58 protein-coding genes and 1 pseudogene (1 of these 59 running past the window's edge) are annotated in these 54,437 nt (G+C 63.4%); 28 read left to right on the top strand and 31 right to left on the bottom strand.

Annotated features, from left to right (window positions below):
• The 3 genes from yidC to yihA form a co-directional block, all read left to right on the top strand.
• On the top strand, positions 1-137 hold the 3' end of the coding sequence (gene yidC, locus NKJ20_RS12320) for a membrane protein insertase YidC (RefSeq protein WP_352744298.1). Its footprint begins 1,675 nt before the window's first position; 137 of the gene's 1,812 nt are visible here — the last part of the coding sequence; the start codon falls outside the window, past its left edge; it ends in the stop codon at positions 135-137.
• Between the two features lie 144 nt (positions 138-281).
• Positions 282-920 carry a CatB-related O-acetyltransferase gene (locus tag NKJ20_RS12315; RefSeq protein ID WP_023677492.1) on the top strand — a complete coding sequence of 213 codons (639 nt, stop codon included), beginning with the start codon at positions 282-284 and terminating at the stop codon, positions 918-920.
• Positions 917-1,576, top strand: a complete 660-nt coding sequence (yihA, locus tag NKJ20_RS12310; RefSeq protein WP_352472343.1) for a ribosome biogenesis GTP-binding protein YihA/YsxC — start codon at positions 917-919, stop codon at positions 1,574-1,576. The genes NKJ20_RS12315 and yihA overlap by 4 nt, the downstream gene beginning before the upstream one ends.
• Positions 1,577-1,597: 21 nt before the next feature.
• On the opposite strand, the gene NKJ20_RS12305 is transcribed toward yihA, so the two are convergent.
• Positions 1,598-2,347 (bottom strand): TetR/AcrR family transcriptional regulator, encoded by a 750-nt coding sequence (locus NKJ20_RS12305; protein ID WP_352539958.1) that lies wholly within the window; start codon positions 2,345-2,347, stop codon positions 1,598-1,600.
• A gap of 143 nt (positions 2,348-2,490) precedes the next feature.
• Here NKJ20_RS12305 and NKJ20_RS12300 point away from each other — a divergent pair, with 143 nt between their 5' ends.
• Positions 2,491-3,669 carry an HlyD family secretion protein gene (locus NKJ20_RS12300; RefSeq protein WP_352744296.1) on the top strand — a complete coding sequence of 393 codons (1,179 nt, stop codon included), beginning with the start codon at positions 2,491-2,493 and terminating at the stop codon, positions 3,667-3,669.
• Positions 3,670-3,736: 67 nt separating this feature from the next.
• Positions 3,737-5,290 (top strand): DHA2 family efflux MFS transporter permease subunit, encoded by a 1,554-nt coding sequence (locus tag NKJ20_RS12295; protein ID WP_352744378.1) that lies wholly within the window; start codon positions 3,737-3,739, stop codon positions 5,288-5,290.
• 126 nt (positions 5,291-5,416) lie between these two features.
• On the opposite strand, the gene msrB is transcribed toward NKJ20_RS12295, so the two are convergent.
• The 4 genes from msrB to NKJ20_RS12275 form a co-directional block, all read right to left on the bottom strand.
• Entirely contained in the window at positions 5,417-5,917 is a 501-nt protein-coding gene (gene msrB, locus NKJ20_RS12290) for a peptide-methionine (R)-S-oxide reductase MsrB (RefSeq protein WP_023677487.1), read from the bottom strand.
• A 174-nt stretch (positions 5,918-6,091) separates the two neighbouring features.
• Positions 6,092-6,649 (bottom strand): fasciclin domain-containing protein, encoded by a 558-nt coding sequence (locus NKJ20_RS12285; protein WP_023677486.1) that lies wholly within the window; start codon positions 6,647-6,649, stop codon positions 6,092-6,094.
• Positions 6,650-6,854: 205 nt separating this feature from the next.
• Complete coding sequence (locus NKJ20_RS12280; RefSeq protein WP_352472348.1) at positions 6,855-7,559, bottom strand: anti-sigma factor; 705 nt, start codon at positions 7,557-7,559, stop codon at positions 6,855-6,857.
• Positions 7,556-8,095, bottom strand: coding sequence for a sigma-70 family RNA polymerase sigma factor (locus NKJ20_RS12275; RefSeq protein WP_023677484.1), 540 nt, complete (start codon positions 8,093-8,095; stop codon positions 7,556-7,558). The genes NKJ20_RS12280 and NKJ20_RS12275 overlap by 4 nt, the downstream gene beginning before the upstream one ends.
• Before the next feature lie 126 nt (positions 8,096-8,221).
• Between NKJ20_RS12275 and NKJ20_RS12270 the strand changes: the two genes are divergently transcribed.
• Positions 8,222-9,718: an amidase gene (locus NKJ20_RS12270; protein WP_352744293.1), complete on the top strand. Its 1,497-nt coding sequence runs from the start codon at positions 8,222-8,224 to the stop codon at positions 9,716-9,718.
• Positions 9,719-9,814: 96 nt separating this feature from the next.
• Positions 9,815-10,708 (top strand): acetylglutamate kinase, encoded by an 894-nt coding sequence (argB, locus tag NKJ20_RS12265; RefSeq protein WP_023677482.1) that lies wholly within the window; start codon positions 9,815-9,817, stop codon positions 10,706-10,708.
• Positions 10,709-10,727: 19 nt separating this feature from the next.
• Here the strand turns inward: argB and bchE are convergent, their stop codons facing one another.
• Both bchE and NKJ20_RS12255 read right to left on the bottom strand, forming a co-directional pair.
• A complete protein-coding gene (bchE, locus tag NKJ20_RS12260; protein WP_352744291.1) occupies positions 10,728-12,266 on the bottom strand; it encodes a magnesium-protoporphyrin IX monomethyl ester anaerobic oxidative cyclase in 1,539 nt (512 codons plus the stop codon).
• A 102-nt stretch (positions 12,267-12,368) separates the two neighbouring features.
• The gene (locus NKJ20_RS12255; RefSeq protein ID WP_023677481.1) at positions 12,369-12,845 is read right to left on the bottom strand and encodes an Lrp/AsnC family transcriptional regulator; all 477 of its coding nucleotides are present in this window, start codon (positions 12,843-12,845) and stop codon (positions 12,369-12,371) included.
• A gap of 140 nt (positions 12,846-12,985) precedes the next feature.
• Here NKJ20_RS12255 and phhA point away from each other — a divergent pair, with 140 nt between their 5' ends.
• Entirely contained in the window at positions 12,986-13,819 is an 834-nt protein-coding gene (gene phhA / locus NKJ20_RS12250) for a phenylalanine 4-monooxygenase (protein WP_352744289.1), read from the top strand.
• Here phhA and NKJ20_RS12245 read toward each other — a convergent pair.
• Positions 13,814-14,314 carry a MarR family winged helix-turn-helix transcriptional regulator gene (locus NKJ20_RS12245; RefSeq protein ID WP_352744287.1) on the bottom strand — a complete coding sequence of 167 codons (501 nt, stop codon included), beginning with the start codon at positions 14,312-14,314 and terminating at the stop codon, positions 13,814-13,816. The genes phhA and NKJ20_RS12245 overlap by 6 nt on opposite strands.
• Positions 14,315-14,407: 93 nt before the next feature.
• On the opposite strand from NKJ20_RS12245, the gene NKJ20_RS12240 reads away from it, so the two are divergent.
• On the top strand, positions 14,408-14,575 hold the full coding sequence (locus tag NKJ20_RS12240) for a hypothetical protein (protein WP_352744285.1): 168 nt from the start codon (positions 14,408-14,410) through the stop codon (positions 14,573-14,575).
• Between the two features lie 49 nt (positions 14,576-14,624).
• Here NKJ20_RS12240 and NKJ20_RS12235 read toward each other — a convergent pair whose 3' ends face one another.
• Entirely contained in the window at positions 14,625-15,386 is a 762-nt protein-coding gene (locus NKJ20_RS12235) for a GGDEF domain-containing protein (protein WP_352744284.1), read from the bottom strand.
• A gap of 161 nt (positions 15,387-15,547) precedes the next feature.
• Here NKJ20_RS12235 and NKJ20_RS12230 point away from each other — a divergent pair, with 161 nt between their 5' ends.
• Complete coding sequence (locus NKJ20_RS12230) at positions 15,548-16,255, top strand: pyrimidine 5'-nucleotidase (RefSeq protein ID WP_023677476.1); 708 nt, start codon at positions 15,548-15,550, stop codon at positions 16,253-16,255.
• Positions 16,256-16,289: 34 nt separating this feature from the next.
• Here the strand turns inward: NKJ20_RS12230 and NKJ20_RS12225 are convergent, their stop codons facing one another.
• A complete protein-coding gene (locus NKJ20_RS12225) occupies positions 16,290-17,129 on the bottom strand; it encodes an LOG family protein (RefSeq protein WP_352744281.1) in 840 nt (279 codons plus the stop codon).
• Positions 17,130-17,274: 145 nt separating this feature from the next.
• On the opposite strand from NKJ20_RS12225, the gene dapD reads away from it, so the two are divergent.
• From dapD to NKJ20_RS12200, 5 genes are all read left to right on the top strand, one after another.
• Positions 17,275-18,129, top strand: a complete 855-nt coding sequence (gene dapD, locus NKJ20_RS12220) for a 2,3,4,5-tetrahydropyridine-2,6-dicarboxylate N-succinyltransferase (RefSeq protein WP_352455975.1) — start codon at positions 17,275-17,277, stop codon at positions 18,127-18,129.
• Between the two features lie 30 nt (positions 18,130-18,159).
• Entirely contained in the window at positions 18,160-18,537 is a 378-nt protein-coding gene (locus NKJ20_RS12215) for a DUF805 domain-containing protein (protein ID WP_023677473.1), read from the top strand.
• 21 nt (positions 18,538-18,558) lie between these two features.
• On the top strand, positions 18,559-19,347 hold the full coding sequence (locus NKJ20_RS12210) for a hypothetical protein (protein ID WP_352744278.1): 789 nt from the start codon (positions 18,559-18,561) through the stop codon (positions 19,345-19,347).
• A gap of 335 nt (positions 19,348-19,682) precedes the next feature.
• The gene (locus NKJ20_RS12205) at positions 19,683-20,462 is read left to right on the top strand and encodes a hypothetical protein (protein WP_352744275.1); all 780 of its coding nucleotides are present in this window, start codon (positions 19,683-19,685) and stop codon (positions 20,460-20,462) included.
• Positions 20,387-20,857: a GGDEF domain-containing protein gene (locus tag NKJ20_RS12200; RefSeq protein ID WP_352744272.1), complete on the top strand. Its 471-nt coding sequence runs from the start codon at positions 20,387-20,389 to the stop codon at positions 20,855-20,857. The genes NKJ20_RS12205 and NKJ20_RS12200 overlap by 76 nt, the downstream gene beginning before the upstream one ends.
• Here NKJ20_RS12200 and NKJ20_RS12195 read toward each other — a convergent pair.
• Positions 20,769-21,801, bottom strand: a pseudogene (locus NKJ20_RS12195) (2-dehydropantoate 2-reductase). The gene NKJ20_RS12200 and the pseudogene NKJ20_RS12195 overlap by 89 nt on opposite strands.
• A 129-nt stretch (positions 21,802-21,930) precedes the next feature.
• Between NKJ20_RS12195 and dapE the strand changes: the two are divergent.
• On the top strand, positions 21,931-23,130 hold the full coding sequence (gene dapE / locus NKJ20_RS12190; protein ID WP_352455971.1) for a succinyl-diaminopimelate desuccinylase: 1,200 nt from the start codon (positions 21,931-21,933) through the stop codon (positions 23,128-23,130).
• A gap of 2 nt (positions 23,131-23,132) precedes the next feature.
• Positions 23,133-23,741: a transporter gene (locus tag NKJ20_RS12185; protein ID WP_352744269.1), complete on the top strand. Its 609-nt coding sequence runs from the start codon at positions 23,133-23,135 to the stop codon at positions 23,739-23,741.
• On the opposite strand, the gene truA is transcribed toward NKJ20_RS12185, so the two are convergent.
• From truA to def, 4 genes are read right to left on the bottom strand one after another with little or no spacing between them, the layout of a single operon-like run.
• Positions 23,723-24,478 carry a tRNA pseudouridine(38-40) synthase TruA gene (gene truA, locus NKJ20_RS12180; protein WP_352744267.1) on the bottom strand — a complete coding sequence of 252 codons (756 nt, stop codon included), beginning with the start codon at positions 24,476-24,478 and terminating at the stop codon, positions 23,723-23,725. The genes NKJ20_RS12185 and truA overlap by 19 nt on opposite strands.
• Positions 24,479-24,496: 18 nt before the next feature.
• Complete coding sequence (locus tag NKJ20_RS12175) at positions 24,497-25,006, bottom strand: GNAT family N-acetyltransferase (RefSeq protein ID WP_352455966.1); 510 nt, start codon at positions 25,004-25,006, stop codon at positions 24,497-24,499.
• Positions 25,003-25,932 carry a methionyl-tRNA formyltransferase gene (gene fmt, locus NKJ20_RS12170; protein ID WP_352744374.1) on the bottom strand — a complete coding sequence of 310 codons (930 nt, stop codon included), beginning with the start codon at positions 25,930-25,932 and terminating at the stop codon, positions 25,003-25,005. The genes NKJ20_RS12175 and fmt overlap by 4 nt, the downstream gene beginning before the upstream one ends.
• A gap of 16 nt (positions 25,933-25,948) precedes the next feature.
• Entirely contained in the window at positions 25,949-26,479 is a 531-nt protein-coding gene (gene def, locus NKJ20_RS12165; protein WP_352744265.1) for a peptide deformylase, read from the bottom strand.
• Between the two features lie 103 nt (positions 26,480-26,582).
• On the opposite strand from def, the gene NKJ20_RS12160 reads away from it, so the two are divergent.
• Positions 26,583-27,845: a DNA recombination protein RmuC gene (locus NKJ20_RS12160; RefSeq protein ID WP_352455962.1), complete on the top strand. Its 1,263-nt coding sequence runs from the start codon at positions 26,583-26,585 to the stop codon at positions 27,843-27,845.
• 39 nt (positions 27,846-27,884) lie between these two features.
• Here the strand turns inward: NKJ20_RS12160 and NKJ20_RS12155 are convergent, their stop codons facing one another.
• The 3 genes from NKJ20_RS12155 to NKJ20_RS12145 form a co-directional block, all read right to left on the bottom strand.
• The gene (locus NKJ20_RS12155; protein WP_352744264.1) at positions 27,885-28,289 is read right to left on the bottom strand and encodes a GFA family protein; all 405 of its coding nucleotides are present in this window, start codon (positions 28,287-28,289) and stop codon (positions 27,885-27,887) included.
• 80 nt (positions 28,290-28,369) lie between these two features.
• Positions 28,370-29,332, bottom strand: coding sequence for a cation diffusion facilitator family transporter (locus tag NKJ20_RS12150; protein ID WP_352744262.1), 963 nt, complete (start codon positions 29,330-29,332; stop codon positions 28,370-28,372).
• A 122-nt stretch (positions 29,333-29,454) separates the two neighbouring features.
• Entirely contained in the window at positions 29,455-30,264 is an 810-nt protein-coding gene (locus NKJ20_RS12145) for a transglutaminase-like domain-containing protein (RefSeq protein WP_352449448.1), read from the bottom strand.
• A 215-nt stretch (positions 30,265-30,479) separates the two neighbouring features.
• Between NKJ20_RS12145 and NKJ20_RS12140 the strand changes: the two genes are divergently transcribed.
• Positions 30,480-30,605: a hypothetical protein gene (locus NKJ20_RS12140; RefSeq protein WP_013528464.1), complete on the top strand. Its 126-nt coding sequence runs from the start codon at positions 30,480-30,482 to the stop codon at positions 30,603-30,605.
• A 154-nt stretch (positions 30,606-30,759) separates the two neighbouring features.
• Positions 30,760-31,074, top strand: coding sequence for a quaternary ammonium compound efflux SMR transporter SugE (sugE, locus tag NKJ20_RS12135; protein WP_352744260.1), 315 nt, complete (start codon positions 30,760-30,762; stop codon positions 31,072-31,074).
• Between the two features lie 82 nt (positions 31,075-31,156).
• Here the strand turns inward: sugE and NKJ20_RS12130 are convergent, their stop codons facing one another.
• Positions 31,157-31,585, bottom strand: a complete 429-nt coding sequence (locus NKJ20_RS12130) for a DUF6481 family protein (protein ID WP_023718183.1) — start codon at positions 31,583-31,585, stop codon at positions 31,157-31,159.
• Between the two features lie 230 nt (positions 31,586-31,815).
• Between NKJ20_RS12130 and NKJ20_RS12125 the strand changes: the two genes are divergently transcribed.
• From NKJ20_RS12125 to NKJ20_RS12115, 3 genes are all read left to right on the top strand, one after another.
• Positions 31,816-32,877 (top strand): LLM class flavin-dependent oxidoreductase, encoded by a 1,062-nt coding sequence (locus NKJ20_RS12125; protein ID WP_352744258.1) that lies wholly within the window; start codon positions 31,816-31,818, stop codon positions 32,875-32,877.
• A 133-nt stretch (positions 32,878-33,010) separates the two neighbouring features.
• The gene (locus NKJ20_RS12120) at positions 33,011-34,171 is read left to right on the top strand and encodes an AI-2E family transporter (RefSeq protein ID WP_023676958.1); all 1,161 of its coding nucleotides are present in this window, start codon (positions 33,011-33,013) and stop codon (positions 34,169-34,171) included.
• Between the two features lie 151 nt (positions 34,172-34,322).
• Entirely contained in the window at positions 34,323-35,324 is a 1,002-nt protein-coding gene (locus NKJ20_RS12115; protein WP_352744255.1) for an LLM class flavin-dependent oxidoreductase, read from the top strand.
• A gap of 155 nt (positions 35,325-35,479) precedes the next feature.
• On the opposite strand, the gene NKJ20_RS12110 is transcribed toward NKJ20_RS12115, so the two are convergent.
• Both NKJ20_RS12110 and NKJ20_RS12105 read right to left on the bottom strand, forming a co-directional pair.
• Complete coding sequence (locus NKJ20_RS12110) at positions 35,480-36,103, bottom strand: L,D-transpeptidase (RefSeq protein ID WP_352744254.1); 624 nt, start codon at positions 36,101-36,103, stop codon at positions 35,480-35,482.
• Between the two features lie 254 nt (positions 36,104-36,357).
• Entirely contained in the window at positions 36,358-37,377 is a 1,020-nt protein-coding gene (locus NKJ20_RS12105) for a LacI family DNA-binding transcriptional regulator (RefSeq protein ID WP_352449454.1), read from the bottom strand.
• Between the two features lie 217 nt (positions 37,378-37,594).
• Between NKJ20_RS12105 and NKJ20_RS12100 the strand changes: the two genes are divergently transcribed.
• Genes NKJ20_RS12100 through NKJ20_RS12090 form a run of 3 tightly spaced genes read left to right on the top strand, consistent with a single transcriptional unit; the run spans position 37,595 to position 41,450 of the window.
• Positions 37,595-39,178 (top strand): sugar ABC transporter ATP-binding protein, encoded by a 1,584-nt coding sequence (locus tag NKJ20_RS12100; protein ID WP_352455948.1) that lies wholly within the window; start codon positions 37,595-37,597, stop codon positions 39,176-39,178.
• Positions 39,175-40,488 (top strand): ABC transporter permease, encoded by a 1,314-nt coding sequence (locus NKJ20_RS12095; protein WP_023676963.1) that lies wholly within the window; start codon positions 39,175-39,177, stop codon positions 40,486-40,488. Before NKJ20_RS12100 ends, NKJ20_RS12095 begins: the two co-directional genes overlap by 4 nt.
• The gene (locus tag NKJ20_RS12090; protein ID WP_254815861.1) at positions 40,485-41,450 is read left to right on the top strand and encodes a substrate-binding domain-containing protein; all 966 of its coding nucleotides are present in this window, start codon (positions 40,485-40,487) and stop codon (positions 41,448-41,450) included. The genes NKJ20_RS12095 and NKJ20_RS12090 overlap by 4 nt, the downstream gene beginning before the upstream one ends.
• A gap of 68 nt (positions 41,451-41,518) precedes the next feature.
• On the opposite strand, the gene NKJ20_RS12085 is transcribed toward NKJ20_RS12090, so the two are convergent.
• From NKJ20_RS12085 to NKJ20_RS12060, 6 genes are read right to left on the bottom strand one after another with little or no spacing between them, the layout of a single operon-like run.
• The gene (locus NKJ20_RS12085) at positions 41,519-41,980 is read right to left on the bottom strand and encodes a MarR family winged helix-turn-helix transcriptional regulator (protein ID WP_352540033.1); all 462 of its coding nucleotides are present in this window, start codon (positions 41,978-41,980) and stop codon (positions 41,519-41,521) included.
• Entirely contained in the window at positions 41,977-42,561 is a 585-nt protein-coding gene (locus NKJ20_RS12080) for an amino acid synthesis family protein (RefSeq protein WP_352744252.1), read from the bottom strand. Before NKJ20_RS12080 ends, NKJ20_RS12085 begins: the two co-directional genes overlap by 4 nt.
• Complete coding sequence (locus NKJ20_RS12075; protein ID WP_352744250.1) at positions 42,554-43,429, bottom strand: UPF0280 family protein; 876 nt, start codon at positions 43,427-43,429, stop codon at positions 42,554-42,556. Before NKJ20_RS12075 ends, NKJ20_RS12080 begins: the two co-directional genes overlap by 8 nt.
• Entirely contained in the window at positions 43,426-44,970 is a 1,545-nt protein-coding gene (locus tag NKJ20_RS12070) for a 6-hydroxynicotinate reductase (protein WP_352744248.1), read from the bottom strand. Before NKJ20_RS12070 ends, NKJ20_RS12075 begins: the two co-directional genes overlap by 4 nt.
• Positions 44,967-47,723, bottom strand: coding sequence for a molybdopterin-dependent oxidoreductase (locus NKJ20_RS12065; RefSeq protein WP_352744245.1), 2,757 nt, complete (start codon positions 47,721-47,723; stop codon positions 44,967-44,969). The genes NKJ20_RS12070 and NKJ20_RS12065 overlap by 4 nt, the downstream gene beginning before the upstream one ends.
• Entirely contained in the window at positions 47,723-48,583 is an 861-nt protein-coding gene (locus NKJ20_RS12060) for an FAD binding domain-containing protein (RefSeq protein WP_352744243.1), read from the bottom strand. The genes NKJ20_RS12065 and NKJ20_RS12060 overlap by 1 nt, the downstream gene beginning before the upstream one ends.
• A 272-nt stretch (positions 48,584-48,855) precedes the next feature.
• Here NKJ20_RS12060 and pncA point away from each other — a divergent pair, with 272 nt between their 5' ends.
• Both pncA and NKJ20_RS12050 read left to right on the top strand, forming a co-directional pair.
• A complete protein-coding gene (gene pncA, locus NKJ20_RS12055; protein WP_023676971.1) occupies positions 48,856-49,455 on the top strand; it encodes a bifunctional nicotinamidase/pyrazinamidase in 600 nt (199 codons plus the stop codon).
• 40 nt (positions 49,456-49,495) lie between these two features.
• On the top strand, positions 49,496-50,923 hold the full coding sequence (locus tag NKJ20_RS12050; RefSeq protein WP_352744242.1) for a sodium:proton antiporter: 1,428 nt from the start codon (positions 49,496-49,498) through the stop codon (positions 50,921-50,923).
• Here NKJ20_RS12050 and NKJ20_RS12045 read toward each other — a convergent pair whose 3' ends face one another.
• From NKJ20_RS12045 to NKJ20_RS12030, 4 genes are read right to left on the bottom strand one after another with little or no spacing between them, the layout of a single operon-like run.
• Positions 50,924-51,643 carry an ABC transporter ATP-binding protein gene (locus tag NKJ20_RS12045; RefSeq protein WP_352744239.1) on the bottom strand — a complete coding sequence of 240 codons (720 nt, stop codon included), beginning with the start codon at positions 51,641-51,643 and terminating at the stop codon, positions 50,924-50,926.
• Positions 51,636-52,364, bottom strand: a complete 729-nt coding sequence (locus NKJ20_RS12040; protein ID WP_352744238.1) for an ABC transporter ATP-binding protein — start codon at positions 52,362-52,364, stop codon at positions 51,636-51,638. Before NKJ20_RS12040 ends, NKJ20_RS12045 begins: the two co-directional genes overlap by 8 nt.
• Positions 52,361-53,323 carry a branched-chain amino acid ABC transporter permease gene (locus NKJ20_RS12035; protein WP_023676975.1) on the bottom strand — a complete coding sequence of 321 codons (963 nt, stop codon included), beginning with the start codon at positions 53,321-53,323 and terminating at the stop codon, positions 52,361-52,363. The genes NKJ20_RS12040 and NKJ20_RS12035 overlap by 4 nt, the downstream gene beginning before the upstream one ends.
• Positions 53,320-54,201 (bottom strand): branched-chain amino acid ABC transporter permease, encoded by an 882-nt coding sequence (locus tag NKJ20_RS12030; protein ID WP_352455934.1) that lies wholly within the window; start codon positions 54,199-54,201, stop codon positions 53,320-53,322. The genes NKJ20_RS12035 and NKJ20_RS12030 overlap by 4 nt, the downstream gene beginning before the upstream one ends.
• Positions 54,202-54,437: the final 236 nt, after the last annotated feature.

Raw genomic sequence — 54,437 nt, 5'->3', positions numbered from 1 at the left:
TCGTCATCTACTGGGCCTGGAACAACACGCTGTCGATCCTGCAGCAGGGCGTGATCATGAAGCGGCAGGGCGCCAAGATCGAATTGTGGGACAATCTGGTCGCGCTGTTCCGCAAGAAACCGTCGCCGGCGGAATAGCCGGCACTCCGACGATGCGAGACCAAAAAGCCCTGGTTCGTCCGGGGCTTTTTGCACAGGCTGCCGGTCTGGATTAAGCGATTGGTACTGCCGGACGGATCGCGCTATTTTGACCTGCCTGGCAGTTGCTCGACGGAGCTCGATATGACCGGACCCAATCCATCGATCAAGCATCCGATCCCGTTGCACACGCGCGTCGGCTTTCTGAAGCCGCTGGTGACGGCGCCGAATATCGAGATCGGCGACTTCACCTATTATGACGACCCTGACGGACCCGACAAATTCGCCGAAAAATGCGTGCTGCATCATTATCCGTTCATCGGCGACAGGCTGATCATCGGCAAGTTCTGCGCCATTGCCGAAGGCGCGCGCTTCATCATGAACGGCGCCAATCACGCCATGTCCGGCTTTTCGACCTATCCGTTCAACATCTTTGGTCACGGCTGGGAGGAAGGTTTCGACCCGGCGACATGGTCGAAGGAGGTGCGTGGCGACACAATCGTCGGCAACGACGTCTGGATCGGCATGGAAGCGGTGATGCTGCCGGGCGTGAAGATCGGCGACGGCGCCATCGTCGCGGCAAAGTCGGTGGTGACGCACGATGTGCCGGCCTATGCGATCGTCGCCGGCAATCCGGCCAAAGTGGTGAAGATGCGCTTCGATGACAGGACCATTCGGCGGCTGCTGGCGCTGGCGTGGTGGCACTGGCCGGTGGAAAAGATCAGCCGCAATCTCGATGCTATTCGTGGCAGCAACATTTTTCTTCTGGAGGCGGCGGTTTGAACGCGTTGAACAAGACCACGATCGGCATCGAATTGTTCACGCGAGCCTGGATATTCATCCGCGGCGTGCCGGCGATGAAATTCCTGCCGCCGGAGGGACCGCCCGAGATCGCCTTTGCCGGCCGCTCCAATGTCGGCAAATCGTCACTGATCAACGCGCTGGTCAACCAGAAGGGGCTGGCGCGCACCTCCAACACGCCGGGCAGGACGCAAGAGCTCAACTATTTCGTGCCTGGCGGATTTTCGGGAGAAGGCGCCGATCTGCCGCCGATGGCGCTGGTCGACATGCCAGGCTATGGCTACGCCACGGCACCGAAGGAAAAGGTCGACGAGTGGACGAAGCTCGTGTTCGACTATCTGAAGGGCCGGGTGACGCTGAAGCGCGTCTACGTGCTGATCGATGCCCGCCATGGCATCAAGGCCAAGGACGACGAGGTGCTGTCGCTGCTCGACAAGGCGGCGGTGTCGTATCAGATCGTGCTGACCAAGACCGACAAGATCAAGGCGGCGGGGGTACCGCGACTGGTCGAGGAAACGCTCCAGAAGATCAAGAAACGACCGGCGGCCTTCCCCTTCGTGCTCGCCACGTCGTCGGAAAAGAGCGAGGGTCTCGAGGAACTGCGTGCGGCGATCGTGCTCGCCGCCAATGGCGGATAGGCCACCGACCCTGGCAGCCTGTCAGGCGGGGCTGGAGGCCCGTTCCTGCTCTGCAAGCTGTTCGGTGCCGTAGGCCTTCAGGAACACATCGACGCCCGACCTGACGATGTGTTCGATCTCGGCCACACTTGGGGCCTTGGTGCGATAGGCGAAAATGCACTGGCGGAAAAGACCGGCCAGACACAGCTCGGTGAACTGATAGGCGGCAAGCTCGACGTCGTCGATCTTCAGCAGGCCGCGTTCGATAGCCATGTTGAGGAAAACGACGACCCTGTCATGGCCACGCTTCGGGCCGCGTTCGTAGAACCGGGCACCAAGCTCCGGGATGCGTTCCGACGCGCCGATCACCGTCCGCTGCGCCAGGATGACCCTCGCGGAAGTGATCTTCATGGACAGCACGATGCCGAACTTCACCAACGTCTGGCGAAGGTCGCCGATCTGGTCGAGCACCTCATACATGTTCTTGAAAATCGTGCCGCGCTCTTCCTCGATCAGCGCTTCGAAGAGCTCTTCCTTGTTGGCGAAGTAGACATAGATGGTGCCCTTGGACACGCCGGCCTCGCGCGTAATGTCGTTCATCGACGCGGCTTCGAAGCCCTTTTCGATGAAGACACGGCGCGCACCGTCGATGATCTGGCTGCGCTTGACCGGGTCTTGACCCGCGGCCGGGCGGCCGCGCGGCAGGCTGTCCAGCAGATCGCACTGGTCCTTGCCAGCGCTGGGCAATGGGCCTGAATCAGGCAAAGGAGCGGCCTTGGGGGCTTCGGCCATAATGTCACACCTCGTAAAATAATTCGAACCATCCGGTTCGATTGCTCTTGATATGGTCCTCTTTAAGCGCTAAGTCAACGTCTAGATCGAACCGAACGGTTCAGTCTGACAAAATTCAGCGCCAGTTAATTTAGAGAGATATCATGTCCTCGAACGCGCCCACCAGTGCCGAAGTCCGCCCCTTCCCCAGTGCCAAGGTCCAGCCTGCGATCGAAGCGCCGGAAACCCCTCTCAAGCCCGCCGACGTCACCCCGCTGGCTCCCGCCAAGAAGAAGCGCTCGACGCGCTCGATGTTGTTGCCCATCATCGGCCTGGCCCTGCTGGGTGCCGGCGCCTGGTATGGCTATGATTACTGGACCGACGGGCGCTTCATGATCACGACTGACGATGCCTATGTCCAGGCCGACACCGCGTTCATCTCGCCAAAAATCTCGGGTTATGTCGATCAGGTCAAAGTGACCGAGAACCAGCAGGTGAAGGCCGGCGACCCGCTGCTGATCGTCGATGACGGTGACTACAAGATAGCCGTTGCCCAGGCCGAGGCGCAGATCGCCACGTTGAGCAAGACGCTCGACCGCATCGATGCCCAGACCGAGGCGGCGCGCGCCTCGCTCAAGCAGGCGCAGGCGCAGAAGACCGCCGACCAGGCCGCGGCCGATAATGCGAAGCGAGATCAGGTTCGTGCCGCCCAGTTGCTCAAGACCCGCGTCGGTACCCAGGCCCAGTTGGACGATGCCCAGACGGCGGTCGAGCAAGCCAATGCCGCACTAGCCGGCGCCGACGCGCAGATCGCGGCGGCTCAGGCCAATATCGGCGTGCTCCAGGCGCAGCGGGCGGAATCGGCAAGCACGCTGGCCTCGCTGCAGCTTGCCCACGACAAGGCGGTGCGGGATCTGTCCTTCACCGTGCTGCGCGCACCTTATGACGGCGTGGTCGGCAACCGCTCGGTCGAGCAGGGCGACCTGATCAGCCCCGGACAGAAGCTCGCCGTCATCGTGCCAATGGACAAGCTCTACATCGTCGCCAACTTCAAGGAGACCCAGCTTGCCCGGCTGGTGCCTGGTGAAAAGGTCAGAGTGTCGGTCGACGCGATCGACGGTCAGGACATCGAGGGTACCGTGTCGTCGCTGGCCCCGGCTTCGGGAGCAGTGTTCTCGCTGCTGCCGCCGGAAAACGCCACAGGCAATTTCACCAAGGTGGTGCAGCGCGTTCCGGTTCGCATAGACGTGCCCGCGGATGTGTTGAAGACGGGCAAGCTGCGCGCCGGCCTGAGCGTCGTCGTCGCCGTCGACAGCCGCACCGCGCCTTCGGCATCGAAGTAAAGCGGAACCGGGAGCAAGGGTCATGGCGACCGCAACCCTAACTGCAGGATCGGCGCCGGCGCCAGCCATGCCGGTGCCGGTCGACCACATCTCGACGCGCCGCGTCATCGCCTTCCTGGCAATGGTGTTCGGCATGTTCATGGCCATCCTCGACATTCAGATCGTCTCGGCCTCGCTGGCCGAGATCCAGGCGGGCCTCAGCGCCAGTTCGGACGAGATTCCGTGGGTGCAGACGGCGTATCTGATTGCCGAGGTGGTGATGATCCCGCTGTCGGGCTTCCTCAGCCGGATGCTGTCGACGCGGGTGCTGTTCACAATCTCGGCGGCAGGTTTCACCGCGGCCAGCGCGCTGGCGGCGACCGCAACCAATATCGACCAGATGATCGTCTACCGCGCCGTGCAGGGCTTCATCGGCGGCGGCATGATCCCGAGCGTCTTTGCAGCCGCCTTCACCATCTTCCCGCCGTCGCGTCGCGCCATCGTCTCGCCGATGATCGGTCTGGTGGCGACGCTGGCGCCAACCATCGGCCCGACCGTCGGCGGCTATATCAGCCATGCCATGTCCTGGCACTGGCTGTTCCTGGTCAACGTCGTGCCCGGCATTCTGGTGACGACGGCCGCCTGGTCGCTGATCGACTTCGACAAACCCAATCTCAAGCTGTTCAGCAAGTTCGACTGGTGGGGGCTTGCCGGCATGGCCGCCTTCCTGGGCTGCATGGAATATGTGCTGGAGGAAGGTCCCAACAACGACTGGCTGCAGGATCAGGCGGTGTTCATCTGCGCCGTCATCATGACCTTCGGCGCGGTGCTGTTCTTCTGGCGCGTGTTCACCGCCGAGGAGCCGATTGTCGATCTGAGGGCTTTCAGCAATATCAATTTTGCCTTCGGCTCGCTGTTCTCCTTCGTCGTCGGCATCGGCCTCTACGGTCTGACCTATCTTTATCCGGTGTTCCTGGGGCGGATCCGCGGCTACGATTCGATGATGATCGGCGAGGCGCTGTTCGTCAGCGGCCTGGCCATGTTCTTCACTGCGCCGATCTCCGGCATCCTGTCGAACAAGATGGACCCGCGCATCATGATGATGATCGGCTTCTTCGGCTTCGCCACGGGGACCTGGTGGATGACGCATCTCACCGCCGACTGGGATTTCTATGAACTGCTGATCCCGCAGATCCTGCGCGGCTGCTCGATGATGCTTTGCATGGTGCCGATCAACAACATTGCCCTCGGAACCTTGCCGCCGGAGCGGCTGAAGAATGCGTCTGGCCTGTTCAACCTGACCCGCAATCTCGGCGGCGCCGTCGGCCTGGCAGTCATCAACACCGTGCTGATCGACCGCAATGCCTTCCACTACGCCAGGCTCTCCGAGCACGTGCAATGGGGAAGTGCCGCTGCACAGCAGAAGCTGCAGAACATGACGCTCAACTTCGAGCAGACCGCCGGGCCCGACGCCTCCAAGGCGGCCATCTCCAAACTGTCAGGCATGGTCCAGCAGCAGGCGTCGCTGCTGTCGTTCATGGACGTATTCTTCATGCTGACGGTTTTGTTCGCGACGCTTGGGCTCTTCACCCTGGTGATCCGCAAGCCAGCCGCCCAGGGCGGCGGTGGCGGAGGCCATTGAGGCGCGCTGGATCCCCCGCCTGGCGCCCTCGCGCATGACCCCGAAAAGCGATTTTCGGGGTCATGCGCAAAATCAACCATTACGAAGTCCTCTCGCGCTCCGACAAAGTCAGGGTCCCAGCCGTCCTCACGCCGTCGCCGGCTTGAAGGTCAAGGCAACGCCATTGATGCAGTGTCGCAACCCGGTCGGCGGCGGACCGTCGTCGAATACGTGGCCGAGATGGCCGCCGCAGCGGCGACAATGGACCTCCGTGCGGGTCATGCCCAAAGACCTGTCCACGGTCTTGCCGACGGAATTCGGGATTTCCTGCCAGAAGCTCGGCCAGCCTGTGCCGGAATCGAACTTGGTCTCTGACGAATAGACCGGCAGGCCGCAGCCGGCGCAAGCGAAGATGCCTTTGCGGTGCTCGTTGAGCAGCGGACTGGTGCCCGGGTATTCCGTGCCCTCCTTGCGCAGCACATTGAAGGCCGCGTCGGACAGGATGGCGCGCCACTCGGCTTCGGTCTTGGTAACCTCGAAAGTCTCAGCCGCGCGTGCATCTTGGGCTCCGCCCATGCGCAGCGCGGTGGCGCCTGCGACAACGCCAATGGCTGCCGCACCACTCAAAAGAAGCTCGCGACGGTTCATGGCCATTCCTCCTGTCATTGCTTGTGCCAAATTCGACCGCCACACGGAAATCAAAAGCCGGTGACGATCGCTGTCCTCAAAGCGGGACTCCGCGCCTATCCACATCTTGCGTGAACGGCGCGGAGCGTGCGCAGGGAGGCCCTTAGCGATATCTTCGCCGGCAGCGTGCGTTTGTTACATCTTCGGCAGGAGAACCTTGTCGACGACGTGGATGACGCCGTTGGACTGCTCGACATCGGCGATCGTCACATTGGCGACGTTGCCGTTCTCGTCGGTCACGGTGACCTTGCCGCCGTCGGCCTTGAGCGACAGTTCGCAACCACCGACCGTCTTGACCTTGTGGGTGCCGCCGTCGTTCTTGACCATCTTGGCGACGTCGGCGGCCATCGCTTTGGCGCCGATGACATGGCAAGTCAGGATCTTGACGAGCTTGTCCTTGTTTTCAGGCCTGAGCAGCGTCTCCACCGTGCCGGCTGGAAGTGCCGCAAAGGCCTCGTTGGTCGGCGCGAACACAGTGAAGGGGCCAGCGCTTTGCAGCGTATCGACCAGGCCGCCTGCCTTGACGGCAGCGACCAGCGTCGTGTGGTCCTTCGAGTTGACAGCATTTTCGACGATGTTTTTCTGGGCATACATGGCGGCGCCGCCGACCATCGGATTTTGAGCATAGGCAATGGTGGCGAGCGCGGAAATGGCGACCGTGCCGGCAAGCAAAAGGGTGGCGAATTTACGCATGATTTCAATCTCCTCGGGTTAATCGTTCCCCTCATTTGGGAACGCAAGGAGATACGCGATAGAAATGCTGGAGTTTCGCCCTCTCCGCAAAAAAATATTTGTCGCTGCAATTTGCCCGGCGCGGATCGACAGCCGCCAACAAGCTTTGCAGGCGTTTAAATCGCGGGAGATAGATTTCAGGTCTGCTTCCGGAGATGAGAAGCGGTTAGATGCTCTTCAGATCGCCCGCTGCGACCACCGGTCCAGTCGGCTGGCCGGTCGGTGAGCCGCCGGCAGGCTCAACGCTGACCGCAAGCACGGCGCCTTGCGCCAATTTCTCCTGGACGGCGGGCGGGATGGCCAAATGCGCGGTCGCGCCGGCCGGGATGACGCCCATCGACACCGGCGCCTTCTTGCCTTCGATCATCCACAGCTCGAAGTCCTTGCCGGCGGCCCGCTCGCCGGAAACGTGGGAAAGACCGACCTCGTGACGGGCGGCATCGTAGACGACGAGATATTTGACGTCGCTGCCTTCGGCCGCCAGCGAGGCGACAAGCCGCGCCTGCGGCGGTTCGGTGGACGGGCGGAAGTAAGGCACGGCGATGTAGATCGCCAGCGCCGCAATGGCGGCGGCGGCAAGACCGCGCCAGAAGCCAAGGCTCGACCACAGGCCGGCGCGCGGCTCTGCAGCGAACAGCCGGCGGTCCAATGCTTCCTTGACCCTGATCGGAGGCTCTGTCTCCGGATAGGCGGCGGCCATCGGCGAAAGATGCGCCTCCCAGGCATCGACAAGGCGCGCGAAGGCGGCGTCCGCATCGATGCGGCGCGACGCGATCTCGCGTTCATCGGCGGCCAGAACGCCAAGAACGTATTCGGCGGCGAACAGGTCGTCGCCCCCACGTTCCGGTCCATTGTCGTCAGCCAGCGTCATCTTTCCAGGCATTCTCTCAGTTTCAACAGGCTGCGCCGCAGCCAGGTCCGCATCGTGTTCAGCGGTACGCCATAGCGCTCCGCCAGTTCGGCATAGCTTTTGCCATCCAGATAGGCGCCCCGGACGGCCGCCGCCCGGTCCTTCTCCAATTCCTTGAGACAATGGTAGATGCGTTCGGACTCACCGCCCGCCACGGCCATGGCCTCCGGCCCCGGCGCCGGATCGGCCACGTCGAGCGCGGCATCGATATAGGCGGCAGGCTCTCGCCGCGCCCTGATCCGATCGATCGCATGATTGCGCGCAATGGCCACCAGCCAGGAGATCGGGCTCAGATCCGAAACGGCGAAACGGTCCGCCTTCGTCCATATCTTGACGAAGACCTCTTGAAGCGCCTCTTCTGCATCTCCCCGATCCTTCAATACACGAAGGCAGACGCCGAAAAGTTTCGCGCTGGTCTGCCGGTAGAGCAGATCGAACGCAGCCCGGTCCTTCATCGAAGTCCGGACAATCAGGTTGCTGATGTCCTGCGGCGTCATCCGCCGCCAAATTAGGCGATTGCAATGTATTTGCAACGACTGAAATGGTCTTGCGCACCGGCAGCGCCAGCGTCGATTGCCAATGAAATCGCAGCCCGCTAGCTTGCAATGAGCGGGAGGGCGACCATGTCGATCGAGCGGGTTCTGTGGGAGCATGACGCAACCGGCCAGGCCGCACTCGTGCACAAGGGAGAGATCACACCGCAAGATCTCGTCGATGCGGCGATCGCCCGGGCCGAGGCCACCCTGCCGGAGATCAACGCAATCGCCGAACCGCTTTTTGAGGCGGCGCGGGCGCGAGCGAAAACCGTTGACCGCAAGCTGCCGCTTGCCGGAGTGCCCTTTGCGCTGAAGGATCTTGGCATCGCTATGAAGGGCGTGCCGACGCATGGCGGCAGCCGCATCCCGGCCTTCACCCCCGATTTCAGCTCGGTGATGACGGAACGCTATCTGGCCGCCGGCCTGATCCCGATCGCCACCAGCACCGCACCCGAACACGGGCTGAGGCTGGTGACGGAGTCGGTGGCTTACGGCGTCACCCGCAATCCATGGAATACCGCGCACACGACCGGCGGTTCCTCGGGCGGTGCGGCGGCGCTGGTCGCGGCCGGCGTCGTGCCGGTGGCACATGCCTCGGATGGCGGCGGCTCGATCAGGGTGCCTGCCGCTTGTACCGGGCTGGTCGGGCTGAAAACCTCGCGCGGCCGCGTACCCTTGACGCCGCTCGTCACCGAAAGCTGGTATGGCTTCGTCGTCGACCATGCGTTGGCCCGCTCGGTGCGCGATACGGCCCTGCTGCTCGACCTGACCCACGGGCCCGACCCGCTGTCGCCCTACGCGGCACCGTTGCCGAACGGCAGTTTCGCTGCGGCCGCCGGGCGCGATCCGGGCAAGCTCAAGCTCGCCTTCTATCGAAAATCGCCGCTCGGCTTGCCGATATCGGAAGAGACGTTGAAAGCTCTGGATGCGGCGATTGCGCTGGGGCGCGAAGGCGGACACAGCGTCGAGGAGATCGACCTGCCCTATATCGATCGCGATTTCATCGCCGATTTCGCCAGAACCGTCGCTGCGGCGGTGGCCGGCACGATGCGTGGCGAGGCCTTGCGCGTCGGCCGCTCCATCTCAGGCGACATCGAACGCGCCACGCGCGTGATGAGCCGGTTCGGTGAAATTCTCTCGGCCGGCGAAATCTATGCCGGCCTGCAGCGGCTGCACGCAACCTCGCGCCGGCTTATCACCGAAACCGCGCATTATGATGCAGTGCTGATGCCTGTCATCGCGCACCCGCCGCTCGCCTGCGGCACCATGGACCCGAAAGGCGCCGACGAATTCATCGAGAATGTCCTGGACAGACTGCGCCTCGCCGGCCTGCTGAAGTTCAAGCCGCTATTCGGCCAGCTGATGGACAAGAGCCTGTGGTTCACGCACTGGCCGGCGATCCAGAACGTCAGCGGGCAACCGTCGATCACGCTTCCGGTTTACATCACCGATGCCGGCCTGCCGCTCGGCGTCCAGGCCGCCGGCCGCCCCGGCGACGAGGAAACGCTTTTGTCGTTCGCCGCGCAGATGGAAAGGATCTCGGGCTGGCTGGGCCGACGGGCGCCGCTGCAGCGGCCGGCATAGGCGGTGATTTGATCGATCGTGACAGCAAAGCCGTTTGCCCCCTCGTCCAATTCCCGCTAAGACGCCGCCGTTCATGCCAAGCTGGGAACCACGCCGATGACGGATGTCGCCGCCACCGCCGAAATGCAGGCCGCGCTGCTTTCAAGGGCGCTGCCCTATATGCAGCGCTACGAGAACAAGACGGTCGTGGTGAAATATGGCGGCCACGCGATGGGCGACATCGCGCTCGGCAAGGCTTTCGCCCGCGACATCGCACTTTTGAAACAATCCGGCGTCAACCCGATCGTCGTGCATGGCGGCGGGCCGCAGATCGGCGCCATGCTCAGCAAGATGGGCATCGAATCCAAATTCGAGGGCGGCTTGCGCGTCACCGACCAGAAGACCGTCGAGATTGTCGAGATGGTGCTGGCCGGGTCGATCAACAAGGAGATCGTCGCGCTGATCAATGCCGAGGGCGAGTGGGCGATCGGCCTGTGCGGCAAGGACGGCAACATGGTGTTTGCCGAAAAGGCGCGCAAGACCATGATCGATCCGGATTCCAACATCGAACGGGTGCTCGACCTGGGCTTCGTTGGTGAGCCTGTCGAGGTCGACCGCACATTGCTCGACCTCCTGGCGCGGTCCGAAATGATCCCGGTGCTGGCGCCGGTGGCGCCCGGCCGCGACGGCCATACCTACAACATCAACGCCGACACTTTTGCCGGCGCCATCGCCGGCGCCTGCCAGGCGACGCGCCTGCTGTTCCTTACCGACGTGCCCGGCGTGCTCGACAAGGACAAGAAGCTGATCGACGAGCTGACCGTGGCCGAGGCCAAGGCCCTGATCAAGGACGGCACGGTCTCGGGCGGCATGATCCCCAAAGTCGAGACCTGCATCGAGGCAATCGAGCGCGGCGTCGCAGGCGTCGTCATCCTCAACGGCAAGACGCCGCATGCGGTGCTGCTCGAGCTGTTCACCGAACACGGCGCCGGCACGCTGATCGTGCCGTGAGGCCGGGTGTCTCAGGGGCTCAAGCGTTTGGCGAAATAGCGGTCACGGACTGACGCGGCAGGCGTTCGACAACCATCGATTCTTCTTCCTCGTCTTGCGGCGCGCCCCAGAATTCGGCGAGCGTCGGGCCATTTTTCAGGCGGCGGTCGCGGACCAGAAAGCCCCAGACTTCGCGGAACCAGACGCGGCGGCCCATTTTTGTGTACCAGCGCATCGAATGCCGTTGCTCCGGATCCTTGTGGAACAGGATGCGCGCCAGCGCCTTGGGCCGCGACTGCACGGCCAGTTCGATCAGCTTGACGGCGAAGAACAGCATCCACGGCTTGAGGCGGGTCATCTGCAGGACCTGATGCTTGTAGTCCCACAGGCGGGCGTCCAGCTGGATCACCTTGCGGTCCCTGGCAATCCTGAAGAACGGCGTCCAGCGGTGCGGCGTTACATAGAGCGCCTGGATCTGGTCGGGGTCATAAGCGATCAGCTGGCGGAAGCCGCGCCAGAGGTCGCGCAAACTTTCGTCCTCGAAACCGGCCACCCAGGTCGCCATCGACAAGATGCCGTTGAGGCGCAGCAGCCGTATCGCCTGGCGGTCGGATGAGGTGCTGCCGCCCTTGCGGATCAACTGGAGCGTCTGCTCGTCGGTGTTTTCCATGCCAAGCAGCCAGCGGATGACGCCGGCCTGGCGATAAAGATGCAGGCTGTCGGCGTCGCGGACGATGTCGTCGGCGCGGGTGGAGCCGACGATCAGCACCGGCACATTCTCGGCGATCATCGCATCGAGAAAGGCGCGCCAGGCTTTTTTGGACGACGTCGGGTTCTCGTCGGCAAGGTTGATCAGCTCGACGCCATGCTCGCGGTATAGCCAGGCAATCTCCCGCGCGAACTTCACGGGGTCGCGGTGCCGCCAGCGCGTCCAGAAGCCGCGCTGGCCGCAATAGTTGCACAGATGCGGACAGCCTCGCGAGAACTGCATGACCACCGCACGCTTGCCTCCCCAATAGCTGTAGCGGCTGACATCGATCAGTTCCCAGCCGACGCGGTAGTCGTCGAGGTTGGCGATCGTCCTTGCCGGCTTGGTGGCGAAGGGCCGCCGCAAATCGTCAGGAAAGGCGATGCCCGCCACGTCCGAGAGCGGCTTGCGTTTCTCCAGCGCTTCGATCAGCGCGACGATGGTCGCCTCGCCCTCGCCGCGCACGATGAAGTCGAAGGCATGCGTTTCAGCCAGTATGTCGCGCCAATGATAGGTCGGAAACACGCCGCCATAAATCAGGATTGTCGCTGGCTCGATGTCCTTGACCATGTCGGCGATCAGCAGGGCTGTCGGATGTGCAGAGGTCGAGCCGGAATGGCCGATCAGAATGCAGTCGGGATGGTCGCTCAACGCGTCCCCGACCAGCGTGGCAAGCGCCATCGGCCCGAATTCGGCATCCACAAGCCGCACTTGATGTCCCGCGTCGATCAGCGGACCGCCCAGTGCCAGCAAACCGAGCGGCGGCAGATGGTCGTCCGGCACACGGCTGCCGATGGCGGTATGCGGCGGGTTGATCAAGACGATTTTCATGGCGGGCCTTATGCAATGGCGGTCCGCATGTCGTAGTCGGCGATCTAGTTCCGGAGATTGGCTTGCTTCAGCAGTTTGTGTGCAGCTTTTCCGCAGAAATGCCTATCGTCTGAGATGTGCAAGCGGCACATGGCCAGGCCCCTTGATGTTCTGCAGCACAAGCTGCGTGTGTACGTCGCGCACGCCTTCGAGCCGCATCAGCCGGTGCATGACGAAGGCATTGAGCTCGTCGACCGACGGCACCATGACATGCAGCAGGAAATCGTAGTCTCCAGTCATCGTCCAGCACGACGACACCTCGTCCATGCGCTGCACGGCGGCGATAAAGGTTTCGGGCGAGCCGTCGCTGTGGGTTACGAGGCGCACCTGGATGAACACTTCGACCATCAGCCCGACGGCGCGGCGGCTGAGCACCGCAGCAAAGCCCTTTATGATGCCCGCCTGCTGAAGGGCCTCGAAGCGCCGCGCGCAAGGTGTCGTCGACAGCCCAATCTCCTGCGCCAATTCGGAGACCGGCTTGCGCCCGTCGCGCTGCAGGATGTCGAGCATCTTGATCTCGAATTCATCAAACTGAGGCATTTTCACTCTCCCAAAGCTCGATCGTGGAGTCTTTTACCTCCAACCCCGCATTTGAGCCACCATCAAAGCTGATTTGCCTCGCGCCATCCCGCTAGAATTTCCGGCAATCCGCTGATCATGATTTCCAGGGAGAGCAAGCCATGACAATGAACGTTGCCGACTATGCCCGCGAATGCGCTGCGCGAGGCCTTCGCGGCGATTATTCGGTCTGCCGTACCGATTTCACCGTGGCGCAGGGCTACAATTATAGCGACGAAGAACAGGCGGTGTGGCGCACGCTGTGCGACCGCCAGACGAAGCTGACCAGGAAGCTCGCCCACCATTCCTACCTCGACGGCGTCGCGGCACTCGGTCTTCTCGATAAGATCCCGGATTTCGGTGCGGTCAGCGAGAAGCTGCGCAAGTTCACCGGCTGGGAGATCGTCGCCGTGCCGGGGCTCATTCCCGCCCAACCGTTCTTCGACCACCTCGCCAACCGCCGCTTCCCGGTCACCAACTGGCTGCGAACCCAAAAGGAGCTCGACTACATCGTCGAGCCCGACATGTTCCACGATTTCTTCGGTCACGTGCCGATCCTGACGCAGCCGGTCTTTGCCGACTTCATGCAGATGTATGGCAAAAAGGCCGACAGCGTGATTGCGCTCGGCGGCGACGAGATGATCACCAGGCTTTACTGGTACACCGTCGAATACGGGCTGATACGCGAGCCGGGCCAGCCGCTGAAGGCTTTCGGTGCCGGGCTGATGTCATCCTTCACCGAGCTTCAGTTCGCGGTCGAAGGCGGCGAGGCGCACCATGTCCCCTTCGACCTGGAAACCGTAATGCGCACCGGCTACGAGATCGACAAGTTCCAGCGTGCCTATTTCGTGCTGCCGTCGTTCGACGCCCTGCGTGATGCTTTCGAGACCGCCGATCTTGCGGCGATCGTGGCGCGCCGCAAAGGCGAGCCAGCGCTCGACCCGGCGAGCCTATAGGCTGTCGGTTATTTCCAACGCCTCGGCCTTCAGCCGGGCCAGCTGGTCGCGCTGAAGGTCGAGCGACGCCGTAACGAAGCGCAGGATCGTGGCGAGTTCAGTGTCGCTGAATGTGGCGATCACCTTTTCCCCCTCCTGCGCGATCGCGCCATAATAGCGCGTCGATAGTTCTCGCGTGAGTTCCGTCGCCTCTATGACCACCTTGCGCCTGTCCTCGAGGCTGCGCGTTCGTGTCAGCAGGCCGCGTGCCTCCAGCCGGTCGATCAGCGCGGTGACCGCGGCCGGCGTCAACCCTGTTGCGGCCGCGACCTCGCCAGCCGATCGCGGGCCGCCATAGAGCAGCGCCAGGCAATGGCGTTCCGCCATACTCAGCCCAAGCCTATCGCCCACTGCCTCGTCATAAGCCTGCGTCGCGTCCTGCCAGCCCATAATGGCAAGGCTGATGGCGGTCTTCATGTCGGCCCGATTCATGCTTAACGAATTTATTTCGATCATCTAACTATCAAACTGCCTAACATTATGGCTATTATAGTAATATGCTGCATCAGGCGCAAGGCAAGGCCTGTCGCAGCCTGCAAGGAGTGAAACATGAATCAGACCCCGACGCGCGGCCCACTCACACCGGCCGAGGAGTTCAAATATGCCAAGCTGGCGATGGACTGGTATGGCTGGGGCTCTCCCATTGGCCTTGGCATCGCTCTGGTGGCGCTGGCGGCGGCCGCCCTGCTGTTCCGCATCGCCATCTTTGGATTTTGACAGTCTGGCAGCGGCGCGGTTGAATGCAGCAGAAGGCTTAGGGCCGAGCTCAGGCGGCTTCGGAAATATCGCGGTCGATGATCGACAGATTGCGGCCGCGATGCTTGGCCTCGTAGAGCCGCTGGTCGGCGGCGCGCATTAGCTCCGACACTGCGGCGTCTCTGCCGCAGGTGATGCCGCCAATGCTGACTGTCAGCGGAACCGTTCGTTCGTCGACGGGCCGGAAACGGATACGCTCGACTTCACGCCGGATGCGCTCGGCGACGCGCCTTGCCTCGTGTTCGGTGGCACCAATCAGAAGGGCGCAGAATTCCTCGCCGCCGATGCGGCCAAGCACGTCGCCGCTGCGCACGCCACGCTCTATCGCGTTTGCGATCAGGAGCAGCGCATCGTCGCCGATAAGATGGCCGTAGCTGTCGTTGATGGTCTTGAAATGGTCGGCATCGACGATCAGCAATGCCCCGCGATCGGATTTGCGCCGGGAGCCGTCGAGAGCGGCAAAGAAACTTTCGCGGTTGAGCATGCCGGTCATGTCGTCGCGGCTCGCCTTTTCCGCCAAGCGCCTGTGCGCGGCGGCGAGTTGGGCATGGGCGCGGGCGAGCCCGCGATGCGCGGTCTGCAACCTTGCGCCCTGCCAGAACGTATAGGCGCCGACGCTCCAGGCAAGCGCGAGCGGGCACACGGTGGATGTCAGCCAGATGGTGCGATTGATCGGAAACCCCATTGCCGGCACGACGATCAGCGTCAGCAAAAGCGAGACCGCGACGGAGGCGAAAGCGATGGCGGCAGACTTTAGAAATATGCGATTCATCGCTTGCTCCCACTGGTCCGTCTTGGTTCCAGCAAAGCGCTGAATGTCACCTTTCGGCGATGCTTAAGATTTTAATCATGGCGCCATTTTTACCACCCAGGGCGCGCATAGGTTGTGGATAAACCTCCTGTTAGAAAGATCGTTTCGTGCCATAAGGACGTATGACCACACTTCCCGACCCCGCCCGCTTTGCCCATGTCACCGACTGGGTGTTCGATCTCGACAACACGCTTTATCCGCATCATTCGAATCTGTTCTCGCAGATCGATGTGAAGATGACCGCCTACGTCGGAGAATTGCTGACGCTGCCGCGCGAGGAAGCACGCAAGCTGCAAAAGGAGCTCTACCGCGAATACGGCACGACACTGAACGGATTGATGACGCGCCACGGCATCGACCCCGACGATTTTCTCGAGAAAGTGCACGACATCGATTATTCCTGGCTGGTTCCAGACCCCGTCCTCGGCACCGCCATTCGCCAGCTTCCCGGCCGTAAATTCATCTTCACCAATGGCGATCGCCGGCATGCCGAACGCACCGCGCGGCAGTTGGGCATTCTCGAGCATTTCGATGATATTTTCGATATCGTCGCAGCCGGACTGAACCCCAAGCCGGCGCGGCAATCCTATGAGAAATTTGCCGAACTCCACGCCGTTACCGGGCAAAATGCGGTGATGTTCGAAGATCTTGCCCGCAACCTGTCGGTGCCGAAATCGCTGGGCATGACCACAGTGTTGGTGGTGCCGCGCAATTTCGAGCCGACCTTCTCGGAAATCTGGGAACGCGACCCGGCCAACGAGGACGATGTGGACTTCGTCACCGACGACCTCGCCGGCTTTCTCACGGCGATCGTGGAAGTCCCTGCTTGAGGCAGCCGGCGCGCTTCAAGTCCTTGCTTGCATGTCAAAGTTTATAGAAGCGGCTGACGATCCCCCAGGCCTCGTCGGCAGTGTCGACGAAATCGATGATATCCTGGTCGCCGGGCGTGATCGTGCCTTGCTCGGCGAGGAAATCGAGGTCGATCGCCCTTGCCCAGAAGGCCTTGCCGAACAGGATGACCGGCACGCGTTCCATGCGGCCGGTCTGGATCAGGGTCAGCGTTTCGAAGAACTCGTCCATCGTTCCGAAGCCGCCTGGAAACACCGCAACGGCCTTGGCACGCATGACGAAATGCATCTTGCGGACCGCGAAATAGTGGAAGTTGAAGCAGAGTTCCGGCGTCACGTAGGCGTTTGGCGCCTGCTCGTGTGGCAGCACGATGTTGAGACCGATCGACGGCGCGCCAACATCGTCGGCGCCACGATTGCCGGCCTCCATGACGCCCGGCCCGCCGCCGGTCACCACGACGAATTCGCGATAGTACGAGATGGCCGACTGCTGCGAGCAGAGGCGGGCGAATTTGCGCGCCTCCTCGTAATATTTGCTGTTTTGCTCGAGGTTCTTCTTCTGCGTCTCGTTCTTGGCCGCCCAGGCTTCGCCGCCGGGCTCGGGAATGCGGGCGCCGCCGAACAGGATGACGGTCGATTGGATGCCGCGCTCGGCCAGGATCATCTCCGGTTTCAGCAGTTCGAGCTGCAGCCTGACCGCGCGCAACTCGCGCCGCGTCATGAAATCGGGATCGTTCCAGGCCAGCCGGTATGTCTCCGCGCGCGTTTGCGGCGTGTCCGGCACGCTTTTCGACCGCTCCAGATCCTCGTCCGAATGCGGCAGCGGCGTCCATCCCGCCTTTTCCATGGGAGTCATATTTGCTTTACCCGTCCAATCATTCACTTGCGCCGTCCCGTGACGCTGCCGCGATTGACCCTCCCCAAGCCTTCACATAGGGTCCGCGCGACTTTCAAACAGGTTAAGGCGCCGGCCCTTAACAGCTTGGTAATGGAGCGAATTCATGTCGAAGCCCGATCTCGCGAGCCTCGAGGAGATTATCGAGAACGCCTTCGAGGAACGCGACACGATTTCGACCGCAACCCGCGGCGAGACGCGCGAGGCCATCCAATCGGCGCTCGACCTGCTCGACCGCGGCGTCGCCCGCGTCGCCGAGCGGCAGGCCGACGGCAAATGGCATGTCAACCAGTGGCTGAAAAAAGCGGTGCTGCTGTCGTTCCGGCTTACCCCGATGGAGATCATAGAGGGCGGTCCCGGTCAGGCGGTATGGTGGGACAAGGTGCCTTCGAAGTTCGACGGCTGGAGCGCCGTCGATTTCGAGAAGGCGGGCTTCCGCGCCGTGCCGTCGTCGATCGTGCGCCGCTCCGCCTATGTCGCGCCCGGCGCCGTGCTGATGCCGTCCTTCGTCAATGTCGGCGCCTATGTCGACAGCGGCACCATGGTCGACACCTGGGCTTCGGTCGGCTCCTGCGCCCAGATCGGCAAGAATGTGCATCTGTCGGGCGGTGTCGGCATCGGCGGCGTGCTGGAGCCGATGCAGGCCGGTCCAACCATCATCGAGGACAATTGCTTCATCGGCGCCCGTTCCGAAGTGGTCGAAGGCTGCATCGTGCGCGAAGGCTCGGTGCTCGGCATGGGCGTCTTCATCGGCCAATCGACCAAGATCGTCGACCGCGCCACCGGCGAGATATTCTACGGCGAGGTGCCGCCTAATTCCGTCGTCGTCGCCGGCTCGCTGCCGGGCAAGCCTTTTCCAAACAACGAGCCCGGCCCCAGCCTCTACTGCGCCGTCATCGTCAAGCGGGTCGACGCCAGAACCCGTTCCAAGACATCGATCAACGAATTGCTGCGCGATTGATCTTTCCCCACGAATACGGACGGAATTCGCTTGCCTGACAGATCAGACCTCATCTGGCTTTTCTTCAGAACTTCGGGCCGCGTCAGCCGCGCGGCCTATTTTCTGGGAGGACTGCTGGTGGCCATCATACAGGCCCTCCCACTCTACCGTTTCACGCTGGTTCCGGAAGGCACTACCGAGAGCAACATGTGGTCGTTCATTTTCTTCATCGCCTTCATTGCCTCGCTTTGGTCGAACGTGGTGCTGGCGGTGAAGCGGTTGCATGACCTCGACAAGCCGGGTGTTGCGGCGCTGGTGCTGTTCGTGCCGGTTGTCTCGATCATCGCTTTTCTGGTGCTTTGCCTGTTTCCAGGGCAACCCGGCCCCAACCGCTACGGCAAGCGCACCAATGCCCCGGCTGAACCCTGAGCGCCGATCGGACATTTCGTCATGCGCTACCGCTCGCTTGATCCGAAACTGATCCTCGAAACCGCCGAACGGCTGGAAGGGCGCGTCGCCGAGCGCTTTCCCGATGCAGGCTTGCGCGGCGTCGCCGCCGAGCTCGTGTCGCTGTCGCGCGATCTGGCAAAGGCAGCCAAGGCGCTGGAGGCGCCGATCTGGTGGCTGCGCGGCCTCATCATCGCCGCCTTCATCGTCGGAGCGCTGATGTTCCTGTTCGTCGGCACAATCCTGCCGCTCGGCCGCATCTCGGGAAGCCACGATGCCTTCCAGTCAGTGCAAGGCATCGAAGCCTCCCTCAACATGATCATCCTCGCGGTGCTGGGCTTCCTGGCCCTGATTCGCTCCGAGGAGCGGATCAAGCGCAAGCGGGTGTTTCGCCAGCTCCACGGGCTGCGGTCGCTGATCCACGTCATCGACATGCACCAGCTGACCAAGGATCCGGCAACGCTTTCAGCCAGTTTCAAGCCGACTGCGCATTCGCCAGCCCGCATCACCAACGCCGCCGACCTTGCCCGCTATCTCGACTACTGCTCCGAGATGCTGTCGATCACCGGCAAGATCGCCGCGCTGTTTGCGCAGTCGGTCAATGACGCCGTGGTCATCGACGGCGTCAACGACATCGAGAACCTGGCTTCGAACCTCTCGCGAAAGATCTGGCAGAAGATCACGCTGATCGAAACCCCTCATGGGCAGCCGGCACGTGCGGCGAAGACCGATCCCGAGCCGGGTCCGCCGCGTCGGCCTGCAGTCCGCAGACAACCGGGGCCGGCAAGCTAAAACCGGCCATCCGGCGGCAGATCCGCTAGAGCGGTTCATCGTTTCGCAGAAACGCCGAACCGCTCTATCTTTTTGTTTTGACGCAATTCCGGACGGAAAACCGCTTCACACTTTTCCTGGAATTGCTCCAGAGCGGCGGAACGGGGAGTTCCGAAAGCCCGGTTTTGCGCCGGATGCTCTAAGCGAATGTTAATCACCCTGGCCCAGCATGCCGGCGAAGACTGTGTCGACCGGCACGGAGCGCTCGACTGGCAAGCGACCTATCCCTGATCACCAAGGAGCCGCGCAAAACGTGGAGCGCCGCCGCTCGCCTGTTTGCCTGGTTCTCTTCGCCGATGAAATTGGAACCGGAAGCTGTCCGCGCCCGGCTTCTCGACACGACCTTCGACCGCAAATTCGCAGTCCTGTTCGGCACCATCAGCGTTCTGTTGGTTGCAGTCAGCGCCGCTCTTGCCACCGGGGATTGGTGGCCCTACGCCTGGATTGCCGCCGACCTGATGCTTTTCACCGTCCGCGTTCTGCTGATGCGGGAATGCGAGCAGGCCCGCAGGCGCGGCTCGAAAGGGCCGCTGGCGGGCCTGATGGCGGCTAGCGGCGTCTGGTCGGTCGTTTTCGGCCTCGGCTGCTATGGCTGTGTTGCCAGCGGGAATATGGCGCTTTCCGTACTTGCCGCCTTGAATGTCGCAGGCGTCGTCGGCGTGGTGTCGTCACGCAATGCGGCGACCCCGCGCTTCGCCATATTCGTCATGTTGGTCGTAAGTCTGCCTTACGTGGTCGGTGCATTGTTTTCTGCGGCGCCCGGAATGCCGATCGTCGGAATTCAAACGCCGTTCTATGTGGCCGGCGGCATCATCGTGCTGCTTCAGAACCACGCAATCAATGCCCGCATGATCCGCGCCGAACTGGACAATCGCGACCTGGCCATCAAGGACGCGCTGACCGGCCTGCCAAACCGCATCTTCCTGCAGGAGAAATTGCGCGACATGTGCCGCGACCTTGCGGCGCCGGCCGCCAATGGCGGCCGTTTGCAGTGCTCAGCATGGATCTCGACGGTTTCAAACAGGTCAACGACCGTTTTGGCCACGCCGTCGGCGACGTGCTGCTACGCAAGGTAGCCGAACGATTGAAGCGCGGCTTCCGTCCGGGGGACGTGGTCTTCCGCATTGGCGGCGATGAATTTGTCATCCTTTTGCCCGCAACCTCGGAGATCGAGGCCACCTACCTGGCAAAACGGGCCATCGAAAAGGTCTCGGTGCCTTTCGACCTCGGGGTCGGTTCCGCCATCCATGTCGGCTTGAGCGTCGGCAGCGCCTTCGCACCCGCCGACGGCGGCGATCCGGAAATCCTGCTCACCTGTTCCGACCATGCGCTCTACGAGGCCAAGCGCACCGGCAAGGGCCGTTACTGGGCGCCTGTGCGGGCTATGATCCGACGGTCGCGACAACGGCTTCCGGCGTCTGGCAGGGCGATCCGCGCCTCTTCTGCTCGGCCACGCGCACCAGTGCCGTGACATGCTTCAGCAACGGCGCCGGCGTGCCGGCCTTTTCGGCCAAATGCAGGACCGCGCCTTGCAGTTCGCCGATCCCCGTCGGCCGGCGGCGCTGAAGGTCATCCCACATCGACGAACGCGCGGCAGGGTCGATGGCAAGCATCCGCCGCGCCAAGAACTTGAACAGCCAGTCGGGCAGGCGAAGCACTTTCGGCAGCAGCGCGGGACGCAGGCCGGCGATGCGAGCGGGTTCGATGCCCGTCGCCATCATTGCCGCCAATGCTTCGTCGATCTGGCCGGCCAGGATCAGCCGCCAGCGGCGATCGGCAAGCTCTGCCGCCAGCGGCAGGCCGGAAAGCGCCACCAGCGCGTTGTTGAGGTTGAGCAGCAGCTTGCCCCATAGCACCGCTTCGATGTCACCATGCGTGGCGACGGCAAAGCCCTCAACGTCAAGCAGTTCGTCAAGGCCTGTCGGACCCTGTTCGATCATCACCTTGCCGCCGCTGGCGCGGTGCAGACGAAGCGGCAATTCGCCCTCCGCCGATTGGACCACGTTGAACGGCACCATGCCCGCGAGCACCCGCCGGGCGGCGAGATTGGGCTCGCAACTTATCGGCATTGTCGACGCCGTTCTGCAGACTGAGTACCACCGCATCCGGTCGGGCATGGGCCGCAATAAGCCCGGCCATGTCCTGCGTCGCGCCGCTCTTGACCGTTACCAGGATGACATCGGCACTGGGGAATGCCGCGGCCGGATCGGCGGTGACCGACAATGCCTCCGGCTTGACGGATCGGTCGCGGCCATCACGGTCGGTGATGCGCAATCCACCTTTTTGCAGCGCCTTCTCGATGCGAGGCCGCGCCAGCAGAACCACCTTTCGCGTGGCAAGTATCAGGCAGCCGCCGGCGTAGCATCCGATACTGCCGGCACCGGCGATTACGATTGTCTTGCCACGCGTGACCATGCGATGGCCCTGTCCTGGTCGAGAGGCCTTGCCGCAACTATACGGCATGAAAACCATAATGTCGGCGGCATGGCTGGCCCTTATGTCTGGCCGTGACAGGCCTTGCGCTTTCGACTATCGCTTTTGCCCATGACGCTGCCTACCGATCCGACCAGAAATCTGGCTGCTCTCATCCGCTGCGCTTCCGTGACGCCCGCCGAAGGCGGTGCGCTGAGCGCGCTGGAAGAAATGTTGAAGCCGCTCGGCTTTGCCGTCGAGCGCCCGGTGTTTTCCGAATCCGGCACACCTGACATAGAGAACCTTTACGCGAGGCGTTCCGGCAACGGCCCGCATCTGATGTTTGCCGGCCATACCGATGTCGTGCCGGTGGGCGATGAAACAGCCTGGACGCACCCGCCCTTTGCCGCCGACATCGCCAATGGCGAGATGTTCGGCCGCGGCGCCGTCGACATGAAGGGCGGCATTGCTTGTTTTGTCGCGGCGGTAGCGCGACACATCGCGCAGAAGGGCGGCCCGAAGGGGTCGGTCTCGCTGCTGATAACCGGCGATGAGGAAGGTCCGGCGATCAACGGCACGACGAAACTGCTCGAATGGGCGGCCGCCAAAGGCGAGAAATGGCATGCTGCGATCGTCGGCGAGCCGACCAATCCCGACGCGCTCGGCGATATGATCAAGATCGGCCGGCGCGGCTCGCTCTCCGGCACGGTCGTCGTCAACGGCCGCCAGGGCCACGCCGCCTATCCGCAGCTAGCCGACAACCCGGTGCGCGGCCTGGTGACGCTGGTCGACGCCTTGCTTCACCCCGTCTTCGACAACGGAACAAGGGATTTCCAGCCGACCAACCTTGAGGTCACCTCCATCGATGTCGGCAACCCTGCCACCAACGTCATCCCAGCGAAGGCGGCGGCTACCTTTAATATTCGCTTCAACGACACATGGACCGCCGAGACGATCCAGGCCGAGATCCACAACCGCCTCGACCGGGCGGCGAAACGCAAGAAATACCGCGCCGGCAAGAAGACGCCGGTCGACTACGAGATCGTCTGGCGCGACGGGCCGAGCCATGTTTTCCTGACACGCGACGACAGGTTGATCGAGACGCTTGGCGGCTCGATCAAGGCGGTGACCGGCAGGAAGCCGGCGCTCTCCACCTCCGGCGGCACCTCCGATGCCCGCTTCATCAAGGATTATTGTCCGGTGGTCGAATTCGGACTGGTCGGCAAGACCATGCACATGGTCGACGAACGCGTGGCGATTGCCGACCTCGAGACGCTGACGCAGATTTATCTGCGCTTCGTTGAAGACTGGTTTGCGCAGGACATATCCTAGTGATGCTTTCAGCGGATGAAACCTACGCTTCGCTTGCCGGTGCCTGGCGGCTGATGCTCGGCAAGGCCGACGGATTTCGCCTGCTCGACCTTTCGGCGGACGGTTTCTGGAACTCCTTTTTTGCCATCGTCGTCGCGGCGCCGGCACTGATCGTCGGCTGGGTCGGTATTGCCAACGAGATCGGCGATCCCAACGCATTCGTCGGCCGTTTCAGCATGTTGATCCGCCTGGCCACCGTCGATATCGGCGCCTGGGTGCTGCCGCTCATAGGCCTCGCCCTGGTGGCGCCGCAGGTCGGCGTCGGCGGCCGTTTCGTCCATTATGTCGTGGCCAGCAATTGGGCCTCGGCGATCATCGCCTGGATGATGCTGCCATCGGCGTTGATCCGGCTTTTCCTGACGTCGGCCAACGAAGTCTCCGGACTCGTGTCGCTGCTGTTGTTCGCGCTGTCGATGGTATTGACCTGGCGGATGACCAACGTTGCGATCGGCAGGGGTGCGGCCACCGGCAGCGCCGTTTTTGCCGGCATGTTCGTGGCGTCGCTGATCGTCCTGTTCGGCCTGCAGGCGCTGCTCGGGATCAGCGTTCCGGATCAGCCAGGCGTCGGATAATCGACGCCGACGAGAAACAGCCCGTCGGGCGGCGCCACCTGACCGCAGGCCGCACGGTCGCGCGCCTCAAGCGCCGCCTTGAGGTCGGCAACAGTCCAGCCGCCTTCGCCGACACGTTTGAGCGAGCCGACCATCGAGCGCACCTGGTTGTGCAGGAATGACCGCGCCGAAGCGCGGACCTCAATGAAATCGCCCGCCCGGCTGACATCCAGCCGGTCGAGCGTGCGGACGGGGCTGGTGGCTTGGCACTGGGTCGAGCGGAAGGTGGTGAAATCATGCCGGCCAAGCAGCACCTTTGCCGCCTCGTGCATGGCACCGGCATCGAGCTGCTTCGGTACCCACCAGATCTTGCCCTTGTCGAGCGCCGCCGGCGCGCGGCGATTAACGATGCGGTAGAGGTAATGGCGGCCGATCGCCGAGAAACGCGCATCGAAGCCATCCGGCACAACGGCGGCCTTCAGGATGGCGATGCGCACCTTGGCCGCTTGCAGATGCGCGTTGACGGCGTCGCGCACCTTGTCGCCGGGCCATGCCTTGATCAGATCGACATGCGCCACCTGAGCGGTCGCATGGACGCCGGCATCGGTGCGGCCGGCGGCGCGCAGCGAAACCTGCTCACCACAGAACTTCTCGATCGCCTGCTCGATCGCCTGCTGCACCGATGGCTGGTTGGCCTGGCGCTGCCAGCCGGCGAAGAGACTGCCGTCATATTCGATGTCGAGGCGAAAACGCGGCATTCCCGGATCGAGGCGAAATCAGGCGGCGAGGGCTGAGCCGAAGGCCGAGGCGTAGACCAGCCTGCCGGTCTCCGGCGCCTCGCCCCAGGCAAGCGCCTGCAGGGCTTCGCTTTGGTAGTCGCTCTCGAATTTTGCTGCACGGGCGCGGCTGTAGCCGAAACGGCCATAGTAAGCCGGATCGCCGAGCACCACGGCGAGCGTCTCGCCAGCAGCCTTCAGGCGGATATGCGCCTCGCGGACCAGCGCACCGCCGATGCCGGTGCCGTGGAACGACGGCTCGACCGCCAAAGGAGCCAAAGCCACCGCCGGGAAGCTCTTGCCGCCATTCTGCACGAAAAGCCGTGAAAACAGGATATGGCCGACCACTTGCCCGTCTTCGTCCGCCACCAGTTCGACGACGGCATCACCGCCGGTGACCAGCGCGTCGACCAGTCCGGCCTCCGTCTGCTGGCCGAATGCGTGTTCTTCGACAAGGCGGATCGCCTCGCGGTCCCGCGGCGTCGCCGCGCGTATGGACATCATGCTCATGACAATTTCATTCCTTTTTCGAGCTTGGCCCCGCGCAGAAACTCCTGCGCGGCAATGGGCCTTGCGCCCGCACGTTGAACTTCGACCAGCCTGATCGCGCCTGACCCGCAGGCGACCGTCAGCCGGTCATCGAGAATTCCTCCCGGTTCGCCGGCGCCTTGCGAGAGCGTCGAGCGAAGCAGTTTCAGCCGTTCCACGCGGCCGCCGATTTCGGCCTCGCACCATGCACCGGGAAAGGGCGACAGGCCGCGAATCTGGTTGTGCACGTCGCCGGCAGGTCGCAGCCAGTCTATGCGAGTCTCCGATTTATCGATTTTCTTGGCGTAGGTCACCCCCACCTCCGCCTGTGTGGTAAATGTCAGCGTATTCCGCTCCAGCCGTTCGAGCGCTTGCACGATCAGCGCAGCACCCAAGACCATCAGCCGATCGTGCAGATCGCCGGCCGTCATGTCGGGTCCAATGGGACATTTTTCAACCATTGCCACCGGCCCGGTGTCGAGGCCTTCCTCCATCCGCATCACCATAATGCCCGTTTCGGTATCACCGGCCATGATGGCGCGCTGGACAGGGGCAGCGCCGCGCCAGCGCGGCAATAGCGATGCGTGACCGTTGAGGCAACCGAGCCGCGGCGCCTCGAGAATGGGTTTAGGCAGAAGCAGCCCGTAGGCGACGACCACGGCGACGTCGGCACCCAAGGCGCGGAACGCCTCCTGCTCCGCCTCGCCCTTCAGCGACACCGGCGACCGCACCTCGATGCCAAGCCGCTCCGCCTCGCGCTGCACCGGCGACGGCGTCAGTTCGAGCCCGCGCCGGCCGCCGGCGCGCGGCGGCTGCGTGTAGACGGCTGCCAACTCGTGCCCGGCCCCGGCAATCGCCCGCAGCGTCGGCACGGAGAATTCGGGCGTACCCATGAAGATGACACGCAGGGGCATTCGTCGACGCCTACCCCACCATCTTGCCCGGCGCCTTGTCCCTGGCGAGCTTCTTGAATTTCTTGACCACCATGTCGCGCTTCAGCTTGGAGATGTAATCGATGAACAGCACGCCGTTGAGGTGGTCGATTTCATGCTGCAGGCAGGTCGCCATCAGCCCCTCGGCCTCGATCTCCTGCAGCTTGCCGTCGCGATCGAGATATTTCACCCGCACCGCGGCGGGGCGCTCGACTTCGGCATAGTAATCGGGGATCGACAGGCAGCCTTCCTCATAGACCGAACGCTGGTCGGAGCTTTCAAGGATTTCGGGATTGATGAAGACGTGCGGCGCCGGCGTCTCGTCCTCCTTGGCGAGGTCGATCACCAGCATGCGCAAGGGTTCGCCAACCTGGATCGCCGCGAGGCCGATACCGGGCGCGTCATACATGGTGTCCAGCATGTCGCCGGCCAGTTTGCGCAAATCCCCGTCGACACGCTCGATCGGTTTTGAAACCTGGCGCAGGACGGGATCGGGAAGGATGATAAGCGGCTTGATCGACATGGCGTCTCACCTAAGACCTCGCAGGAAAAGCGTCAACCGGGGCGCCTTCGGGTCGTTCACGTTTTGATCTGTGCCGGCAGACCGAATCATCTATGCTGTCGACATGAACGATCTGGCCACCATCCTGTCCGAACCTGTCGCCCGCCTCGGCGCCACCACGATCACGCTCGGCCAAGCCCTGGGTTTCGGCGCAATGCTGTTCCTCGGCCTGTTCGTGGCGCTCGTCGTTGCGCTCTGGCGATCGGCCAAGGCGCGTGCAGTGGCGGCCGCCGAAGCCGCCGACCACGCCCGCGACGCCGAGGTGCGGATGGCTGGTATCTTGGCAAGCCAGGCGGAAATGCAGGGCCGCATGGGCGCCATCGCCGAAGTGTTCGGGGCGCGCCAGGCCGAACTGACACAGTCGATCGGCCAGCGTCTCGATGCCATGACAGGCCGCCTGGGCCAGACCATGACCGAGCAGACGAGATCGACGCATGAGAGCCTCGCCAAGCTGCAGGAACGGCTGGCGGTCATCGATATCGCGCAAGGCAACATCCAGTCGCTGGCCGGCCAGGTCGTGCAATTGCAGGCGATCCTTTCCAACAAGCAGACGCGCGGCGCCTTCGGCCAGTCGCGTATGGAAGCCATCGTCGCCGACGGATTGCCGCACGGCGCCTATGAATTCCAGGCGACCTTGTCGAATGGCAGCCGGCCCGACTGCCTGGTGAAGATGCCGAACGGCGCACCGTCGCTTGCCGTCGATGCAAAGTTTCCGCTCGAGGCCTGGAATGCCATCCGGGCCGCCGAAGGCGCCGAACTGCAGAAGTCCGCCGCACAGGCTTTCCGCCGCGACATCGAGGTGCATGTCCGCGATATTTCCGAAAAATACCTGATCCAGGGCGAGACGCAGGACACCGCCTTCATGTTCGTGCCTTCGGAATCGGTGTTCGCCGAAATCCACGAGAATTTCGAGGCCGTTGTCCAGAAGGCGCATCGCTCGCGGATCGTCATCGTCTCGCCATCGCTTTTGATGTTGTCGATCCAGGTCATCCAGGCGATCCTCAAGGATGCCCGCATGCGCGAGCAGGCACACCTGATTCAGGGCGAGGTTATCCGGCTGATGGAAGACGTCTCCCGGCTAGACGAGCGGGTGCGCAAATTGCAGACGCATTTTGGCCAATCGGCCAAGGATATCGACGACATTCTGGTCTCGACATCGAAGGTGACCAGGCGCGGACAAAAGATCGAGGCGCTGGAGTTTGGCGTGCAGCCGGCGGAGGACACCGCTGGTTCGAATGGCAGCGGAGCAAAAGCGGAAAGCAGCCCGCGCGTCGCCGATTCGAAAACCGGGCAGTTGAGGCTAAGGGTCGTCGAAGGCGACGATTGAGAGCTGCGCCGGAACCGGAGGCTTCGTCCGGGTCTGGCGCTACTGCTCCTCGATGATGGTTGTGCCTTCGAATTCCGGCAGCCAATGCAGCGCCGAGCGGTGCCAGATCTGCTTTCTCGGCACCAGTTGCTCGCGCTGCCGTGCCGTGCCGACCCTGATACCGTAAACCTTCGGTCCCTCGCCCGCCGACGTGGCGTAGAGATGCGAGCCGCACTCACCGCAAAATGCCTGGGCGCGCTTGGCGCCGCTCGAACCGGTCTTGATATAGATCTTCGGCGTGCCCTTGGTGATCCTGTAATTGTCCTCGGACGCCGGCACGGTGACGCGAAAGGCCGTTCCGGTTAGCTTCTGACAATCGATGCAGTGACAAATGGTGGTCTTTTCCGGATCGACTTCGGCCTCGTAAGTGATAGTGCCACAATGACACGCGCCGTCGATTTTCATCTTCGTTCCTCCTGGAGCTTTTGCCTGCGATCATAGCCGGGACTGCCCGATGGCGCATCGATTTCCTCAAGCCATTTTCCTTAGGCCGGTTCCCCTCCGGACGCCGCCAAGGCCTTGCTCCGGCGTTCCCAGGTACCGGTGGTCTGAGGCTTGACGAACAGCCGCGTCACCTCCGGCATCTCCGCTTTCAGCCGCGTCTCGAGGCGTTCGACGCAGGTCTCTATCTCGGGCGCCGACAAGTGGTCCTCGAACTCGATGCTCAGAGCGGCGACGATCTCCTGCGGACCCATATGCAGCGTCAGCGCGCCATTCGCCCGCTGCACCGCCGGGTCCTGCTGGACGATGTCCAATACTTTCATTTGCACCTCGGGCGAAGCCGGCTCGCCGAGCAGCAGGCTTTTGCTTTCGCGCGCCAGGAAGATCGCGGTCCCGCCCAGGATCAGCGCGATGCCAATCGACGCGGCGCCGTCGAGCTTCGGCATGTCCAGCAGTTCCGCCGCCGATATCCCGGCGAAGGCGACAACGAGGCCGAGAAGTGCCGCGCTGTCCTCGAAGAGTACGGTGTAGACACTCGGATCCTTGCTGAGCTGCACCGCCTCAAGCCAGCCGTGGCTGCCTTTTTGGTGGCGGAATTCCTTCAGCGCCACCAGCCAAGAGGTGCCTTCGAAGAGGAAGGAAAGGCCAAGGACAGCGTAGTTCACCTTGGCGTTGGCGATCGGCTCCGGCGCCATGATGTGCATCACGCCTTCGTAGAACGATATGCCGGCGCCCAGTGCAAAGACGAGGAGCGCAACGATGAAGCTCCAGAAGTACAGCTCGCGGCCATGGCCGAGCGGATGCGTGCGGTCGGCCGGCCGGGCGGCACGGTGCATGCCGTAAAGCAGCAGGCTGCCATTGCCGGTATCGACGAGCGAGTGGACGCCTTCCGAGAGCATTGCCGAGCTGCCCGTGAACAAGGCAGCGGCAAATTTGGTCAGTGCGATCGCAAGATTTCCGGCGAGCGCCGCATAGATCACTTTTTTCGACCCGCCATGCGCCGCCATGGTGTGCTGCCTTGGTTGATGCACCGAGATTGGCGGAGCGCCCGCCCACGCTCCACAGCTCTCACAACGCCCGAAGTGCCCAGTTGTTCACAAGGTCAGTTGTTCAAAAGGGCGGCGCGGGGCTATTCGACGACCTCGTCCGTCCAGACCTTGAAGCCAGCCAGCGCGCCCGGCCCAAAAATGTGGGTCAGCGGCACATCGGCGGCATCGCGTCCGGAGGCAATCAGGATGCGGCCGATGCGCGGCGCGTTGTTGCGCGGGTCGAACGCGTGCCAGCGGCCGCCGAGATAGACCTCCATCCAAGCGGCGAAATCCATGTCCGACCACGGCTTTGGCAGGCCGATATCACTGATATAGCCGGTGCAGTAGCGGGTTGGAATGTTCAGGGCGCGGCAGAAGGCAACAGCGAGGTGAGCAAAGTCGCGGCATACACCACTCTGCTCGCGATAGGCCTCGGCGGCGGTGCGCGTCGGCCGTGCATTGAAATAGTTGAAGACGATGTGGTTATGGACGAAGTCGCAGACCGCCTGGACGCGCGGAATGCCGAGCGGGGTGCTGCCGAACAGCCGCCACGCTTCGTTCGACAGCACGTCGCTCTCGCAATAACGGCTGGGCAGCAGGAACAGCAGCGTCTCCGACGGCAGATCGCGCACCTCGTGCTGCCACGCCGTCAGCTCGCGCGTCTCGAAGGAGCCGGGGTCGCGGATCACCGCGTCCGTGCCGAACGCAAAGCGCCCGGCCGGCGCAACGAAACGGCTGCACCAATTGCCGAAACTGTCGCGGTAGCTTTCGATCGGCACCGGCGGGTTCGACGTCAGGAAGTCCGGCCGCTCAAGATCGGATGCGCGCGAATAATGGACGTTTAGCATCGCGATCAGCGGTGTTTCCTGCGGGAAGTCGAAGCTCATCTGGCAACCGATGTGGATCCGCATTGTCGTCCTGACCGGCCTGCCCGATCATCAGCCGGCGAAACGCAAGGGCTGATGCTGCAGTGCGAAGAAGACCATGGCACGGACCGCTGCGGTTTACGAGGGAATTAGAAACCGGTTGACAGCCATCGGCCAAGGCGACTGCACGGCAGCGGCCTCTTGCAGTCGAGCGTTTTCTCTTGTTTCACTTCGCCAGACATCAACTGGAGGAACGAATCATGGCTAAGGGTGCGATGAAGGCAGGCAAGGAAGCCCGCAAGCCGAAGAAGGACGCGAAGAAACCCGCTCCGGCGCCGGCCCTGAAGGCACCGCCGGTGAAGGCGATGAAGCTGAAGGACAAGTAGGGCCGCAGCTACCGTTTCGGCTTATTTCGACCGGCCGCAAACGCGGCCGGTATGATTGTTCATTAAGCTCACGCGCATCCCCTATGGATGCGCCGAAGGCAATTTTTGCGCTTTTCAAGAAATCGGCCGGATGCCATCGAAACGGAGCGTTCCGATGTCGTGGATTTTCCTGTTGTTCGCCGGACTGTTCGAGATCGGCTGGGCGATCGGCCTTAAATACACCGACGGATTCTCGAAGCCGCTGCCGACCGTCCTGACGGTAGCCTCGATGATCGTCAGCCTGATCTTGCCCGGCCTGGCGCTGAAGGCATTGCCGGTCGGCACCGCCTATGCGGTGTGGACCGGCATCGGCACCGTCGGCACGGCGCTGTTGGGGATATGGCTGCTCGGCGAGCCAGCGCCGGCGATCAGGCTGGCCTGCATCGCGCTCATCGTCTGCGGCATCATGGGACTGAAGCTCGCGGCTTAGCCGATTCTGACAGACGAACGCGTTCGGGGCCGCTGCAAGGCGGCCCTGATTCTTGAATTCGGCTGATCAGTGCCGGAAGCCGCTATCGCGCGGAGAAGCCGGGCGGCGTCCTGCCGGTGCGCTGCTTGCGCGCCGCATAGCGCGCATCACGCTTGGCCTTGCGTTCGGCCTCGTCGGCAAGAAAACGGGCGATGCGCTCGTTCTCTTCAGCTTCCCGGATCTTCGCTTCGGCCTGTGCGGCTTCTTCCGCGGCAATGCGTGCCGCTTCGGCAGCTGCCTCGCGCTCGGCCTTTTCGGCCGCTTCGCGCGCCAGCTTTTCCTGCTTCAGCCTGGCCTTTTCGGCCTCGCGTATCGCGCGGGCCTCGAGGATCGCCTTGCGCTCGGCCTGTCGTGCCAGCACCGCTGGATCATCTGCCGCCGGCTTTGCCTTGAAGCGCTCCAGAAGCGCCTTCTTTGCCTCGTTTGCGGCATTGCGCCGCTCGAAAACGTCTTTTTCCCTATAGATAGCCAAGTCCACTTCCCTGAAGTCAATTTGCGAGGCTTACATACGCGCGAAAACCGAGAGTTCAAGCGCCAAAACGGTATGCCAGCCATGAAATTCTGATCTGTTGCAGCCGGGAGACGCCATTTCGATTGAATTCGGCTGAAAGGCACCCGCACTGTTCACCATCCAGGCATCTGGCGGGGCGGCGGACTGATCGCTACGTGTAGCGCCAAGACAAAACGCTGAGATGACACACTATGGAACTCGGTCTCTACACCTTCGCCGACGTCAGCCCGGAACCAGGTCCCGGTGCGATCGGTGCGCATGAGCGGTTGCGCAACCTGATCGAGGAGATCGAGCTCGCCGACCAGGTCGGGCTGGACGTCTTTGGTCTCGGCGAGCACCACCGTCCCGACTATGCTGCCTCGGCTCCGGTGGTGGCGCTAGCGGCGGCGGCCGAACGGACCAAGCGCATAAGGCTGACCAGCGCTGTCACCGTGCTGTCCTCCGACGATCCGGTGCGCGTCTTCCAGCAGTTTGCCACCCTCGATCTTCTGTCCGGCGGCCGTGCCGAGATCATGGCCGGGCGCGGCTCGTTCATCGAGTCCTTTCCGCTGTTCGGCTACAATCTCGAAGATTATGACGAGCTCTTCGCCGAGAAGGTCGACCTGCTGCTCGCCATCCGCGATCATGTCAAGGTGACCTGGTCGGGCAGTCTGCGCGCGCCGATCCACAACCGCGGCGTCTATCCGCGGCCCTTGCAGGACAAATTGCCGATCTGGATCGCCGTCGGTGGAACACCGCAATCCGTCGCCCGCGCGGGTGTGCTCGGGTTGCCGCTGGCACTGGCGATCATCGGTGGCGAGCCGGCGCGGTTCGCACCGCTGTTCGACATCTACAGGGATGCAGCCAGGCGCGCCGGCAACGATCCGGCAAGCCTTGCCACCAGTCTCAACGTGCACGGCTTCATTGCCGACACCACGGACCAGGCAGCCGACGATTTTTACGGGCCGCAGGCCGAGGTGATGAACCGCATCGGCCGCGAGCGCGGCTGGGGGCCGACATCGCGGGCGCATTTCGACCAATCGCGCGGCCCAAACGGCGCGCTGTTCGTCGGCAATCCAGAACAGGTGGCCGAGAAGATCATTGCCCAGCACAGGATATTCGGCAACGACCGCTTCCTGCTGCAAATGGCGATCGGCACCATGCCGCACGCCAAGGTGATGAAGGCCATCGAACTCTACGGCACTAAAGTGGCGCCGATCGTGCGCCGGGAAACTGCGAAGGCCGTTCCCGCCGTGGCGGCGCCGGTTGCCTGATTCCCAGTCACCTGATTCATTGCCAAGGCCGCGAGGCGGCCTTGCCGGTGACGCCGGCTAACGGAACCTTGAAGCGACAGAGGCGTTTTCGCCAACGGTCTGCACCAATCGCGGTGTGCCGCCGAGGGTCAGAATGAAAGCCGAACCCGACGCTTCGGGCGCAAGCGCTGCCGAAAGCCCGGATCCGCGCGTCGAGGCGCGGGCGGATGCGCATCTGATGCGTTCGCTGCTCGTCGGCATCTTCATCCTCATGGCGATCTACGCGCTTTACTTCGCCCGCGCCTTCTTCATGCCGGTCATTCTGGCTTTCCTGCTGGCGCTGACGCTGACGCCGATCGTTCGCTTCCTGCGCAAGCATGGCATGCCCGATGTCATTTCAGCGACACTGTTGGTGCTGCTTTCGTTCTGCCTCGTCGCCGTCGCGGGATATCTGCTCAGCGGCCCGGTCATCGACCTCATCAACAACACCTCGACGATCGGCCAGCAGCTTACCGAACGTCTGGCACAACTGCGCCGTCCGTTCGAACGGATCGTGGAGATTTCGCGCCAGATCGAGGGCCTGACACAGACATCCCAGGAGCCGGGCGTTCAGAGGGTGGCGACGGCGCCATCCGGTATTCTCTCGCAGGCCGCCGGCAATGTGCTGTCGGCCGGCGCCAGCGTTACCATCGTCTTCGTCCTGTCGCTGTTCCTGCTCGCCTCGGGCACGATGTTCTATGAAAAGATCGTCCAGTCCTTCCCCAGTCTCAGCGAAAAGAAGCGGGCGCTGCGCGTCGTCTACGACGTAGAACGTGAAATCTCGCATTATCTGCTTACTGTCACGGTCATCAATACATGTCTCGGCGTGGTCATCGGGCTCGGCCTGTGGGCGCTCGGCGTGCCCAACGCGCAGGTCTGGGGCGCGGCAGCGGCTCTGCTCAATTTCCTGCCCTATATCGGGGCGCTGACCACCATCACGCTGGTTACGATCATCGCGCTGATAAGCTTCGACACGATTTCCTATGCGCTGCTGGCGCCGGCCTTCGTCCTTATGTGCGATGTCGTCGAAGGCCAGTTCGTGACGCCGACGGTGGTCGGCCGCCGTCTCGAAATCAACGCAGTGGCGATCCTCATCGCCATCGCCTTCTGGTCGTGGCTGTGGGGTTTTGTCGGCGCGCTGCTGGCGGTGCCGCTGCTGGTCGTCATCAAGGTGTTCTGCGATCATTTCGACGGTCTCAGCCATGTCGGCAATTTCCTGGCGGCGCAACACACGGCAGCGATCGAGGACGAAGAGATTCCCGAGGTGAAAAAGTAGCGGCTTAAAGGGTCAAAAGCGTCCCCCCGATGGGGCAGATCACGACCTTGCATCGGTCGCACGTCCGCCCTCAGCGCTCCATCAACATTTTGAATTTGCCGCCTCGGCAACGGCTTCCTACATCCCTTCGGCCCACAGGAAACCCGCGCCGATGACCGTTCTTTCCGTTCTCGACCTGTCGCCGATCGTCGAAGGCAGCAACGCTTCACAGTCACTCGCCAATTCGCTCGATCTCGCCCGTCATGCCGAGCGGCTGGGTTACCGGCGCTATTGGCTGGCAGAGCACCACAATATGCCGGGCATCGCCAGCGCCGCCACCTCGGTGGTCATTGCCCATGTGGCCGGCGGCACCAATACGATACGCGTCGGCGCCGGCGGCATCATGCTGCCCAATCATTCGCCGCTGGTCATCGCCGAGCAGTTCGGTACGCTTAACGCTCTGCATCCTGGCCGCATCGATCTCGGCCTCGGCCGGGCGCCCGGCACCGACATGGCCACGGCACGGGCGCTGCGCCGTAACCTCGACGCTGGCGCCGACAATTTCCCGCAGGACGTCGTCGAGCTGATGGGTTACTTGCAGCCGGCCGAAGACGGCCAACGCATCCGCGCGGTGCCCGGCGAAGGCGAAAAGGTGCCGGTCTGGATTCTCGGTTCCAGCCTCTACGGCGCGCAGCTTGCCGCCATGCTCGGCCTGCCCTACGCTTTCGCTTCGCATTTTGCGCCGGCCGAGCTCGACCATGCTCTGGAGATCTACCGCTCGCGTTTCCAGCCTTCGGAGCAGCTCGACAAGCCTTATGTGATGCTCGGCCTCAACGTCTTCGCCGCTCCTTCCGATGCCCAGGCGCGGCTGTTGTTCACCTCGCTGCAGCAGGCCTTCGTCAATCTGCGCACCGGCCGGCCCGGCCGATTGCCGCCGCCGGTCGAAGGATATGAGCGCGACCTCGATCCAATGGCCAACACCATGCTCGGCCAAGCGCTTTCCTGCGCCGTCGTCGGCTCCCCGGAAACGGTCAGGCAAGGCATCGAGGCGTTTGTGCGCCGCACAGGCGCCGACGAGCTGATGGTCACAGCGCAGATTTTCGACCATGCGGCGCGGGTGCGCTCGTTCGAGATCCTCGCCGACGCTCACAAATCGCTGTCGGAAGCTGCCTGAGAGTTGGTTCGCCACTTGCCACTGCTGCGGGCAAGGCCGGCCTTAGGCAGGGAACATCGCGAACAGGTGTGCGAAGCATAGCGACAATTTCGCGCGTTTTGCGCGGAGCTTTTCGATCCGTCATGCTCGTCCGTTAGCGGGAAACGCGGCGTCCACTAAATGACGATCACCTTGGTGCCAATTGTGGCGCGGTCATAGAGATCGATGATGTCCTGGTTCATGAGGCGAATGCAGCCCGCAGACACGGCTTTGCCGATGGACCACCATTCGGGGCTACCGTGCAGGCGATATCCAGTGTCACCTTCCTCGTTAAAAAGATAGAGCGCCCGCGCCCCGAGCGGGTTCATGAGTCCGCCCTCCATATGGGCCGGTATGATGCGGCCTCGCTTCTGCTCGCGCACGATCATCGCAGACGGCGCGCTCCAATCCGGCCATTCGCGCTTCCTCGCAACGTGAGCCGTGCCATGCCACTCGAAGCCCGCCTTGCCGACGCCGATGCCGTAGCGCAGCGCCTGACCGTCTCCCAACACGTAGTAGAGGAACTTCGCTCCTGTATCGACAATGATGGTGCCCGGCGCCTCGTCAGTCGCATAAGGCACTGTCTGCCGATGGAACTTTTGGTCAACCTTGTAGATCGGAACCGGCGGAACGCGAAAACCGGCGTCGGTGAGGCCGCCATAGGCCGAGGGGAAAGTCTTAAATGCGCCGCCGGTGGTGCAGCCGAAGATTGCGACCATCCCAGCAAGTACCAGCCCGATTAGGATCGATTTCACGCGCATGACTCAAGCCGGCGCCCGTGTGGGCGATCAGCCGCATCTCGTCATATTCCTAAACCGACATGCTTCGATTGCCAAGATTTTCCTGACTGTCGGCTGGCTGATTGTTGGCCACCTGGCTCGATTGGCGCCGCGTCCTTCAATTGCTCGGTTTTCGAAAGACGAACGCCCGTAGGGGCTGCGAAGGCCCGGGGTCGGCAGGACAGAGGGAGCGCTGTCCGTCCGGCATTGCAAAGTTTCTGAACAGAGCCCAAGCGCTACGCGCTGACGCTCTGCGCAGTCGCACCTAGCGGACGGCATGAATTGCGGATCATCAAGCGTCCCTTGAGCGTCAGCTTGCGCGGCGGCGCATCCCTGTTTCCGGCGAGCCGGTCGAGCAGCAGATTGGCCGCCTGTTCGCCAATCGCCTGCACCGGCTGTGCGACCGTGGTCAATTGCGGCCGGAACACATCCGACCACGGAAAGTCGTCGAAGCAGGCGACCGAAATATCCTCCGGACAGGACAGGCCGATATCGCGAATGGCCTTCATGGTGCCGATCACCATCGGGTTGTTGGCCGAAAAGATGGCGCTCGGCCGGTCGTGCAGCGAAAGCAGCTGCATGGTGGCGTTGTAGCCGTCGACTTCATGGAAGTTGCCGAAGCGGACGAGTTCGGCCTCGGCCGGCAGGCCGGCGGCCTGGAGGGCCTCGCGGTATCCCGCCATGCGGTCATGCATCGGCGAGATATCGAACGAGCCGGAGATGTAGCCGATGCGCCGATGGCCGAGATCGATCAGGTAAGTGATGGCGTCGAACACCGCGCGCTGATTGTCGAGAACGACGGCATCGGTGTCGACACCCTGGCAAACACGGTCGAGCAGCACGACCGGCACATTGGCGTCGTCGACAATCCGTTTGAGGATCGCGCCGTCACCGACACGCGCGACGATCAGTCCGTCGACCATGCGGTCGAGCAACAGCCTGATCTGGTCGTCCTGCGTGTTCAGGTGCTCGTCGGTGCAGCACAGCATGACGGCGTAGCCGGCCCTGTCGAAAGCCTGCTGGATGACCGAAACCACGTCGGTAAAGAACGGATTGGTGATGTGTGGGACGGTGAGCCCGATGGTGCGTGTGGTGCCCATCTTCAGGCTGCGGGCAATGGCGTTGCGCTTGTAGCCGATGTCGCGGATCGCCTGTTCGATGCGCTGGCTGAGCTCGGGGCTGACGGTCGCGGTGCCGTTGATCAGCGCCGATACGGTGGCCACGGAAACACGCGCGGCCTCGGCCACATGAAGCATGGTCGGAGCAGTGAATTTGCGCTGCTTTTTTCGTCCTGACGCTGTCATTTTCGAAACGTTTCACCACTCCACGGTAGCAATACGTACGGAATCTTATGATTTTGCGCAAGAATTGAAATGGAACAATCTCAGGCTCCAGATATTGCCTTGACATGATCGAAACGTTTAGATTAGCGTTTGAGGTGTTCGGTGACGACGGAGGGAGGCCGTCCTTGTCATGCAGCACGGCAATTCCATCCCTGCGGAAGGCGCTACGGCGGACGGCTCGGCTATCGTGCTGAGGGCCGAGCACATCTCCAAATCCTTCGGCGGCATCGCAGCACTCGTCGATGTCGGCTTCGAGCTGCGGCGCGGCGAAGTCCATGCGTTGATGGGCGAGAACGGCGCCGGCAAGTCAACGCTGATGAAGATCCTGTCCGGCGTCTACACGGATTATATCGGAACGGTCAGTATCGATGGCCACCCGGTGCGCTTTACCGGCGTCCGCGAGGCCGAGCGCGCCGGCATCGCCATCATCCACCAGGAGCTGAACCTCGTCCCCGAACTCAGCGTCGCCGACAACATTTTTCTCGGCCGCGAGAAGCTGATCGCCGGGCTGATCGTCGACCGCAAGGCGAGCAGCCGCGCTGCCGGCGCGCTCTTGCAAAGGCTCGGCATCGAGCTCGACCCGGATGCGCGGGTCGGTGCCTTGCGCGTCGGCGAACAGCAACTGGTCGAGATCGCCAAGGCGCTGTCGATGTCGGCACGCATTCTGATCATGGACGAGCCGACCTCGGCGCTTTCGCCAGCCGAATGCCAGCGGCTGTTCCGCATCATCCGCCAGCTCGCCGACAGCGGCGTGGCGATCGTCTACATTTCGCACCGCATCGACGAGGTCATGCATCTGGCCAGCCGGGTCACGGTGTTTCGCGATGGACGCCACGTCCTGACGCAGGCGATGGACAAGCTCGACGAAGACGCCATAATTTCGGCGATGGTCGGGCGAAACCTGCTTGCTTCCTCCCAGGAACACCGCATCCCCGGTGGCAACACCGTCCTTTCCGTAAGCGAGCTGTCGCTGTCGAAGCCCAATCGCCATGGCTGGCGCACCGTGCTCGACGGCGTCAGCTTCGATCTTGCCGCCGGAGAAATTCTCGGTATCGGCGGGCTGCTGGGCTCGGGCCGTACCGAAATCCTGGAAACCATCTTCGGGTCCAGCGGCGGACGTGCCGGCGGTGAGATCAGGCTCGATGGCGAGGCAGTAGAAATCCGTTCGCCGCGCGATGCGCGCCGGCTCGGCATCGCCCTGGTCACGGAAGACCGCAAGACGCAAGGCCTGCATCTCGAGGCCTCGATCACCGACAATGTCGCGCTGCCGCTGGTCGGCGCGCTGGCGCGGTTCGGCGTGCGCTCGCTGGCCGGTGAGCAAGGGCTGGCACGGGACGCCGTCAAGGCGCTCGGCATTCGCTGCGAGACCGTCGAGCAGCCGGCCGGCACGCTGTCCGGCGGCAACCAGCAGAAGGTCGTCATCGGCAAATGGCTAGCGACGAGGCCGCGGGTGCTGCTGCTCGACGAGCCGACACGCGGCATCGATGTCGGTGCCAAGCGGGAAATCTACGATCTCATCTTCAAGCTGGCGCGAGACGGGCTGGCGATCGCCGTCATCAGCTCGGAATTGCCGGAGCTGCTGCATCTTTCCGACCGTATCCTGGTCATGGCCGACGGCCGCCAGACGGGAATCCTGTCCCGCGCGCAAGCCAGCGAGGAGGCCATCATGCGGCTTGCGGCGCCGCGACGGACGATGACGAGGCCTGCCGCATGAGCATTTTGCATATCCTGTCCCGGACGAAGCTCTATTGGGGCCTGATCGCCATCTTCCTGATCGGCGTGCTCGGCTCGCCGATCAGCTCCAAGGGCAACAACATCTTCCTGTCCTACGGCAACCTGCTCGATGTGCTGCGCCAGGTGTCGACCACCGGGCTGATTGCCACCGGCATGACTGCGGTGATCATCACCGGCGGTATCGACCTTTCCGTCGGCTCGCTGATGGCTATCTGCACGGTGGTCTGTGCCATGCTGCTGACGGTCCCCGGCGTGACGCCAGCGGTGGTGCTGGGGGTGCCGACAGTTGCCCTGGCAGCCCTTTGCCTCGGCATTCTCGTCACTCGTTTCATCCTGCTGAACATCGAAAAATCCCGCGCCGGCGCGCAGGCCACGCACGACATCAGGTTGGACAGCGTTCGCGGGCTGGTGACGCCCGGCATTGTCGGGGTGATCCTGTGCAGTCTGGTGCTGTGGTTCCTGCTGCCGCAGGTGGGCTCAAAATTCGGCGTGCTCGGCGTGCTGCTGGTGGCGCCTTGCGTCGGCCTGCTGTTCGGCGCGCTCAACGGCTTCATCATCGTCGCCGGGCGGCTGCAGCCCTTCATCGTGACGCTGGCGATGATGGTCACTGCGCTCGGCATCGCCCGGCTGACAGCCGGCCAGAACAATGCGGTGCTGCCGGTCTACACCGGCTCGAATGCCACCGCCGATTTCGAAATGCTGCGCTCGCTGGTATTCGGCGTGATCCCGATGCCGGGCCTGTTCTTCCTCGGCGCCATCCTGATCTACGGCGCCGTGCTGCGCTTCACCCCGTTCGGCCGCTATGTCTATGCGATCGGCGGCAATGAGGAGGCGGCGCGGCTGTCGGGCATCGCCGCAGGCCGCGTGAAGATCGCCACCTATGCCGTGTCAGGGCTGCTGGCCGGAATCGCGGCGGTGCTCTATGTCGCGCAGTACCGGCAAGGCAAGCCGGACGCCGGCGCCGGGCTGGAGCTCGACGCGATTGCCGCCGTGGTCATCGGCGGCACCAGCCTGATGGGCGGACGCGGCAGCCTCACCGGGACGTTCTGCGGCGTGCTGATCTTCGGGCTGCTCTCCAACATCCTGCAGCTGCACAACATCAATTCGAACCTTCAGCTGGTGCTGAAGGGGATGATCATCATCGGTACCGTGCTCGTACAGGAGCGCAGTGCCGGTGATCTTCTCTTCTATCTGCGACTGCCCGGTGGGCAAGCGCACAAGGAAACGGCCGCGGCAAAGCGGCCGTCGCAAGAGACCGCGTCTCTGAATATTGGAGGAAACAAGAAATGAAACGACGTGAATTGTTGAAGCTCGCCGGGCTGACAGCGGCACTCCTGACCACGACCGCCATGCTTGCCGGCGGCGCCCATGCGCAGGACAAGAAGTGGAAGATCGGCTTCTCGCAGGTGACGACCATCGAACCCTGGCGCGCCCAGTTCAACAAGGACATCCTGGCCGAAGCGGCCAAGCATCCGGAAGTCGAGCTGATCATCACCGACGGCGAGGACAAGACCGAGAAGCAGGTTGCCGATGTCGAAAACCTTATCCGTCAGGAGGTCGATGCGCTCTTGGTATCACCGAAAGAATCCGCCGGCCTGACCGGTGTCGTGCAGCAGGCGATCGATGCCAAGATCCCGGTCTTCGTGCTCGACCGCAACGTCGAAACCAACGACTACACGCAGTTCGTCGGCGGCGACAACAAGCTGATCGGCCGGGCTGCCGGTGAATATGCCGTCGAGCTGCTTGGCGGCAAGGGCAAGGCCGCCGGCAACGTCGTCGAGATCTGGGGCGGCATGGGCACCCAGCCGGCACACGACCGCCATGACGGCTTCCATGAATTCACCGACAAGGAGCCAGGCATAAAATACCTGCTCGACCAGCAGTCGGGCGACTGGAAGCAGGACCAGGCCTACAACATCATGGCGACGGCGTTGCGCAACAACGAGAAAATCGATCTTGTCTACGGCCACAATGATCCGATGGCCTATGGCGCCTATCTTGCCGCCAAGGACGTCGGACGTGAGAAGGACATCAAGTTCATCGGCATCGACGGCCTGCCCAATGAAGGCGTGCAGCTGGTCGCCAATGGCGAGCTGACGGCGACGTTCACTTATGTGACGCCGGGCGCCGAAGGGCTGCGGCAGGCGATCAAGTTCCTGAACGGGGAGAAGGTGGAAAAGACTATCACCCTGCCGACGCAGAAGATCACCAAGGAAAATGCCGCCCAGATCCTGAAGGACAACGGCCTCTGAGACGAGGCTTTCCTGCCGGGCGTTCAGCGCCCGGCAGGAACAACAACCAAACGCCGGCAGGCAGCAGATTAAGCCAGCTTGGCCAGCAGCTTCATGAAAATGGCCGCTTCCTTGGCGGAAAGCGGCGCCAGCGTTTCCTGCGTAATCTCACGGGCAAGCGGAATCAGCCGCTCGATCGCGTCGCGCCCCTCGGCGGTCAGATTGACCTGCAGGCGCCGTTTGTCGACTTCGTGTTTGCTAAGTTCGACAAAGCCACGCGCTTTCAGCCGGTCGATGACGCCCTTCACGGTCGCCGCATCCATGGCGATCAGGCTGCCAAGCTGGTTCTGCGAGGTCTCGCCGACGTCGCGCAATTTGGCCAAAGCGGCAAATTGCGGCGGCGTCAGATCGGCGATGTGTGCGGCGAAGATCGAGACATGGCGCTGATGCGCCTTGCGCAGGATGAAGCCGACCTGCTCCTGCAAGCGATAGTCGTTTTCGTCAGGCTCCTCGGCCTCGACCAGCTTGAGCAGATTGTCCTCGGCGCTCACCGCAGCCCATCCCATGCCTTAATGTCCTTGGCCGCCAGCCCACCCATGCGGTCGTGCACGCGCGGGCCGCAGGTCATGGCGAGGCAAAACAGGATCTCGTCGGGACGGGGGCCATCGCTGATGCCGATTTCCATGGCATCGAAATGGCTGCGCACATAGGCGGCGTTGATGTGGCCGAGCGGCACATCGAGCCGCGCGCCGAAGCCGCCGACCTTCTTCGCCGAGGGCACGATCGCCTTGGCGTCGCCGAGCCGTTCGCGCATGGCATAGCCGCCCGGCACATGCCACAGCGCGCCATGCTCCAGCTCGCCCGCCATGCCGACGATGGCGCCCTTGCCGTAACCGTCGATCTGTTTGACGTCGCCGCCCAATGCGGCAATAAGCCTGTCGGAGAGCAGCAGCCCGAGCGGCTTCAAATCCTCCATGGCGCTCTGCAGTTCCTCGACGTAATGGCCGACGAACGGGTTCTTGACCACAGCCATGGCCGCCGCGCGGCGCCGCGGCACCTTCGCCACCGGCCCGCCTTCGTGAAAAATCTCTTCGGTCAGCACGGCGATCTTGCGGATCGGAAACTCAGGCATGAGCAATTTCCCTCTCTAAAACTTTATTGGCGAGCGCCATCGGACCTGCGATGCGCGCCTGACCGCCGAGGAAAAGTGCCGCGGCGGCAATCAGGCCGCGCCGCCGAAACTCCTCGGCAACGGCAAATCCGCCTTCCAGCGCAATAGCGATTTCAGCGGCGGAAAGCAGCCCCACGCCCTGCGTCACCAAACGGTCGCCGAGGTCGCTGTCAGGTGCGAGATCGCGCGCCCGTACGCGCCTAACGGCCGGATGACCGGGCAGGTCGACGGCGTTGGCGATCAAGGTCGCGGCGGCATCGGCTTCAGCACCCGTTCGCGCCAGCACCGTGACCGCGTCGGCGATGCCCAGCGAAAAGGAGCGGCCGCGCCAGCCGCTTGTCGCGACACCGCGGATCCCGTCTTCGGGGCGGATCGTGAGACGATCTGCCAACCCATGACCTGTCCCGGCAATGGCAAGCGTCATCGACTGCGCGTGGCCGAGATAGATCGCGCTGTCGCCGCCATTGTTGACATAGGCGCGCTCGAGCCGGCGGCCGGCAAGCAGCGCGCCAAGCACTTCGTCGGCTACCGAGCCGGCGACGGCCGCCATCGGTGTGATGAATTGTTTCGCTAGCGGAACGACCGCCGCTTCCATGCGGCGCGCCGTCGGGCCAGCGAAAGCACGTGGCCGCGAGGCGGCCGGGCGCCGCAGTTCGGGCAACTCTTCGACCAGTTCGGGCAGGATTGTCTGGAAGCGCGCCACTGCCTGGCGATATGCGGCGCTGCATTCACTCGCCTCGCCGAATGCCTCGACGATCAGGTCGATCGGCCCATGATTGAGATGAAGCCTCCGGCCGTCCTCGAGCCAATGCGCCTGCGGGCCGTTCATCGCCCGGCCCCGTTTGCGGTCGCGCGACGCAACTGCGCCAGCGGCGGCCAGGGATTGTCACGGGGTGCGGCCGTGCCGCGGCGCGGATTGAGATATTCGCCGCCCTTGGCCAGGGTATCGTCGACGCTGCGGATTTCGCCTTCGTAGCCGCCAAGCCTGACATAATCGTCGCGGCGCATGGTGAACTCGATCGGCGCCACCAGCGCCGGGGTCGGCACATAGCCGAAGGCGCCTTCCGGCACGCGGGTGACGTCGACCATCAGCGTGATGCCGCCGCCCGGCCAGACATAGACCGGCGCGCCGCCGACCGTCACATAGGTCGTCAAGCCCTGCACCGAGCGGGTCAGATTGACCGGGTTCTCGGTGACGCCGGCGCGCAGCGAGCCGCCGGCGCCGCCGACGAAAAGCACGGTGCAGAGCGCCGGCTCGCAATTGTCCTCGATCAGTTCGACCGACTTCCGCAGCCGCTCCGGGAACGGTTTCTGGACCGGCTTCAGTTCGTCGTCGAGCTCGTAATAGGCGAATTGCTCGCCGGTGGTCGAGACCATCAGCAGCGACATGCCGGGGCGCGCACCCTTTTTGGCGTTCCATTCACCAAGGATCGACAGCGGGTCGGAAATGCTGGTGCCGCCCCAGCCGAGGCCGGGCTCCGACACCTTGAAATAACGGCCCGGCGTCGAACGGCGGCCGATGATCTTGATGCCGGTATCCTGCCAGCCAAGCACCTTGCCGGCCTGATGCTCGGAGACGACGCCGGTGATGTGGTCATCGACCACCACCACCTCGTCGACAAGGCCGCGCCATTGGGTCGCGAACATGCCTATGGTAGCCGAACCGCAGCCGACGCGCATGCGCTGCTCGAGCTTGCCGTCGATGACCGGCGGCTTGCCGGCTTCGACGATGACGGTGGCGCCGCCGTCGATGACGAGTTCAACCGGTTTGCGGTTGCACAGGGCGAGCATGGCGTCGCAGGTGGCGCGCCCTTCAGCCTTCGAGCCGCCGGTCAAATGATGTACGCCGCCCAGCGACAGCATCTGCGAGCCGTATTCGCCGGTCGTGACATGGCCGATCGCCTCGCCTTGGGCACGGACCGTCGCCGTTTCGGGGCCGATATGACGGTCGGTGTCGATCTTCACCTTGACGCCGCAATAGGAGAAGATGCCCTCGGTGACGACGGTGACCAGATCGACGCCCTCGACCTCCTGGCTGACGATGAAGGGCGCCGGCTTGTAATCGGGATAGGTGGTGCCGGCGCCGATGGCGGTGACGAAGCGGCGGCCGGTGTTGACCAGTTCGCCGTCCCATGCCTCGCCTTCTTCGGCAAAGGGTACGATTGCGGCGCCGGTCTCGGCCGCGTGGTCGAGGATGGTCAGTGGATCCATCCGCACGATCCTGCCGCCAACATTGCCGTAGCGGTCGCAGGCGCCGGTGCGGCCATCGGCGATGTAGCACATGACCGGACAGGCATCGCAGCGGATCTTCTCGGCCACCAGCTTCTCGCCGGGATCATGCGTCTCGAAGCGTTCGGCAAGCTCGCTCATCGGCGCGCCTCCTTGTCGAGGATGGCGGCGCGGATGCGGGTCGGCGTCGCCGGAATTTTGGTGACCAGCACACCGGTGGCGTGGCGGATGGCGTTGAGGATCGCCGGCGCCGTCGGGATCAGCACATGCTCGCCCAAACCCTTGGCGCCGAAGGGTCCTTCCGGATCCGGAACTTCTATCAGGATGGTCTCGATCGGTGGCACGTCGCCGATCGTCGGGATCAGATAATCGTGCAGGTTTTCGGTGCGGCCGGGGATGAATTCCTCCATCAGCGCCATGCCGATGCCCTGGGCGATTCCACCCTCGATCTGGCCCTCTGCCAGTAAAGGGTTGATGGCCTTGCCGACATCGTGAGCGGCGGTGATTTTTATAAGCTTCACGGTGCCGAGCCTGAGGTCGACCTCCAGTTCGGCGATCTGGGCGCCATAGCCATAGACGGCATAAGGCTTGCCCTGGCCCTTGGCATCGAGCGGCAGCGTCGGCGGGTCGTAGCTTTCCTCGGCGCGGAAGACAAAGCCTTCGGCGTCTACCTTCAGCGAGGAAAGATCGATGCGGCGCGTCGCTTCGCCTTCCCCGATGCTCAGACTTGTGCCGTCCAGCGCAATCGCCGCCTTTTCCGAGACATTGGCGAAACGCAAGATCTCATCGCGCAAGGCGCGGCCGGCCTTTTCGGCGGCCTTGCCGGTGACGAAGGTCTGGCGCGAGGCCGATGTCTTGCCGGCGTCGGGGGTGATCGCCGTGTCGGCGCCTTTCAGCCGCAGCTTTTCAAGCGGAAGACCCAACGCGTCGGCGCAGATCTGCGCGATGACAGTGTTCGAACCTTGCCCGATATCGACCGCCCCCTGATGCAGGACGACTTCGCCCGATGCCGAGATGCCGACCTTGATGGTCGACGGATTGGGCAGCGAGGTGTTGCCGCAGCCGTACCAGCAAGAGGCGACGCCGACGCCGCGTTTTTTTTCGCCGCTGCTACGGGCGTTGAACGCGTCGGCGTCAGTTAGGGCACGCCGCCAATGTGAGCGCAGGGCCTCCAGGCAGTCGGCGATGCCGACGCCCGACTCGAGCCGCTGGCCGGTGACTGTTTCGGATCCGTTCCGAAGGCAGTTCTTCAGGCGAAACTCGAGCCGATCCATGCCGAGCCTGTCGGCCAGCTCGTCATAGAGGGTCTCCTGCATGATCGTCGCCTGCGGCACGCCGAAACCGCGAAAGGCGCCGGCAATCGGGCCATTGGTGTGGATGGCGCGGCCTTCGGCGCGATAGTTCGGCGTCGCATAGGGGCCGGAGGCGTGCACCGGCACGCGGTTGGCGACCGTCGGCCCCCAGCTGGCATAGGCGCCGGTGTTGAAATCGCCGGCGAAGACCATGCCGGTGATGCGGCCGTCGGCATCGGCGCCGATGCTCGCTCTCATCTGAGCGGGATGGCGCTTGGTGGTCGAGTTCATCGATTCGGTGCGGCTATAGGCGAGCGCCGCCGGCCGGCCGGTTTTCATGGCGACGAGGCCGATGAGCGGTTGCAGCGAGACGTCGAGCTTGGAGCCGAAGCCGCCGCCGGTGGCGGTCGGCACGATGCGCACCTTTTCCGGGGCAAGGCCGAGCACTTTTGCCGTGTCGTCACGGTCCATATAGGGCGCTTGCGTGCAGGCGACGACGACCAGCGTGTCGCCGTCCATGAAGGCATAGCCGGCTTCCGGTTCGATATAGGCGTGCTCGACATAGGAGGTGTCGATGGCGCCAGAAACGACGAAAGCTGCACCGGCAAGCGCGGCTTCGGGGTCGCCACGCTCGACAAAGCCGGAGGTGAGCAGGTTCGAGGGCCGGTTTTCATGGACCAGTTGCGCACCGCCGGCCTGCGCTTCGCCAGTTTCCAGAAAATGCGGCAACTCGGTCCAACTGACAGGAAAATCGGCAAGGTCGAGATCGAGGATAGCCTCGCGTTCGCCGGCAACCAGCGCCACCGCCTCACCGCGAAAGCGCGAAACCCCTTCGGCCAGCGCCGGCTGGTCGGCGAAGGGCGCGATGACGCCGAAACAATTCTTTCCCGGAATGTCGGCGGCGGTGAAGACGCCGGCAATGCCGGGACGGCATTTCACCCAACTGCCGAGGTCGCCAAAAGTGAAAGCGGCATGATAATGCGGCGAGCGGACCACCAGCACCGACAATGCGTCGGCCGGGAATGAATCACCGCCGAATTTTTCGTCGCCGGTGACTTTCGGCAGGCCATCGAGGCGGATCGGGGAGGAGCCGACGGCATGGCCAGAGGATGGCATGCGCTGATCGAGGCCGTCGGCGTGGCGCCAAGCATCCATCACCGCGGCGACGATCTTGCGGTAGCCGGTGCAGCGGCAGAGCACGCCGCCCAGCGCATCCTGCGTTTCGGCCTCGCTCGGGCAAGGCGTCCTGTCCAGGAGTGCCGTTGCGGCGACCAGCAGGCCGGGCGTGCAGGCGCCGCATTGCGCTGCGCCATGGCTGAGAAACGAGGCCTGCAGCCCCGACAGCCGGCCATTGGCGAGGCCTTCGACGGTCGTCACCACGGTGCCGGAGGCGGAAGCCGCGGGAATCAGGCAGGCGCAGACCGGCTCGCCGTCGACCAGCACCGTGCAGGCGCCGCAATCGCCGGCATCACAGCCGATCTTGGTGCCGGTCAGCCGCAACTCGTCGCGCAGCACCGCGGACAGCCGCCGCACCGGCGGCACGCAAACGCTGACGGCGGCGCCGTTGACTTCGAAGGCGATGTCGACGCGCTCCATGCTCATCAGGCCGCCGCCCTTTCGTCGGGAACAGCGCCCATCGCACCAAGCACAGCGCGGGCGACGATCTCGCGCGCAGCGTCCAGCCGATATTCGGCGCTGCCGCGCACGTCGCCGATCGGCGACAGCTCGTCCATCGGTGCGGATTGGATCGCAGTGGCCAGCGCGCGGCCGACGGGCCGGCCGCGTAGCGCCGCCTCGACACCCGCCAGGCGCCTGGCGACAACCGAGCAGGAACCGACGGCGACGGCCGCGTTCCTGACCATACCATCTTCGACGGCCAGGCGTGCGGCGGCCATGGCGATGGAGATGACGAGGTAACGCCGCGCGCCGAGTTTCACGAAGGCGGAGCTGCCGGCGGTCGCGGATTTGGGAATGCGGATTGCCGTGACCATTTCGCCGGGCTGCAGTGCGGTGCGACGGTTGCCGAGGATGAATTCTGCAAGGGGCAGATGCCGGGTCGCCACAGCGGAACGCAGTTCGACTTCGGCATCGAGCACCAGCAGTGCCGGCACGCCGTCGGCGGCCGGCGAGGCGTTGCAGAGATTGCCGGCAATCGAGGCAACGTTCTGGATCTGCACCGAGCCGACTTCCCGCGCCGCCTGCTTCAGCGCGTCGAAAGCCGCCGGCAGAGGATGGCGGACAAGATCGGTCCAGGTGGTGCGCGCGCCGACGAGCCAATGGTTTTCGGCTTCGGCAATGCCGCGCAATGCCACCAGGCCATTGATATCGAGGACATTGTCGCGGAAAGGCTTGCTGCCCTGTGCCGGATAGAAGTCGGTGCCGCCGGCGAGGATGCGCCATTGCCCTTCGCCCAGCAAAGCGAGGGCGTCGTCGACCGTGGTGGGTTTTGCGTAACGGATCACGCTTTGCCTTCCCAGAATGGGCTTCCCGAGAGGGGATCCTGCCGAAAGATTTTCCCGAGCATTCAAGGCAGGAAATTCATTCGTATGCAAATGATATCAAGCCGGCAGGAATTGTCAAAGCCAGAGTTTGCACGACTGTTGGCACCGGTGCACCCGGAATGCATTTGTTATGCCATGAGAGGTTGACGCAGCCGGCCATCTGGTCAAGTTTCTGCGTCCGGTCGCGTTTTTATTGGAGCCTAAGCTCAAGACCAAGAAAATAAGGAGGCTCCATGGCCGACGAAGCGCTTGTCGTTATCGACCTGCAGAACGATTTCTGCCCGGGTGGCGCCCTTGAAGTGGCCGGTGGCGACGAAATCGTGCCGTTGGTCAATGACCTAATCCGGCGGACCGAGCACGTCCTGCTGACGCAGGACTGGCACCCTGCCGGCCATTCGAGCTTTGCCTCCAGCCACCCCGGCAAGCACCCGTTCGAAACGATCGACGTGCCTTATGGCCACCAGACGCTGTGGCCGGATCACTGCATCCAGGGCAGCCTGGGATCGGATTTCCATTCGGGCCTCGCCTGGAGCAAGGCCGAGCTGGTGATCCGCAAGGGGTTCCGTCCTGCGATCGACAGCTATTCCGCATTCTTCGAGAACGACCGGACGACGCCGACCGGCCTTGCCGGCTATCTCCGGGATCGGAACATCGAGACGCTGACCCTGGTCGGCCTGGCGACGGATTTCTGCGTCGCCTTTTCGGCGCTCGACGCGGTCAAGCTCGGTTTTGAGACGTCCGTGCGGCTCGACGCCTGCCGCGGCATCGATCTCAACGGCTCCGTGGAGAGGATGCTGGGCCGGATGCGCGATGCCGGCGTGACACTGATTTGAACGTCATCCAGCCGAACCTGACAGACTTTTGAGGGGCTTCATGCGGTTTGCGGCGTTGACGGCAAGTGCTGCACCTATTGCAGCAATCTTTTCTCCGAGAGCGGTTCTCGCGGCCGAAGCGCACGAATTGCCGGGCGCCGCCATGTCGCTTTGGTGGGTGCTGCCGTTTGCCGGGCTATTGCTTTGCATCGCGACCGGCCCGCTGCTGTTCCATCATGCTTGGGAGCACCATTACGGCAAGATCGCTGCCTTCTGGGCAGCGTTGGTGATCGGGCCGCTGGCCATCGCCTTCGGCATCCCGTCCGCCACGCAGGCGGTGCTGCATGCGCTGCTTACGGAATACATGTCGTTCATCATCCTGCTGTTTGCGCTGTTCACCATTTCGGGCGGTATCTTCGTTGCCGGCAACATACACGGCACGCCGCTGGTCAATGCCGGGTTGTTGCTGGGAGGGGCGCTGCTTGCCTCGATCATTGGCACAACCGGCGCCTCGATGATCCTGATCCGGCCGCTCATCCGCGCCAACGACAACCGGCGCTTCAACGCCCATGTCGTCATCTTTTTCATCTTCCTGGTGTCCAACATCGGCGGGTCGCTAACGCCGCTGGGCGATCCGCCGCTGTTCGTCGGCTTTCTGCGCGGCGTCGATTTCTTCTGGACGACAGTTCACCTGCTGCCCGAGACGCTGTTCGTCGCCGGCGTGGTGCTGGCTGTTTTCCTGGCGATCGACATCATCATGCATCGCCGGGAGGAAGGCGCGCCGAAAATCAAGGATCCGACGCCCGACAGCAAGGTGCGCATTCGCGGCCTGGCCAACATCCCGCTGCTGGCCGGCGTAATCGCCGCGATCCTGATTTCCGCTGCCTGGAAGCCGGGAGTGAGTTTCTCATTTCAAGGCGTCAGCCTCGAGCTGCAGAATCTGGTGCGCGACGCCGCCATCCTGATACTGGCCTTCACTTCGCTTGTCGTCTCGCCGAAGGAGTTTCGCGGCGCAAACGCCTTCAACTGGGGGCCGATTGCCGAGGTGGCGAAGCTGTTCGCCAGCATCTTCATCTGCATCGTGCCGGTCGTCGCCATATTGCGGGCCGGGCTCGACGGCGCGCTGGCGCCGTTGGTGCTGCTGGTCAGTTCGCCGACCGGCGCGCCGGACAACCTTGCCTATTTCTGGCTGACCGGAGCGCTGTCGTCCTTCCTCGACAATGCGCCGACCTATCTGGTGTTCTTCGAGCTGGCTGGCGGCGATGCGCAGCATCTGATGACCGAGCTCGCCTCGACGCTGGCGGCGATCTCGGCAGGCGCGGTGTTCATGGGCGCCAACACCTATGTCGGCAATGCGCCGAATTTCATGGTCTATGCCATTGCCAGGCATCGCGGCATCAAGATGCCAAGCTTCTTTGGCTATATGGCATGGTCGGGCGCGGTGCTGATCCCGACATTCCTGCTTGCCGGCTTGCTGTTCTTTGCCTGATCATCCGACGCCGACATAGCGACGGACCGCGGAGGGATCGGAACGCAGTTCCTCGACATCGACCGTCTCGCGGTCGCGGCCGTTTTCGATGAAACAAACGCGGTCTGCGACCGACAGCACGGCATCGACGCGCTGCTCGACAAGAATTGTCGACACGCCAAGCGCACGCAGCTTCGACACGGTTTCGCGGATCTTGGCGATCATTGACGGCATCAGCCCTTCGGTCGGTTCGTCGAGCAGGAGCACCTGCGGTTCCAGACACAGGGCGCGGGCCATGGCCAGCATCTGCTGCTCGCCGCCGGATAGCGTGCCCGAACGCTGCCTGAGGCGCTGGCGCAACAGCGGGAAGAGATCGAGCACGTTTTCGCGCGTCGCCTTGCCCTTGTTGCGGGCCATCAGGCCGATATCGATATTTTCCGCCACCGTCATCTCGGCAAACAGCCGCCGGCCCTGCGGCACGTAGGCGACGCCGGCCTTGGGCACCTCGTGCGCCGGCAAGCCGCTCAATTCCCGCCCTTCGAGCCTGATCGAGCCGGAGCTTACCGGCACCAGGCCCATGATTGCCTTCAGCGTCGTCGTCTTGCCGGCGCCGTTGCGGCCGAACAGGCAGAGCACTTCGCCCTCGTTCAAGACAAGATCGAGGCCATAGAGCACCTGGACCTCGCCATAGAAGCAGTCGACCCCGGAGATCGTCAGTGCCTTGGACTGGGCCTCAGCCATGGGTCGTCCCCAGATAGGCGTCCTGCACCGCGGCATTGGCGCGGATCTGCTCGGGCGTGCCTTCAGCCAAGATCCTGCCGGCGTTGAAGACGGTGATGCGGTCGGCGAGCCGCATGACCACCGGCATGTTGTGCTCGATCAAAAGCACGGTGGCGCTATCGGCGATCTCGCGCACCAGCTCGATGAAATTGTCGATCTCGCTGTCGGCAAGCCCTTGCGTCGGTTCGTCGAGGATCAGCAGCCGCGGCTTCAGTGCCAGTCCCATTGCCACTTCCAGCAACCGCTGGTGACCGTAGGACAATTGCCCGGCAGGCATTTGCGCCCGGTCGGCAAGGCCGGTGCGCTCGAGCGCCGCCATGACGCCGGTGTGAACCGCGCCCTTCGAACGGCCATCGGTCAGCGTGCGCTGGACCGGCAGGGCGACATTGTCGTAGGCGCTGAGATTGGCAAAGACGCTGGTGATCTGGAAAGTATAGGCGATGCCAAGGCGAACCCTGGCGTAGGCAGGCAGGCTGGTGATATCGGCGCCGTCAAAGATGATCGTGCCCGACGAGGACTGGATGCGGCCGCTGACCAGGCTGACGAGGGTGGTCTTGCCGGCGCCGTTGGGGCCGATGATGGCGCGAATCTCGCCCGGTATCAGCGCGAAGTCGACGCCGTCGACGGCACGCAAGCCGCCGAAACTGCGCGACAGGCCTTTGGTGGTGAGCAGCGGCATCATGGCAACCACCCGAGCCAGCGCTGGCGGATGCTGCCGAGAATGCCTCTCGGGAAGAACAGCACCAGCAGGATGAGCGCTATGCCGACGATCAGCAGATAGGCCGAGGTGTAGCCGCTGGCGACGTCGATGACATAATACATGAACAGCGTGCCGATCAGCGGACCGAGCGTGGTGGCGGCACCGCCCAGCAGCACCCAGAGCAGCGGCAGGATGGAATATTGCACCGAAGCGAAGCTCGAGCCGACATAGCCGAACAGCAGCGCATAGGCCGCGCCGGAAGCCGCGCAGATGCTGCCTGAGATGACGACGGCGGCGAGCTTGTTGGAAAATGTATCGTAGCCAAGCATTTTGGTCCGCTCTTCGTTCTCGCGGATGGCGACCAGCACGCGACCGTAGCCGGAGCGGACTATCGCCAGGCTTATGAGCAGCACGATCGAGAACAGTGCCAACGCGCTCATATAGCGCACGGTCGGGTTGGTGAGGTCGAGCGACGTGCTGCCCAGGACAAGGACACGCATCGGCTGCGGCACGACCATGCCCTGGTCGCCACCGGTCCAGGCAGCGAAATAGAGGATGACGAGATAGAATACCTGCGCGAACATCATAGTGACGATCATGAAGGCGACGCCGGAGGTGCGCAGCGCCAGCAGCCCGATCACCAGCGCGAGAAGCGCGCCGCAGGCAAGCCCGGCTGCGAAGGCGGCCGGCACGCTCCAGCCGAGATGGATGACGGCAAGGCCGGCGCCATAGAGCCCGGCTGAAAAGAACATGGCATGGCCGAGGCTGAGCAGCCCGACATAGCCGAACAGCAGATTGTAGCCCATGGCGAAGACCGCCAGCACCATGATGCGGGCGAGCAGGCCGTGATGGTATTCCGGCAGGACGAAGCTAAGCCCGAAAAGCAGGGCGATGACGCCGAGGTGCAGCGCATATGGCTTTGCCGGCGAAGCATCCTTCATCGTGATGTCGTCCCGAACAGGCCCTGCGGCCGGAACACCAGCACCATGGCGACGAGCAAGGTGGCGATGATCTTGGCCAGCGTCGGTGAGAAGAACACCGAGATGATGCCGTCGGAAAGGCCGATCAGCACCGCGGCGACGACCGTGCCGCGCAGCGAGCCGAGGCCGCCGATGATGACGACGATGAACGACAGCAACAGCGGGTCCTGTCCCATCAGATAGTGGGCCTGGCTGATCGGCACGATCAGCACCGCGGCGACAGCAGCCAGCATGGCGCCGAGCGCGAAAACACCGGCATAGACTCTGGTCACCGGGATGCCGAAGGCCTGCGCCGTCTCGCTGTCATATTGCGTGGCGCGCATGACGAGGCCGATTTTCGTGCGCGTCAGCACCAGCCAGGTCGCGACCAGCAGCAGCGCCGACGCGGCGATGATTGACAGCTTGTACCCGGAATAACCGAACCACGGCAGGAGGATGCGGTAGCTGAACGGCGGCTCCACCGGCCGCGCCTCCGGGCCGTAGAAGGTCAGCGCCAGTTGCTGGATGATGTAGAGCATGCCGATGGTGGCGACGATGGTGGCTTCCGGATTGTAGTTGAGCCGGCGCAGCACCAGCCGTTCGGCGAGCAGCGCGATCAGGCCGACGATCAGCGGCGCCAGCACCAGGGCGGCCAGGAAGCCGAGCGCCGGATGGCCGGATATCGCCGTTGAGATCGCCCAGGCAAGCACCGCGCCCAGCATGAAGAACTCGCCATGCGCGACATTGACGACGCGCATGACGCCGAACACCAGCGACAGGCCAAGCGCCGTCAGCGCCAGCACGGCGGAGGTGACGAGGCCTTCGAGGGCGGCGAGGAGAAGGTGGGGTCCGAAGTGCATCGGCTAAGCACCGGCGGATGCGCGAAGCACCCCCCTCTGGCCTGCCCTCTTTGCCAAAACTTGGCATCTCCCCCTCGAGGCGAGAGATTGGCTGTCATCACCGCTTTCGCCAATCGTCGAGGTCGGAAAGCGGCCGCCTTCGCAGGAACTGCCAATCTCCCCCCTGTTTGGACCGGAGACATCGCGAACAGGTGTGCGAGGACATCGCGAACAGTTTCCCACCCTATCTGTTGCTT

The sequence above is a fragment of the Mesorhizobium sp. M0185 genome (assembly GCF_040322175.1).
GTDB lineage: Bacteria > Pseudomonadota > Alphaproteobacteria > Rhizobiales > Rhizobiaceae > Mesorhizobium.
Note: the sequence above shows the minus strand (reverse complement) of the source record. Positions and strands in the feature narration are given on the sequence as shown.

Bases quoted from the DNA above. Each gene is read 5' to 3' on its own strand.
- sugE (WP_352744260.1), top strand. From the start codon at position 30,760: ATGTCGTGGATTTTCCTGTTGTTCGCCGGACTGTTCGAGATCGGCTGG.
- truA (WP_352744267.1), bottom strand. From the start codon at position 24,478: ATGCCGCGTTTTCGCCTCGACATCGAATATGACGGCAGTCTCTTCGCC.
- NKJ20_RS12115 (WP_352744255.1), top strand. From the start codon at position 34,323: ATGACCGTTCTTTCCGTTCTCGACCTGTCGCCGATCGTCGAAGGCAGC.
- NKJ20_RS12160 (WP_352455962.1), top strand. From the start codon at position 26,583: ATGAACGATCTGGCCACCATCCTGTCCGAACCTGTCGCCCGCCTCGGC.
- NKJ20_RS12240 (WP_352744285.1), top strand. From the start codon at position 14,408: ATGAATCAGACCCCGACGCGCGGCCCACTCACACCGGCCGAGGAGTTC.
- NKJ20_RS12205 (WP_352744275.1), top strand. From the start codon at position 19,683: ATGAAATTGGAACCGGAAGCTGTCCGCGCCCGGCTTCTCGACACGACC.
- NKJ20_RS12305 (WP_352539958.1), bottom strand. From the start codon at position 2,347: ATGGCCGAAGCCCCCAAGGCCGCTCCTTTGCCTGATTCAGGCCCATTG.
- NKJ20_RS12075 (WP_352744250.1), bottom strand. From the start codon at position 43,429: ATGAACGGCCCGCAGGCGCATTGGCTCGAGGACGGCCGGAGGCTTCAT.
- NKJ20_RS12050 (WP_352744242.1), top strand. From the start codon at position 49,496: ATGCGGTTTGCGGCGTTGACGGCAAGTGCTGCACCTATTGCAGCAATC.
- NKJ20_RS12200 (WP_352744272.1), top strand. From the start codon at position 20,387: ATGGATCTCGACGGTTTCAAACAGGTCAACGACCGTTTTGGCCACGCC.
- NKJ20_RS12285 (WP_023677486.1), bottom strand. From the start codon at position 6,649: ATGCGTAAATTCGCCACCCTTTTGCTTGCCGGCACGGTCGCCATTTCC.
- NKJ20_RS12065 (WP_352744245.1), bottom strand. From the start codon at position 47,723: ATGAGCATGGAGCGCGTCGACATCGCCTTCGAAGTCAACGGCGCCGCC.
- NKJ20_RS12070 (WP_352744248.1), bottom strand. From the start codon at position 44,970: ATGAGCGAGCTTGCCGAACGCTTCGAGACGCATGATCCCGGCGAGAAG.
- NKJ20_RS12315 (WP_023677492.1), top strand. From the start codon at position 282: ATGACCGGACCCAATCCATCGATCAAGCATCCGATCCCGTTGCACACG.
- NKJ20_RS12100 (WP_352455948.1), top strand. From the start codon at position 37,595: ATGCAGCACGGCAATTCCATCCCTGCGGAAGGCGCTACGGCGGACGGC.
- NKJ20_RS12095 (WP_023676963.1), top strand. From the start codon at position 39,175: ATGAGCATTTTGCATATCCTGTCCCGGACGAAGCTCTATTGGGGCCTG.
- pncA (WP_023676971.1), top strand. From the start codon at position 48,856: ATGGCCGACGAAGCGCTTGTCGTTATCGACCTGCAGAACGATTTCTGC.
- NKJ20_RS12275 (WP_023677484.1), bottom strand. From the start codon at position 8,095: ATGACGCCGCAGGACATCAGCAACCTGATTGTCCGGACTTCGATGAAG.
- NKJ20_RS12140 (WP_013528464.1), top strand. From the start codon at position 30,480: ATGGCTAAGGGTGCGATGAAGGCAGGCAAGGAAGCCCGCAAGCCGAAG.
- NKJ20_RS12255 (WP_023677481.1), bottom strand. From the start codon at position 12,845: ATGCCTCAGTTTGATGAATTCGAGATCAAGATGCTCGACATCCTGCAG.
- NKJ20_RS12230 (WP_023677476.1), top strand. From the start codon at position 15,548: ATGACCACACTTCCCGACCCCGCCCGCTTTGCCCATGTCACCGACTGG.
- dapD (WP_352455975.1), top strand. From the start codon at position 17,275: ATGTCGAAGCCCGATCTCGCGAGCCTCGAGGAGATTATCGAGAACGCC.
- def (WP_352744265.1), bottom strand. From the start codon at position 26,479: ATGTCGATCAAGCCGCTTATCATCCTTCCCGATCCCGTCCTGCGCCAG.
- NKJ20_RS12145 (WP_352449448.1), bottom strand. From the start codon at position 30,264: ATGCGGATCCACATCGGTTGCCAGATGAGCTTCGACTTCCCGCAGGAA.
- NKJ20_RS12120 (WP_023676958.1), top strand. From the start codon at position 33,011: ATGAAAGCCGAACCCGACGCTTCGGGCGCAAGCGCTGCCGAAAGCCCG.
- NKJ20_RS12155 (WP_352744264.1), bottom strand. From the start codon at position 28,289: ATGAAAATCGACGGCGCGTGTCATTGTGGCACTATCACTTACGAGGCC.
- NKJ20_RS12030 (WP_352455934.1), bottom strand. From the start codon at position 54,201: ATGCACTTCGGACCCCACCTTCTCCTCGCCGCCCTCGAAGGCCTCGTC.
- NKJ20_RS12080 (WP_352744252.1), bottom strand. From the start codon at position 42,561: ATGCCTGAGTTTCCGATCCGCAAGATCGCCGTGCTGACCGAAGAGATT.
- NKJ20_RS12105 (WP_352449454.1), bottom strand. From the start codon at position 37,377: ATGCTTCATGTGGCCGAGGCCGCGCGTGTTTCCGTGGCCACCGTATCG.
- NKJ20_RS12040 (WP_352744238.1), bottom strand. From the start codon at position 52,364: ATGATGCCGCTGCTCACCACCAAAGGCCTGTCGCGCAGTTTCGGCGGC.
- NKJ20_RS12225 (WP_352744281.1), bottom strand. From the start codon at position 17,129: ATGACTCCCATGGAAAAGGCGGGATGGACGCCGCTGCCGCATTCGGAC.
- argB (WP_023677482.1), top strand. From the start codon at position 9,815: ATGACGGATGTCGCCGCCACCGCCGAAATGCAGGCCGCGCTGCTTTCA.
- phhA (WP_352744289.1), top strand. From the start codon at position 12,986: ATGACAATGAACGTTGCCGACTATGCCCGCGAATGCGCTGCGCGAGGC.
- NKJ20_RS12185 (WP_352744269.1), top strand. From the start codon at position 23,133: ATGCTTTCAGCGGATGAAACCTACGCTTCGCTTGCCGGTGCCTGGCGG.
- NKJ20_RS12245 (WP_352744287.1), bottom strand. From the start codon at position 14,314: ATGATCGAAATAAATTCGTTAAGCATGAATCGGGCCGACATGAAGACC.
- NKJ20_RS12035 (WP_023676975.1), bottom strand. From the start codon at position 53,323: ATGAAGGATGCTTCGCCGGCAAAGCCATATGCGCTGCACCTCGGCGTC.
- bchE (WP_352744291.1), bottom strand. From the start codon at position 12,266: ATGAAAATCGTCTTGATCAACCCGCCGCATACCGCCATCGGCAGCCGT.
- NKJ20_RS12175 (WP_352455966.1), bottom strand. From the start codon at position 25,006: ATGAGCATGATGTCCATACGCGCGGCGACGCCGCGGGACCGCGAGGCG.
- NKJ20_RS12280 (WP_352472348.1), bottom strand. From the start codon at position 7,559: ATGACGCTGGCTGACGACAATGGACCGGAACGTGGGGGCGACGACCTG.
- NKJ20_RS12125 (WP_352744258.1), top strand. From the start codon at position 31,816: ATGGAACTCGGTCTCTACACCTTCGCCGACGTCAGCCCGGAACCAGGT.
- NKJ20_RS12295 (WP_352744378.1), top strand. From the start codon at position 3,737: ATGCCGGTGCCGGTCGACCACATCTCGACGCGCCGCGTCATCGCCTTC.
- NKJ20_RS12300 (WP_352744296.1), top strand. From the start codon at position 2,491: ATGTCCTCGAACGCGCCCACCAGTGCCGAAGTCCGCCCCTTCCCCAGT.
- NKJ20_RS12045 (WP_352744239.1), bottom strand. From the start codon at position 51,643: ATGGCTGAGGCCCAGTCCAAGGCACTGACGATCTCCGGGGTCGACTGC.
- NKJ20_RS12090 (WP_254815861.1), top strand. From the start codon at position 40,485: ATGAAACGACGTGAATTGTTGAAGCTCGCCGGGCTGACAGCGGCACTC.
- dapE (WP_352455971.1), top strand. From the start codon at position 21,931: ATGACGCTGCCTACCGATCCGACCAGAAATCTGGCTGCTCTCATCCGC.
- NKJ20_RS12150 (WP_352744262.1), bottom strand. From the start codon at position 29,332: ATGGCGGCGCATGGCGGGTCGAAAAAAGTGATCTATGCGGCGCTCGCC.
- msrB (WP_023677487.1), bottom strand. From the start codon at position 5,917: ATGAACCGTCGCGAGCTTCTTTTGAGTGGTGCGGCAGCCATTGGCGTT.
- NKJ20_RS12210 (WP_352744278.1), top strand. From the start codon at position 18,559: ATGCGCTACCGCTCGCTTGATCCGAAACTGATCCTCGAAACCGCCGAA.
- NKJ20_RS12270 (WP_352744293.1), top strand. From the start codon at position 8,222: ATGTCGATCGAGCGGGTTCTGTGGGAGCATGACGCAACCGGCCAGGCC.
- NKJ20_RS12110 (WP_352744254.1), bottom strand. From the start codon at position 36,103: ATGCGCGTGAAATCGATCCTAATCGGGCTGGTACTTGCTGGGATGGTC.
- NKJ20_RS12235 (WP_352744284.1), bottom strand. From the start codon at position 15,386: ATGAATCGCATATTTCTAAAGTCTGCCGCCATCGCTTTCGCCTCCGTC.